The sequence below is a fragment of the Salimicrobium salexigens genome (assembly GCF_900156705.1).
GTDB classification, from domain to species: domain Bacteria; phylum Bacillota; class Bacilli; order Bacillales; family Halobacillaceae; genus Salimicrobium; species Salimicrobium album.
The window spans coordinates 1-57,671 of sequence record NZ_FTOK01000009.1 but is presented as its reverse complement, the minus strand read 5'-3'; the positions used below and the strand labels follow the sequence as shown (position 1 = coordinate 57,671).

Sequence of the window (57,671 nt, the reverse complement as noted above, 5' to 3'; positions counted from 1 at the left end):
AAACGGAAGTAGAGGTGACGTCGCTTTAAGGCAAAAAGCTTATCTTTTATACCCCAGTCTCCTATAATCCACAAAGCGCCATTTTTATCGCGTTTATCCACGTACTCTATTCCTTCTTCGTCCAAGTATTTAAATAAAAAGAATTCTTCCTGAGGATTTTCCTCTTGTTCGACTTTCTCAGTATCCGCTTCTTTAGATTTAGATAAGACTTCTCTTTCTTTTTTTATTTCTTCTAGTTGGTTCTGTAACTCACGCTTCATTTCATCCATTTGGTGAAAACTTTGTTCTACAAAGGGTTGGACTAATTCCTTTACTTTTTCCTCGGATAACCCTGATTCGTTCTTTTTCGGCTCGGGCAACTTATATATAGGGGCTTCGAAATCATAGCTGCCATACACTTGCACGTACCAGACACTGATATCAAAAAGGTAACGGTGAGCCTTGAATCCGTCCTCGTACGTTGCAGCGTGAATATCATGAGCAGCTTTATTACCTTTCTTTCTGATCCATTCAAGCTTCGCGTATATTTCCCCTTCTACCGCGTTTTGGCGATATAATCTATAAATTCGTTCAGCATGTTTAAGTGGAACTACTGTCTCCAATTTTTCCTGCTTGCTTACAATCTTCATCAGATTTTCCGTATAAAGCCTAGCTTGGATCAATACTGATTGAGGTTGGGAAAACAAACTTTCTTCTATATCTTCCACCAGTGAAGACAGATCTTTCGAAATCGTATTTACAAACCCGAAAAGATGTGTTCCGCTCATCGTTAAGTTACCCCCTTGATGTATTGTATGAGCATTGAAGTAATAAATTGATTATAAATACATTAGCTCTATTTTCATTTTAACGAGAATTTGCAAATTTAAATAATTATTATTGCACTTTTTGTAAGGGGTTACAAAAAAATGGAGATGATTTGTGCTGGTTCGAAAACACTTCTTATACGGAGACGTGTACTACTCTTTTGTCCACCTCTCTCAAATCGAGATAACCTTCCCCGACTTTTCCAGAAGTGACCCGGTCCGTAAATAATATCCCCTTAACTGTTACATTACCGACATCCTCAAGGTATTCCCCGGACTTATTCTTTATTAATGTGAGGTAGTCAAGAAGTTCACGGAGACCCGTGATGGCGTATTCCTGATTGGTCGTATGCTTCACTTCACCAATCACGACTTTTTTCAATTGGTGGTCTTGTTTGTCATACATCTCCACTATTATGTCAGGACGCCCTCTCCAATACATCGAAGAGTCGAATCCTTTTCCGAAAAACTTGTGAGCCAGTGTTTCTGCACTTCGATGAGAAGCTAATTGACGATTGAGGAAGGGGTGATAATAGCTTGCGACTTCCTTCGTACTTACAGAAAAATTAAGCTCTGAGGAGCCATCGGAATCATGATAGAGCTTGTATAAGTAAGTCTTGTCCTCCCATTCGGCAACAAGATTATTGTTGCCATCCATAACGTTCAACCGGGCCTTTTTCGTATTTGTTTCAATTAATCGGACTACCCAGTAAAGCTCGAACAGAACAGATTCTTCCTTTGGAAATATAAAGGTCTCCCTGAGAAGATGACGAATTTCTTCCTCGTTCATCTCCCCCTCTTTAATTTTCCTATACTGTTGTAAAAGAGAAGCTGCCCCTCGATATAAAGGGTTGCGATGCTTTAACGTATCGATGACCATCCGATCGGTCACTTTTGCCTGTTCTCTGCGTACACGAGATAGATACACATTTTTCGTAAGCATCTGGCGGACGATCAATTTTAGATTTTTCCACTCCTGAAACCATGCGTATTTCTCGTAGTGTTTATTATCAATAGTAGTGAAAAGAATCGTCTCCAGCACTTGAAGGAGTTCCAGCAAAACTTGGTTCTCTTTTATAGCGTACTCCCGATTCCTTTCGTTCACCGCAAAAATTGTCCGGTCCCTGGCATTTTTCGCTAATCTTTCATTGATGGTCCTCGGCCAGTTCACCTGCCCTTTTATTTTCCCGTGATACGTATCCTGCTTTAATGTAGTCGAGGTTTTAAACCTTCGAATGAGGGTTGGCAGCTCTCTTACGAATTCCTTCACTTCCGCCTGCATTAGAAAATGAATTTGCAATAGTTGATCCAGGTTGGAAATCTCCAAATCCGTCTTTTCAATAAATGAGTTGAATCCTACCTTCCCCGATTTAAGATAAACGACGAGAAAGTCACTAATTTCTTCTATGAGTTCTTCTGCACTCCGCTTCATACGTTACCCCTTTATATGAAAGAAATCTTCAGCAAATTGAATAAGCTTATCCTCTTCAACCTCCGGAACCTCTCGAACCTCCTGAATGAATTCCAAAATCTCTTTATCCAGCAGTCCTTCAAACTGAGGCAATACATAAAGGATGATAGCGGAGGTCAGGTCCCCTTCATCTTTCACATACCTCGCTATATCTTCTATAATGGCCGGCCCGATAGGACGATACTCATTGATATACTTCCACATCGATACTAAAGTGTCAGTGTACTTAAAGTTCGCTATTTCCCACGTTTCTAAATAATTTTTGACTAACTGATCGTCAATATCCCTCGGTATACCAACAGGAATGAAAGCGAACCTTCTCATAAACGCATAACTCATTTCGTACAAGGAAGCTTTGTCTAACGTATTCATCGTTCCTATCAAACGCCAGCTCTTAGGGATGATATATTCCCACTCATTCGGCACAACCGTTTTTTCATCCTTCTGAGGCTTCAGGAGGAGTGGCCTTCCACTTTTCGTCTGGAAATTCAACGTAATAGGGTCTCCCGTCAATGCAGAGAACAGGGAGCCGAATGCTTTATCAATATCCGCCCGATTCATCTCATCGATAATCAGCCATTTGTTTTGAGGGAGGCTTGTCGTTTCGTCTTTGAAACATTCAAGAAAGAGACCCGGGCTGAATGACAACGTCCCATCACTATTCGGTCGGTAACCGCCTATAGTTTCGTACGTCGACCAGTCGGACGTAGCAGTGGACATTTTATAATCCGCTTTGAACATATCACATATATATTTAGCCAGTTTGGATTTACCTGTGCCGGGAGGACCCGTCAGAATAATATGTTTGCCATTCGCCATCGCTGTCCGCACTTGTGTAACTAACTCTTCTTCTCCTTCAAAATATAAGTGACCAGGGAGTTTGTTCGCTTTAAAAGTAACCTGAGGAACTTCTATCTCTTCTTCTGTTCCTTCTATAAGACCTTTGACGAAACGATAGCCTTCTTCAGGTATTTCAAAAATAGTAGCCGAACTCATAACCGTAGACGGATCCACTCCTAACCTGTTTTTCAGACCGGGATCATTCGACATTACAGGTTCCTCCACTACTTTGAACCAATTCACGCCGATTCTTTGTCTCCACCCTTCATCTTTTTTGACATCCGCATATATGTACTTTGACTCGTCCTTTTCCTGATAAAACGGTGTGGTCACTTCGCCTATTGCCAGAAAGCCTCTACTTCCTGTATAGGCAATAACATAATCTCCGGGTGCCATTTTCTCAATAATGTTCAGGTTTTTCGTAACGACAGACTTAGATTGTCTCCCTTCTTCATATTGCATAGCTGCAATCCCTTGTGCCCTACTCTTTTCCCAAACGACGCTATTCTTGGAATAGAAAACATTGAATAACCAGTACTTTCTCTTGGGCTTGGGTGCTGATTTTGTTTTTTCGTAAAGATTATCCAGGTCTCGGACGACGTTCGCAATTGCTTCTTCAGCTTGGTCCCATGTCAACACTTCTTCTTTCGTGAACACCTTACCCACTCTTATCCAGGTATTCTCCTCGCTTTGAACCATCTGATTGTATTGTGCCTGGATCTCTTCATCCTGAAGATACGTTTCCAGTGTTATGTACTCCTCGTCTTCGTCTTCCAAAGAGGTCCACACTTTAAAGTCGGCAGGGTCTATAGACTGTTCTGCAACCCATTTTTCTACGTAGTTAATCCATGCGTTATGTTCTTCAATCGAATTACCTGACCTATCGCTACGATTGTTGTGCCATTCTAAATGGACACGCAAAGAATCTCCGTTCATCGCTACAGAATTACAAGTAGCGTCGTCTTTTCTCTCCACACGTTTGATCCTCGTCCAGAAGCGTTTTTGTATAAGCCATCCGTTGGTCCAGCTTTCTGTCTCCGCCTCGTACCCTTTACCCAACTGACCCAATACTTTTGTCATCAGTTCCTTCCAGTCTCTCCAGCCTTTCTGGTGTGATTTTTTTATTTCAGCGATTTCATTCTCTGTATATTCCTTTTTCATATTGGCAAACAACCGTAGCGGTCCTTGTAATAATTCAAACTGTTGTGCTGGTATTTTCACAATTATTCTCCTCATTAAAAAGTAATGTCAGTCATCATTCATGATAAATAAGGTGACGTTATTATAGTGAAACTTGAGTCTCGATTCTCCAGAACTATAAGAATTTATTTTCTTACGGACAACTGCTATGATGAGAACAGATCAAAGATTAGGAAAGAACGTGATGACTATGCCCACCTTGCAATATGGCACGACCACTATTGAGTACTTCATTTACTCTCATGAACGCAAAGATATGAAGATAGCCGTAGATTTAGTGAACGGTGTCATTGTCTATGTTCCTCCTTCCCTAGAGGAAGAGAAAATTCAGGGGCTCATTCAACAAAAAGCTCCCTGGATCTTATCGAAAATAAAGGCCCTAGGGGAAGTGAACGAGCCGGCTACTCCCAAAGATTTTGTCAGTGGGGAAAAAATCCCTTATCTTGGAAGGAACTACAAACTGAAAGTGTACCGGGAAGCTCTCGACACCGTTTCTTTCAAATTCCATCAGGGCAAATTCCTGGCCACCGTCCCACGGAATTGGACGCAGGAACAAGTTCAGCAAACGCTGGAACAAACACTCATCGACTGGTACAAATCCCACGGATTCTTAAAAATAAAGGAGAGGGTGCAGCGATACCAGAAGTATTTGGGAGTTACCCCTCGTTCCGTCTCGCTCCGAAATCAACGGAAGCGATGGGGGACTTGTACGCCGGAAGGTAACGTTTATTTCAATTGGCGCATTCTTTTGGCCCCTGTCCGTGTCATCGATTATATTATTGTGCATGAGCTCGCCCACCTCGCCGTACCGGAACATAATGAAAAGTTTTGGAATCTTATCCGATCGGTCCTTCCTGATTATGAAGGACGGAAAGAATGGCTCCGGGTCCACGGCATCGAATTACACTGCATCGGATAAACCAAAAGCATGATCACCCTGGATCATGCTTTTCGTCTTAGTAAGAGTTGTGTTTATAGTGAACTTCCGCCAGACTCATCAACTGTCGCGCCACGTTCTCCACTTGTTTGTTTGGACAATTACTTGCTCGTAACTGACGTTTGATTTTACTTCGCATCTCCCGCTTCACGTCGTCCTTCTCGGTCCAGTCGATGACCGCAAAGTCCTGGATGACGTCCGTAATAACGTGCGTCAGTTCTTTGACGTTCTCTTCTTCGTGCTCGGAGAGTTCTTGCTCCAACAGCTGGAAGAACGGATATTGCTTCGGCTCAAAGCCATGTTCCTTGCTCTCCTCTGCGTTGTTCATCATTTCTTCCCGCATCTCTCTGTATTCCTCTAACAGTTCTTCAATCGACATCTGACGTTCTTTCCGCTTCTCGATCAACTCTTCTAGTCGCTCTTTCAGCGACGTATATAGTACAGGATTCTCTTCTAACCTGATACGGATTTCATGCTTGATGGCATGCTCCATCTCTGCCGCCTTCGCTTCCGGTGTTTTGATTTCGTCGAGCTTCTCGTCAAAACGGTTGGATAAAATATTGACTGGATCGAATAAAATATCCGGTGTCGACGCGTAGACATGCTCTTCAATCAACTGCCGCACCTTTTCCCCGCAATCGGAGATATCCATGCCCTCTTCCACATGATACCGGGACTTGGCAAGCTTGCGAATCTTCCCGAGCCACTGGAGGTCCTCCAGATACGGTTTGGCAATCGGGTTCGGCATCACCATATCCATGCTTTCTGAAAACTGCTTGAATGCCGTATCGAATTCATTACGGATGTCTTCCGGCTCTAACACAGCGAGGCATCCTTCCAGATCATCTCGGTTCTGATAATCGAAAAAGCGCATCGCTTTCCGGTGCCTGGACTCGAGTTTCGGCACTTCGGCTTCGACGTTGTTCAGCGCCCCTTTGATATCCTCTTCATGGAAGATTCCGAGTGCTTCCTCCAAGAAACGGGACACTCCGTAGTAATCGACGATCAACCCATACGTCTTCTTGTTGTACGTACGGTTCGTCCGGGCAATCGCCTGAAGCAGGTTATGTTCTTTCAACGGCTTGTCCAGGTACATCACTTGTTCAATCGGAGCGTCGAACCCGGTGAGAAGTTTGTCACAAACAATGAGGAAGCTAAGGTTGTCATCTTCCATCGGCTTTTTGAAGCGCTGAATCACTTCTTTTTCTTCCTGTTTGGATAAATGATACTGTTTCATCTCTTCCTCGTCATTGTGACCGCCGGAGATGATCACCCTCGACTCATAGTCACTCAGTTCATCCATCACCTTTTTATACTGGACCGCAGCTTCCCGGGACACAGCCACAACCTGAGCTTTGAACCCGTTAGGACGAATATGGGTCTCATAATGATCGATGATGTCGAGAACGATGCTACGAATCCGGTTCGGTGAAGCAGTAATCGCTTCTTCCGTGGCGTATTTTTTCTTGATACGTTCACGGTCATCTTGAGAGTACTCTCGGAAAAATCGGTCAAACAGCTGATCGACCGTTTCTCCCTGGACGTGGAGATCCACCATCCGCGATTCATAGAAGATAGGAACTGTCGCTCCATCTTCGACCGCCTGTTCAATCGTGTATTTATCGATGTAGTCTCCGAACGTTCTTCTCGTACTTTTGTCTTTTTTATCGATAGGTGTTCCTGTAAAACCGATGTACGTAGCATTCGGCATCGCCAAACGCATATTCAGCGCCATTTCACTGTACTGACTACGGTGACTCTCATCGACCATGACGATGACATTCTCCGAACGAGTAAGTTCCGGAAATCGGTCTTCTCCATCAGATTCCTGGAATTTCTGTACGAGGGTCATGATGGTCGCCCCAGTCCCCTGACGAAGAAGCTCACGCAGGTTTGCGACAGATGCCGCCTGTTCCGGATTCGGAAAGCCACAGCGCCGGAACGTCTCGGAAATCTGACGATCGAGGTCCTGACGGTCGGTGACCACGACAATCGTCGGGTTCTTCATTTCCTTGATCCGCCTCAATTTCGTAGCGAGGAAAATCATCGATAATGATTTCCCGGACCCTTGCGTAGCCCATACCACACCGCCTCTATCTTTCGGCTTCTTCCCATTCAGGATACGAGATACAGCACGGTTGGTCGCCCGATACTGTTGATAATGAGCCATCTTCTTGATGACACGGCCTTCTTCCGGTTCGTAAACAATGAAATTCTGAATCAGATCAAACAACCGGTCTTTCTCAAGCGTTCCTGTCAGCAGAACATCCTGAGAGGAGGGGTTTGTTCCAATCTCATGAAGCTTATGCGGATATGGATCTTTCCACTCCCGGTAATGTTGAAGCTTGGCTCCGATCGTCCCTACTCTGGCACGATCATTACTTGTGGCAATCATGAACTGGTTGTAGAAAAACAACGTCTCATTTTCTCGTTGGTACCGTTTCAGCTGCTTTACGCCCTCCGCCATCTGTTCATCAGGCGCAAGCGTCGGACTCTTGCACTCAATGACCACTAACGGCAGCCCGTTGACGAATACTAAAACGTCAGGACGAATGGTTCCTTGGGCATTTGTGATAGAAAACTGATCGACGACCAGGAATTCGTTGTTTTCTGGGCTCTCAAAATCAATCAGTTGTACGGTTTGGCTTTTCCGTCCTTTGCCTAAATCCTGTTGAACAGAAAGACGATTAATCAATTTGGAGTGGAAGGACTCATTCCCTTCCATCAGGCTGGTTGCTTCCATGTGGGTCAAGGAGCGTACCACTTGATTCAGGTTGTTCTCATTGATCCACGAGTTCAACCGACGAACCGCTTCCGTCACCCGCTTCTTGAGTACGACGTCACCTTTCGTATCTCGCTCCTGATCCAATTGGGTACCAGTGATGTGGGTATATCCAAGCTTCTTCAAATGATCAATCACACGGTCTTCGACGAGTTTCTTCTCGTTCCAGTCACGGGTGATGTTCATGCCTCCACCACCTCGTCATCCTCAATAGGGACACGGACTTTTCCAGTGAGAAGTTGTTGCATGAGTCCTTTTTTCAACATATTCAAAACTTCTTTCTTATTAGATTCTGCTTGGATTTTATCATCGAACTTAATCAGAACATCAGTTATCCTCTTTTGTTCCGAGTATTTTGGAGTTGGCACAACCAAATCTAAGAATGAGGTTTTAGATATATTTTTCATGCTTCCGCTCGTTCCTGTGGAGATATTGCTAATTTTTGAACGCATGCTGGAAGAAGTAAGTACATAACTCAGCCACAATGTACAATAATCTTCATTTACTTCAGCTTGCCATAGACGATCCGGTAAAAAAAGGTCATCGTAATTTTTATCTACGTATGAGCTAGCTCCAACTAATGCTTCCGTGTTCATACGGCTGATTAATATATGATCGAATTTTGGATTCATAGAGGCCCTGCTTACTTCATGGGGGAGGATTGTTTTATGTTCTAAAGGATCAAAGCGTCTGTTAGTTACTGAACTAGTTTTAAGTATTCCTATTTCACCTTTATTCTTCTCTCTATTTTCAGAAGTAACACTCACCCCTGCCTTTAGAGAATTAATAATAGTTTTAAGTGGAATGACCTCCCACTCTTCAGGTATTTCTCCAATAGCAGTTTTCTTGAATTTTGTATGACCGATCCCTTTAGTCAACAACTGTTGCATCAACCCTTTTTTCACTTTCTCGGTCTGAGTGACGAGTTGTTCCGTTTTCTCAATCGCTTCATCGACGGAGGAAAGGATTGCTGTGATTTTTTGTTGTTCCGATAAAGGAGGCAAAGTTAAGTCTAAACTAGAAAGTAATGTATAAGGTACAGATTTTCTTCTATTCACGCTACCTTGACCTATGGCGTCATAAATTTGAATATACTTATGGGACCTCAATAAATTTAACAAATACTCAGAGTCAACTGTTTCATCTATTCTGAAAACCGTATACATAGGACTGATCAAGCCTACATTAAAATCTTTCAAAAGTGCAATGGACCCTTCGTTTATATGAATTGTAGAATATGCAAAGTCACCTTTTTTCACTATTTTATATTTTCCAGTATCTTTACTGTAGACCTGCTTTTTGAAATATTTAAGTGATGATACAAACCCGTCATATTTAGTAACTGATAATACCTCGTAGTTCTCCAGATTTGTATTATTATCTTTAACTTCTTTTGCAAAATCTCTTAATTTCCGTTGTTGCCATCCTTGAGGTATCACTTCATTCACGATAACCCAACTCCTTCAAAAATCTATACATTTGACCTTCTACATCATGACGTTCGTTCTCCAAGCTATTTAAATCAGCCAAGGCTTGTTGAACATCCACTAGCTCTTCTTCCTCAGTTGTGTCAACGTACCTAGCAATATTTAAATTGAACTCATTCTCTTCAATTTCATAAATGTCTACAACTCGACAGTATTTTTCCTTATCATTCCATTCGTTGTAAGCACCTACTATTTTCGAAATACCTTCTTCATTCAAAGTATTTTGGTTGACACTTTCTTGGTAGTCCTTTGAGCCATCTAGGATAAAGACTTTTCCTTTTTTCGTCTCTTCTTTGTTCCGGTTCAAAATAAGAATAGCCGCAGGGATACCCGTTCCATAGAAGAGGTTAGAAGGCAGACCAATAACTGCTTCAACTAAGTCATCTTTCAACAAACCTTCACGGATTTTTCCTTCGGCGCCCCCTCGGAATAGGACACCATGGGGCATGACCACCCCTGCTTTCCCTTCATGATTCAACGTAGATACCATGTGCTGCACGAACGCAAAGTCCCCTGCGTTCTTCGGAGGAAGGCCATAACGGAAACGCCCGTACTCGTCACTCTCTGCTTCTTCCCGTCCCCAATTTTTCAAGGAGAAAGGCGGGTTGGCGATAACGCGGTCATAAAGTAAAAGTTCTTTTCCTTCTCCCGTCAGTTTAGGTTCACGAATCGTATCTCCACGTTCAATCCGATGGTCGCTCAGCCCATGCAACAGAAGATTCATTTTACAGATCGCCCACGTATTCAGATTCCGCTCCTGCCCATGCAAGGAAAGGTTCCGAGGGTCCCCTCCATTCGCTTTGATATAATCGACGGACTGAACGAGCATCCCTCCTGAACCGACTGTAGGGTCACTCACACGCATCCCTTCCTCAGGCTTGATAAGTTTAACGATTAGCTCCACGACTTTCGTTGGCGTATAGAATTCCCCGCCTTTTTTACCGGCGTCGTCAGCAAACTGTTTAATCAGGTACTCATAAGCGCGACCGAGCATGTCCGGTTCCGATAAGTTGCTGTTTGATAGGTCTATCGAAGAGAAGTGCCGGACCAACTGAAGGAGTAAGCTGTCGGGAAGTTTTTCTTTATCATTGAAATCAATACTGGCAAGTACACCTTGTAGTGACGTATTCTCTTCTTCTAACGCTTCAAAAGCCTTGTTAATCGTGTTCCCGATATCTTGAGTCTGAGCTTGTACGTGAGACCACCGCGCTCGTTCCGGTACGAAGAACTGGTGCTCATCGGGGTCATACCATCCGTAGTCGTCTCCTTCTTCTTTTTCAATCGTTTTCGCCGTTTCCACGAACACGTCATTCAGGCGTTTCAAAAACAATAAGCCGAATATGTAGTTCTTATAATCCGAGGAGTCTATGCTCCCCCGTAGTATATTTGCAGATTCCCATAAGTGGGCTTCCAGTTGCGGTAACGTCAGTTTACTCATTGTTGTCTACCTCCGTATGTATCATTTATCTTAGTTAAAATTGTACCAAAGAAACGTTTCTTGCACCATTTCACCAGAACTGCTCTCAAGTCTGCGTAAAATAAAATAAAACTCCCTTCAAAAGCTTAGTAGTCTTAAAGGGTACTAAGTTATCTCTTGAGCTCATCGAGTGTTTTTCCATCTTCACTCTTCCATTCCTTCCATCCGTTTGCGTTTCGTCCCAACACGATTCCTGCCGCCTGGCTTGGAGAGGGGAATGAGTAATCTTCAATGAAGACGTAACTACCATCTTCTTTTTGAACAATCACTTCATCCTTCAACAACGTTTCGCGAATCAGTTTCAAATACTGATGGTAACCATTCGTCGTTTCCGGACGTATTCCAGAACCTTTGAACACGACAAAGCCTTCATCGTTATATTCCCCGCGAGCTTCAATCGTTTTACTTTTACAGTAGAAGACGTTCTGCTCATTCTCCACTGTCGTTTTTCGCATCTCTTCAAACACGGGAAAACCGAATGTCGATATTAAAATCTTCAATGTATCGAATATGTCGGCCAAATCGACTTGGCGCCATTCCGGCACGAAAGACTGGGTCGGTATCGTTTGATCGATTTTGTAACGTCCGATTCGCAGCACTTCTTCATAAGCGAGGTGCTCCAGGAACTTCACATCCGTTTTTGTGAACTGGTTTTGATGGTTATTTGTAACAAATACGACAGCAGCCTCCCAGAAATCTTTCTGTTTATGATGCTGCTCTAGACGTTTCATGCAGTCTTCAGCCTCTCCTACATAGACTTGCGGCTTCGAGTCCTCTGCATTCTGTCCAAACAGAAAATAGATACCGACGTTTCGCACTTCCGGTCGCTCGGCTGCTTTATGTAGTTCGTGGCGTGGAATATAGATTGCCTGTACCGTACGATTCGTGATTTCTGCAATCTTCACCCCACGCGGTGATCCGAATGGTAAAAATATTTGTATCGTTCTTCCTACAGGTTTCATCATGTATCCCCACTTTTTCCCTTTTTCTTCATTGTAACGGGGATGATAGGGATAAAGCACGCGTTTCTTATCTATCTTTATAAGATATACAAAAATACGTACACCATTCCTCATCCATTTAAAGAAAAGGCAACCTTTGAGTGATCAAAGATTGCCTTCTTTTCATTCGTACTACGAATATTGCTTAAAAGCTAAAGTTTTTGTTTTTCCTCATAATGTTGCGGTTCAATCTCCATCTCTTCAAGCTTTTGCCATAAACTCTCCAATGATTCTTTCTTATTCAGGTAGAAGTCTCGGCCCCGGAGACGCCAGAATTCCCAGCCGGCTCTTTCAAGGGACTCCTGACGAACCTTGTCTTCTTCGAACTTTTCCGGTCCGTGCCACTTTTCGCCGTCACATTCTACAGCAAGTCGATTTCTCATACCTTCGACTACAAGATCGATGCGGTACCGTCCTACTTTCACTTGCGGAGTTACTTTATATCCTTTTGCAAGAATGGCGCGCAAGACATCCACTTCGAACGGAGAATCACAATATTCCTCGAGATTCTTCAGTTCATCAGCGACCCGTGACGGGTTTTTGCAGTAGCTGAGCAGTTGGTAACGGAAGTCATCGGGTTTCAGATCATTAGTGTCTACGGAATGATACAGGCGCATCTGATTCTTGGCACGACTTGCAGCTACGTTTATCCGCTGCTTTTCACTATTCTTTGTCAAAGAGCGGAACCTTCTTTCCGGTGCAACGACCATCGACATGAAAATAACATCCCGTTCATCCCCCTGTAGAGTGTAAGCATCCCCACATATCACCTTCCGCTCTACAAACTCTTCGTCACCAATAGCCTCACGAAGTTTTGTCTCCAATAATTGAGCCTGCTTTTGTCCCTGCAGGGCAATAACACCAAAGGTCTGCCCGTCATACGCAGGATCACTCACCATTTCCTGCATATCTGCTGCGATTTTATCCGCTTCCGGCTCATTGATATCCTTTTCTTTAGCATCGTTGTACCCATCTTCGACTTTCCGTGCGAGTACAGGTGGCTCCAACTTCTCTTCTTCCACAGGGAGACGCAGCGGAATCATTTCTCCCCCATAACTCAAGTCATTTGAAAATTGAATAATTTCCGGCACACAGCGGAAATGCTCCCGCAGCATGAGCTTTCCTTCTTTCGGAAAAGTTTGCTCGGCCATTTCATACAAAGAGATGTTTCCGTCGAAGAGATTGGCGTTTGGAACATCGTAAAGATACCGACGTACAAGTTCCTGTACGTCTTCATCCTTCGTTCCGATAGCCTGTGGGCTGATCTGTTCCTCGTCCCCGACGACGATCATCTTCTCGCCGCGCATGAGAACATTCGTCGAAAACAGATCACACTGACTGCTTTCGTCAAAAATGATGACATCAAATTTTTCATTCGTCACCGGGAAGTTCTCAAGCACCTGGTTGACCGGCATAATCCAGACCGGAATGGCACCCTGAGCCGTCTTCATGGAGTTACGAGCTCCCTTCAGGTTCCTCTGAGCTGACTTTCCGGTGCCTTTTCCATACCGTTTGATGTAAGTCTTCCAGGAAGACAGCGCTCGTTTCTCTTCATCCGTAATACGCTCCATTTGTGATTTCCACGTTGAGTCGGTGACCACTTCACGGATTAAACGCTTCTGCTCTTTATGCTGTTCTTCGAGTCTGTCTTTCAGGCGACCTACGTTTACATCTTTCGTTTCATCAAGCCACGTTTGCAGCTTCTGATTCTCGAGGGCGTCTTTATAATTTCCCGGCATTTCCTGTTCTTCGCCGACTTTCGACTCCAGAAAAGCGGCAGTTGCCGGCAGCGACTGTTTTAATTTTTGAAAGTATTCATAAAATTCCACTACCAGCTTCTTGCGTTCTCCGAAGTGAAGTAACTGATCTACAGCAGTCTCCCATTTCTGGTTATCTCCTGTCTCCATCGCAACAATGAATTCATGGATAATCGGATGGATATCTGTTTCGTTCGATACCTCTTTCAGCTTAGCCGTTTCCTCTTTCTGACGAATTCTCCAATGGTTCAAAGCAACATACTTATCCGCTACATTCAGCTCTTTACGAAATTCTTCTATATTCGCAAAGTCATAGAAATCTATTTCAATAGGAAGTTGCTGTTTGATCTGTTTGATTTCGTCAACATACTCTATTACTTGCCTGATAGCTTCCAACGCTTCTTCCGCTTCATGCGGAAATCTGGAATTACCCTGACTTATTTCTTCAGCCCCTACTTCCTGCAAGTTTCCGTTCAACACGCGGGCTGTCTCTTCCTTCAATTTCGCATACTCTAAGTAATGTTCTATAACCTCAAAATCTTCCACAGTTTCAAGTGGTTTTCCATTCAACACTTCTTCTTCAAATAAATACTTTGTGGTTTTTCCTTTAAACAGAAAGAAGAGGAAGGAAGGCTTCTTCCCTTGTTCTACAGGTTCCTTAGCCGTACGTATATCTTCTTCGATTTCTTTCAGACTTTTGTCAGGAAGTTGGACATTTTCGGAAATCAAGTCGTTATACAGTTCAAACAGTCTCCCTACTCCTGTTTTTTGCTCCTTATACAGGTTGCGCCAGCGCGCTTCTCTGGAACCTCCTGCTTTCAAATCATCAACGATCATGCGGGAAGAATCTTCTTGTAACAATGTCTGAAAGGAAAGAACCCTCTCCATACGTTCCGCCCACTGTGCGAGGGAGGCTCTATCTTCCTTTAACTGGTAGGTGTCAATGATCCGTTGTCCTTCATCTTCGTAATCATCCAGTTCTCCTACCTCTTCGACCAGGTCATTGAATTTCGGTACACTCATAATTTCCATATCAAGCGACGGAAGGCGTTTGTCGCGTAGAGAAAGCTCTTCTGTTCTGAGCCGATTTTTCAAAGTCCAGAATTCAGTCCATTCTTCTACAGAAAGGGGAAAGACAACTTCCATGCCAATATCGTCTTTGATCCAGGAATAGTCTATGTCCGTATGGGCAAGTTGTTTGGCTACATCATACTTATAGAGCTTTTCCCCACCGTAGATAAGGGGCGTTCCTTCTTTCTCTGTATATAACTTCAACTTATTCGTCAGTCGTGCTTCTTCCCGCTTGCTTTCATCCAGCAGCTGGAGATTATGTTCAATATTCTTCCTGAGTCTAGGTTCGTCTAATTCACCCAGCTGTTCACTGAGCGTGCGGATCGACTTTTCAATACCCTCCATGGAATCGCGACCTCCACCCAAAACCGGGACACAAAGATCCTGGATGGACTCGGGGATTTTATCCTTCAGCACTTTAAGAGCATTCTCTTTCTGTGAAGTAATAAGAATCCTTTTTCCCTGAGAAAGAAAGTGGGATACAAGGTTTGCAATCGTGTGCGTTTTCCCTGTTCCTGGTGGTCCCTGTACAGTGACACCAAAGTTATTATCGATCCGATTCACTATATTCCTTTGCTGCTCATTGGCGGGTAAAGGAAAATAAAGATGATCTTTCGGTAGAGGGTTCTTTGTGTCTCCTTTTCCTTCCGTTGAATTCCGAGGAGATTTCCCTTCAAAAATAGAAGTGACCGCCTCCGTCATTTCTAGAGAACCATCCTCCACGCCTCCGATAATTTGCTCAAGATCCTCGCGGAGGACACGGACTTTTTTACTTCGCACAGCGAAGACTTCTTGATTATAGATAGCAGGTGTCGCTTTAATATCTATATGTTTCTTCATATCTTTTACTGCGCCGTCGGGATGTATGAGCGTGACGAATTGTTCAAATAACTCTTCAAAATCTTCGTCAATTCCCTGGTCCTGCATAGATGAAATAACTTCGTCTAGAATCCGACGGTTCGGTAATTGAATACCAGAGAACATGTCTCTTTCCACTTTCACGGTATCTTCAGAGGTTTTTGCGATAATTCTCTTCTGTCGCGGATTCAGCTCGAGTTCAAGCTTCGCGGAAATAACCGGATGCCTAATGGTTCCCACTGATTTACCGCCATGGCTCCACGTTAGTATGCCTCGCCCATAGATGAACTCCAATGTGTCCCCTTCTTGATCGAAACGGGAAACCAGGTGGAAAAATTTATCATAAAGATCTAAAACGATACGCTTTTCTCTGAGTTTATCCGCCCATTCTTTCCATCTTTTTTCCCAAGCATTAAATGCCTCCACTCGTTTCGGTTCTTCTTCGAAAGATACAGTAGTTGCTTCTTTGTCGTCACTTTTCTCTTTACGTTCTATGTAATAGGTCGGCAGATGATCTATATCCTTTATATTTCCCTTAATCCAACCCTCGAGAATGAAAGGTACTTGTGGAGGGCGTTTATCTTTTTCAGTTATGGAAGGTCGATCGATTTCGAACACGCGGTCTTCTTCTACACATTCCTCAAACAAACGGACACCTTCTAAATCTTCAATAGATTCCCTTTCCCATACCATTTCATATCCTCGGTAATCTCTGTCGACTTTTCCAACCAGATTGTTCAGTTCGAGCAGGTATTTAAAAAATCTAGCTCCTTTATCGTTTTGAACACTTTGCATGCAGATGCACCTCGCTATGTTATTATTTCCTCTTTTTTCTATTATTACATGAGAAAACCCACTTGTGTATCGATGAAATACAAACCGTAATTTAAATTCAAAAAAACGATTACCTTTTAAAGTAATATCTCTCACTGTTATACTTTACCAAAAATGTAAAAAAGCAGAGGACAAGAATTTAATCTGGCTTCTCTGCTCTTTCTATATTATTTACTTATTAGATAATTACACTACAAGCCTGATCCGGTTGCCGGACGGGTCCTCCGTCACAACAGCTCCTTCTCTTTCCGTAACCGGCGCACCGAATTCCTTCAAGCGGCGGACGGTCTGATCCACTGTCCCTTTATCCGGAAGCACGATCGTAAATGACTCCAGCCCGGGAGTCTCCCGGGAAGCAGCAGGTATGCCGGTGCCGGCCCACGTATTCAGGCCGATGTGGTGATGATAGCCGCCGTCCGCCAGAAACAGCGCCCGGTCTCCGAGACGGCTCACTGTAGCGAACCCGAGACCGTCCGTGTAAAAATTCTCGGCTTCCTGTAAATCAGAGACGTGCAGGTGGATATGACCGATTACTGTCTCTTCCGGCAGTTTCCGAAAGTTCTCCGCAGACTCACCGGAATTTCGAAGATCTTCGAAATCGAGCGGGGCCACGCCCATAATCACTCCGCCGTTATGCCATTCCCACTCGGACGGGCTACGGTCGGCGTAAATTTCCAAACCGTTGCCGTCCGGATCACTGATGTACAGCGACTCGCTTACGAGATGGTCGGCCGAGCCGACGGGTATGTTTTTATCGGCTAAATGGTCGAGTACTTCTGCGAGGGCGGCTCTTGAAGGTACGAGCAGAGCCAGATGATACAGTCCTGTCCGCTCCCGCTCTTTTCTCGCGGGCGTCCCGAGTTCCTCGAGAGACAGCAGTGCGTACTCACCGTCCGCCGTCAGCTTGACTCTGTCCGCTTCCCGCTCAAGTACGCTGAGCCCGAGATACTTTTTATAAAACTGCAGCGACGTGTCGAGATCCGTAACTCTCAGCACGACATCTTTTACGAATCTGAACGGCCGTTGATGATAAAACATTTCCTCTCTTCCCTTCTTTTAATACTGCATATGTTTCTGCTTGTCATTTTACCTCCTCTCCGCTTTTTTAAACGCTGTTTGAAAACCTGCCATAAAAAAGAAGAAGCGGACAGGAGTATCCTGTCACACTTCTTCTCTCACTCTGATTCCTCTTCCTGTTTCATCGCTTTTATGACCTGATCCTTCGGGTCCCAGCAGTTAAACTGATAGGTCGGTTTTGTGTCGAACCCGAGCCTCTCGCAGTAAATGCGCCGGTCTCCGTCGTCCTGTACGTCGATACGGAAATGTTTGCACGTAGCACAACAGTGATAGCGTTCAATCATCCGGATACCTCCATTCCGTCAGCGGATCTTTCCCTTCCGGGTACGGCGGGTAGACAGATGGATGCAATAGGTGAGCGACTTTCACAAGCCCTGCCAAAAGCCGCGGAGACGGCCTGCAGAACAGCGGCTCCTCGAGAACATGAAGTTCCTTATTTTTAATCGCCTGCATCTCTTCCGATTTCTCACGGCTGTGAATGACTTTCGTATTCACTTTCTCCTGGCGTACACCGACCCAGACGACACACATCACATCAGGGTCCCTCGTTCTTACTTCTTCCCAGTCCGTCTGTACACTCGCCTCTTCCCGGTCATGGAAAACGTTCACAGCACCCGACAGGTCACTGATTTCCGTTAACCAGTTAGCGGCACCCGGAGTGAAGATCGGCTTCGGCCACCATTCCCAGTACACTGTTTTCTGCTCCTCCACCTGTTCAGCAAGCTTTTTGTAATGCTGGAGGATAGACTGATACGTTGCGTGCAGTTGCCCGGCTTTTTCTTTCGTTCCCGTCGCTTCTCCAACGAAAAGCAGACAGTCCCCGACTTCCGTCAGCGTTGTCGGGTTCGGTACGATAACATAGGGAATACCCCGCTCCTCCAGACCTTCGATATTCTTCTCCATGCCGGGCACGGTCAGCGAAGCGAGCACCATATCCGGTTCCAGCTCCTCCACGAGATCCATGTCGATGCTTAAATCAGGGCCCAGTCTTGGCAGCTGTGCGATCGTTTCCGGCCAGTCGGAATAGTCATCCACTCCGACAAGTGACTCCTCCAGACCGAGATACACCGCAAGCTCAGTGTTACTCGGACAGATTGATATCAGTTTCATAATCTTCCACCTTCCCTTTCCGGTACGCTGTACATTTTTCCACCCATTTTTCTGCCACCTCAGGACAGGAACCGAAATGGAAATGCGGGAAACCGGCTACTGCGTTATGAATCAGATAACCGGTGTCGCCCGCCCCGCCCGTATCTTCCGTATGATAGGCAGCAGGCACCTGTTCTTCTTCCGGGTGAAAGACGGCATAGTGGAATTCATGACCTTTGACGACGAGATTTTCCAGCAGAAAATTGCCGCTTCTGCCGCGTATTTCTCTGTACCCTATCGCAGCCAGGTTTTCCTGCATGCGGATTTTCCCGGGGATCACTCCCGTCATCGGGTGCGTTTTACCGTCCGTCGTTTCGATTGAATCCGTCAAATACATGAAACCGCCGCATTCCGCAAGCGTCGGTAATCCCTCCTGGACGGCCTCACGGACAGAAACCGCCGCTTCTTTTTCTTCCGCCAGGCGTGATGCGAACTCTTCCGGAAAGCCGCCTCCGAGATACAGACCGTCCGCCTCATACGGCACGCTCTCTCCCCGGAGCGGAGAGAACTCGATCAATTCTGCTCCCTTCGCCTGCAGAATCTCCAAATTTTCCGGATAGTAGAAGTTGAACGCCGCATCTTTCGCCACGGCGATCCGGACCCGTGTATCCCGCTTCTCCTCGAACATGGAGGGCTCTCCCCCGGTTTCGACCGGTTCTGTTCCGGACAGTTCCAGCAGCCGGTCCACATCAACCGTCTCAAGAACCAGATCTCCGAGCCTGTCAAAAAAGGCATCGAGGTCTCCCCGTTCAATCGCCGGGATAAGGCCAAGATGACGCTCCGGCATCTGGATGCCGGGTTCCTGTTTCAAATAGCCGATTACGGGAATGCCGCACTCCTGTTCAATCGCCGTTTTCACTAACCGGTAGTGACCGTCACTGCCCACTTCGTTTACAATGACGCCAGCGATTGCCGTCTGCTCATCGAAAAGCTGAAAGCCCTTCACGACAGCGGCTGCACTGCGGGCCATGTTCACGCAGTTCACGACAAGGATGACCGGACTTTTCGTCATCGCGCTTATCTCAGCCGCACTCCCGCGGTTGGAATCCGGACTCTTGCCGTCGAACAGTCCCATCATGCCTTCGATGACAGAAATATCGGCGCCCCGCTTTCCGTTTATAAATACGTCAGTCATCTGTGAAGGCGTCAGCATCCAGCTGTCCAGATTCCGGGAAGGGCGTCCCGTCACCGCCGTATGAAAAGTCGGGTCTATGTAATCCGGGCCGCATTTGAAGCCCTGTACCTTTTGCCCCCGCTTCTTTAAAGCCTCCATCAGTCCGAGCGTGATTGTCGTTTTACCTGTTCCGCTTCCGGTACCGGCAATAACTATTTTCTTCTCCTTCATTTCTACTTTCCTCCTTTCCTGAGCGGTTATATAAATAAGCTCACTCTATATTGAAAGCGCTTAAGTAAAAATTTATTTCATTTCCGTTTTTCATTTCCCAATAAAAGTATAGTACAGTAGTTATATTTTGTGAAATTTCAATAAATACCTTGCATTTTTTTATTTCAGGAAGAAAGAGGAATTTTGCCGCTTATTCCCCTTAAGCGAGCTTTACAGAACATTTACCCCGGGTTAATAAGGTAATAACATTCATACTTTACAATAGAACTTGCAGAGAAGGTAGTCATTCTCTTTTTCTGACAACCATCGATCCGTGAGGGGGAGAAAGTATGAAATCGAAATTATTGTTTCTCGCAACAGCAATTCTGTTTTTGATTGTTTTGGCAGCATGTGGAAATACAGAAGAGAGTAAAGGTACAGAGGAGGACAGCCAAAGCGCAAATGCAGAGAGTGATGGTCCGGAAGTCGTAGTGGACGGGTCGTCTACTGTGTTCCCCATAATGGAAGCTGTGGCAGAAGAATATCAGAAAGAAAACCCGGACGCCCGCGTAAACATCGGCACCTCCGGAAGTGGTGGCGGCTTTGAAAAATTCGCAGCCGGTGAGACACACATATCCAATGCCTCACGTCCAATCAAGGACGAAGAGAAAGCATCTCTTGAAGAAGCAGGAATCGACTACACGGAATTCGAAATAGCTCTTGATGGCCTATCCATCGTCGTCAACAAAGAAAACGACTGGGTCGATGAACTGACAGTCAAGGAATTGAATAAAATGTGGTCCTCCTACGGGGACGTAACCACGTGGGCGGATGTCAGAGAAGGATGGCCGGAAGAAGAAATTCAATTTTACAGCCCCGGAGCAGATTCAGGTACATTCGATTATTTTAGCGAAGTAGTCCTCGGAGAAGAAGGCGAGATTCGTCAGGATGCCTCATTATCCGAGGATGATAACGTACTGGTCCAGGGAGTGACGGGTTCTAAAAACGGCATCGGTTACTTCGGATACGCCTACTATGCTGAAAATAAGGAACAATTGAAGGCCGTACCGATTGTTAATGACAGCGGAGAAGCAGTGGCACCTGATCAGGAAACGGTCCAGTCCGGTGAATACAATCCTTTCTCAAGACCGCTCTTCGTATACGTGAAGCATTCGGCACTTGAAAATGAAGCGGTATATAATTTCACGGAATACGCCCTGAAGAATGCCGGTGCGATATCGGAATCGGTCGGTTATGTCGGAAAGCCTGACAGCGCCTACGAAGAAGCGTTGCAGGAACTCGATAGCATTGCAGGGAAGTAACACGTGCATACCAGCACTCCACTATGTAAAAGGGGAGTAAAGTCATGACAGTAAACATTAAAAGGATGATAGATGAAAAGAAATCAAATCGGCGTTTCCTTTCTATTCTTGAGAAATCAGTACCGGCCTTTTTCCTGCTTTGTGCAAGCATATCCGTGTTGACGACCATCGGCATTACTCTGACGCTGTTAGTAGAAACCGTTACATTCTTTAACCGTATCTCCATTGTAGAGTTTCTGACCGGAACAGAATGGTGGCCCTTTGGCGAGAATGCCAGCTATGGCATTCTTCCCTTGATAACCGGGACTCTGTTAATAACAGCCATTGCAATGCTTGTAGCACTTCCCACAGGACTGGCATCGGCCATTTATTTAAGTGAATTTGCTCCGGGTAACGTCCGAAAAGTTGTGAAGCCGGTGCTCGAAGTTCTCGCCGGGATTCCTACAATTGTCTATGGGTTCTTTGCTCTTACATTCGTAACACCGATGCTTCAGCTCTTTATCAAAGACTTACCTATCTTCAATGCTCTCAGCCCCGGTATTGTTGTGGGTATAATGATCATTCCCATGATTGCTTCCCTGTCTGAGGATGCGATGAGCTCCGTGCCTGATTCCATGAGAGAGGGAGCTCTGGCTCTCGGTTCGACCAGACTGGAGGTCGCCCTTAAAGTCGTCGTTCCGGCAGCTCTCTCCGGAATCGTAGCATCCTTTTTGCTGGGAGTGTCCCGGGCCATCGGCGAGACGATGATTGTCTCCGTAGCTGCCGGCTCTACTCCGACACTGACGACAGACGTTACACAATCGATCCAGACGATGACCGGTTATATCGTTCAGGTGACATTAGGGGATGCTTCCTACGGCTCTACGACTTATTACAGTATATACGCTGTAGGAATGACCCTGTTCGTCTTCACCCTGCTCATGAATCTCCTGGCCCAATATATCTCCCGTCGCTTCAAGGAGGAGTACTGATATGAACCTGGTCGATAAACAGCTCGTTCAAAGAAAAAGAAAGAAACGGCTCTTCAGCAACCGGATCATGCGTCAGATTTTCTTTTCGGCTTCCGTCTTCGGAATCGTTGTCCTTGCCGTATTGCTATACCGCATATTCCGGGAGGGGCTTCCGTATCTGGACATAGATTTTCTGACGAGCTTTGCTTCACGTTTCCCGGAAGAAGCCGGGATAAAAGCAGCAATTACAGGGTCTGTATGGCTGATGGCGGTTACGGCACCTGTCTCAGTCGTGCTCGGGGTCGGCACAGCTATCTATTTAGAAGAATATGCTAAAGAAAACATGTTTACCCGGTTCATACGAATGAATATATCCAACCTTGCAGGCGTACCGTCGGTGGTTTTCGGACTGCTCGGACTTACCGTATTCGTCCGATTGATGGAGATGGGAAGAAGCATCATAGCCGGGGGGTTCACCATGAGTCTATTGATTCTTCCAATTATAGTGGTAGCCTCCCAGGAAGCAATCAGAGCCATTCCGAATAGTCAATACGAAGCCTCCTACGCCATGGGAGCCACTAAATGGCAGACCATACGCCGGGTAGTACTCCCGGCAGCCCTGCCCGGTATTTTGACAGGAGGAATTTTAGCTTTGTCCCGGGCCATTGGTGAGACGGCTCCCTTACTGATGATTGGCGCCCTATCGTTCATCGCTTATCTGCCAGAAAACATCTGGTCCGGTTTCACGGTACTGCCTATACAAATTTTCAATTGGACGGCAAGACCTCAGGAGGAATTCCATCTGGTCGCCTCGACAGGTATTATCATTCTCCTGTTTATCCTCCTGCTTATGAATTCTGTTGCTGTTCTGATCAGGCATAAATATTCGAAACGATACTGAATCCGGGAGGAATCTATGATGAACATATTAAAGGATAACAAACAACTATCACTCGTCTCTCTGAAAGAGAAGGTACAGGAAGAAACGAAGGCAATTTATGCTGTGGAGAAGTTCAACTTGTGGTACGGCGAGAATCAGGCGCTTTATGGAATAGACATGACTATACCCATGAATAAAGTTACTGCGATCATAGGACCATCAGGCTGTGGCAAATCGACATTCATAAAAGCCTTGAACCGAATGGTCGAACTGGTTCCATCCGTCCGGATGAATGGAACTGTGACATACGATGGCGAAAATATTTTCAGTCCGAAATACAAAGTTGAAGAATTGAGGACGAACACAGGGATGGTATTTCAACATCCAAATCCTTTTCCGAAATCGATTTACGAAAACGTAGTCTACGGTCCCAGAACACACGGGATCAAAAAGAAAAAAATCCTGGAGGAAATTGCAGAGAAGAGTCTGAAGGAAGCCGCCCTTTGGGACGAAGTGAAAGATCGGCTGGATGAGAATGCCTTCGGATTATCCGGCGGTCAGCAGCAGCGTCTCTGCATTGCCAGATGTCTCGCGATTGAACCCGAGGTCATTCTGATGGACGAACCGACCTCTGCCCTGGACCCTGTTTCTACCGGGAAGATTGAAGAACTCGTCCAGAATCTTAAGAAACGCTACAGTATTGTCATCATTACGCACAATATGCAGCAGGCAGCGAGAATTTCGGATAAAACGGCGTTTTTTCTGGACGGTCAGGTCGTCGAACATGCCGACACAACTACCCTCTTCTCCCACCCTGAAGATAAGCGCACGGAAGATTATATTACCGGCCGCTTCGGCTGATTCAACATTCCGCCACGCCTCTGAGCTTAGGTGGAAGCATACAGTACCCCGCTTTACGCTTACTGATCATTAAGAAAAGCATGAATTTCATTCCGGCCGGGCATCCCTTCCTGTGCCCCGAACTTCTGGATCGAGAGGGCGGAAGCAGCGTTCGCGAATTTTACTGCCGAAGTCATCGATTCGTTTTCGGCGAGTGCGACGGCCAGGGCCCCGTTGAACGTATCGCCCGCACCTGTCGTATCGATGGGAGTCACAGGGTAGGACGGCACCGTGACGGATTCGCCATTTTCACTGTAGGACACCCCGGCTTCGCCTTTAGTGATAACCAGCTTATCCGCCAGATCCCCGCTTATTTCCGCTTCGCTGAACAGCTGTGCCGCTTCACTTTCGTTCGGTGTGATGTAGTCCGCTTTCTTCCAGTAGTCATCAGGAAGATTACGCGCCGGTGCAGGATTCACAATCACCGGGACGTCGTGTTTTTCGCACACTTCCAGACAATACATGACGGTCTCCAGAGGAATTTCGAACTGTAATAGTACGATATCGCTGGCTGCAATCTCCTTCTCGAACTGACGGACGTAGTCCCTGGACACTTCATTGTTCGCTCCCGGTACGATCGTAATCCGGTTATCGTTATTGGATATGATGATATTCGCCACTCCCGTATGGACCCCGTCCGTTTTTTCGACGGCAGCCGTGTCGATCGACTCTCTCTCCAGCACCCGCAGCATATCCTCGCCGTGAGCGTCCTTACCCACTCTTCCGATCATGGAGACCTCTGCTCCAAGGCGGGCTGCAGCTATCGCCTGATTGGCGCCTTTCCCTCCGGATTTAATATGGAACTCATCTCCGAGTACCGTCTCTCCCTGATCAGGAACGACAGTGGTCTTCGTTATCATATCAACATTAATACTGCCGATCACCGTTACAGCCGGTCGCTTCATCCGGTACCACTCCTTTCTACGTTTGCCGGGTCATGACTTCAATCGCTATAGGAAGTGAGCGCCTTCCGGAACAATTCCCAGAACTTATCTGCATCAAGACTATAGGCAAAATTCACGTTCGGCTCCCTTCCCGTGACCGCCAGCGTATCGACGGCGGTCATGCCGTACGCAAATTCTCCCTTTGTTTCTATATCTACCCGTACATGACGCATGTCAAAAATAGATTCATCCATTAAATAGGCTACGGTGCAGGCATCATGGATCGGCGCTCCATCGAATCCGAACACTTCTTTATACGTCTTCGCAAAGAACTCCAGCAGTTCGACGACAAACCCGGATACAGGATTGCCGATCCCGTCCAGTTCCTTCGTCACGCTGTCAGTGGCCACGGCTTGATGCGTCACATCAAGCCCGAACATGGCAATAGGTACGCCGCTTTCAAATACGACTTTCGCCGCTTCCGCATCCACATAAATATTGAACTCCGCCGCCGGCGTCCAGTTTCCGAATGTTCCGCCGCCCATCAGGACGATTTCTTTGATCTTCGGCACGATTGCAGGATTTTTGACCATTGCCATCGCTATGTTGGTAAGCGGCCCTGTCGGCACCAGAGTGATATCTCCGTCCGATTCCATTATCTTTTCGATGATGAGATCCACCGCATGGGTCTCCACAATCTGCTTCTCGGGCACCTCCGGTAAAATCGGCCCGTCCAGGCCGCTGTCTCCGTGAATCGCCTCCGCGATTTCCCGCTCCTTCACCATTGGACGCTCCGCCCCTTCGGCGACCGGAATGTCCTCAAGTCCCAAAATATCACAGACCTTCAGTGCGTTCAGCGTATTCTTCTCGACTTCCACATTCCCCGCTACCGTCGTAATCGCTTCGATTTTCAGATTGCTTATGCCGGAAGCCGCCAGAATGATCGCCATCGCGTCATCGTGCCCAGGGTCACAGTCCAGTATCACTTTTTTATTTTTTTCCATTATGTACTCCTCCTTCAGGAACTGTATTAAATAAACATGCCTGCGATAGCCGCATTCAGTAATGAAGCGAGCGTGCCGCCGATCATCGCCCGTAACCCAAGCCTCGATACGTCGTTTCTCCTCTCCGGAGCAAGAGAACCAAGCGCCCCGATCTGGATGGCGATAGACCCGAAGTTCGCAAACCCTGCCAGGGCGAAACTGAGTATCATCGCGGTTTTGGCGGAAAAGCTGTCAATGACTTCTCCGAGCCCGGCAAAAGCGACGAATTCGTTGATGACCACCTTCTGCCCGATGAACTGAGCAGCCCTCACCGCTTCCTCCCACGGTACTCCGATCAAGAAAGCGATGGGAGACAGAATGACACCTAAAATCAATTCGAGCGTCAGGTCTTCCATACCGAACAGACCACCTACGGCACCGAACAAACCGTTGATCAGAGCGATCAGCGACACGAAAGCCAGCAGCATCCCCGCAATCTCAAGGACCATTTTCACACCGGTCGAAGCTCCGCTTGCGGCAGCATCGATGATGTTGGCCGGTTTTTCGTCTTCCGCCATATCGATATTGATTTCTTCCGCCGGTCCTTCCGCTATACTCTTCCTCACTTCGGCAGGAAGAGGGAAAATCATTTTAGCTATCAGAAGACTTGAAGGTGCCGCCATGAAACTTGCGGCTAACAGGTACTCCAGAGGAATACCGAGGAGAGAATAACCGACGAGAATAGAACCGGATACAGAACCCATTCCTCCGACCATAATAGCAAACAGCTCCGACTCGTTCATTTTCTTGATGAACGGACGTACGACCAGCGGCGCCTCCGTGTGCCCGACGAATATATTCGCTGCGGCCGCCAGCGACTCCGGCCGGGTCGTCTGCAGCAGTCTGGACAGACCGCCGCCGAGGGTTTTGATGATCCACTGCATAATTCCGAGGTAATAAAGGATCGAAATCATGGACGAGAAAAATATGATGATCGTAAGCACCTGAAAAGCGAAAATGTTCCCGTCCCCGGCTACCAGCGGCCCGAACAAAAAGGAAATACCTTCACTCGCATATCCGATGACATTCTGAACGAGGTTCGACAACCCTTCCAGTGCTGCCCGTCCGGTCGTCGATTTCAGCGTCAGAAAAGCGAACGTTATTTGAATCAGAAGAGCCAGACCGATCGTACGCACATGAATCTCTTTTTTCTTCACGCTCAGCAGAAATGCAATTCCGAGAACGGTGGCTATACCTAACAGCCCCCACAAAATATTTATCAATTGAAACACCCCTTCAATGTAACCGGTTACAATTAACGCTGCATAAAACTTACCATGCTGGTCAGTCACCGGAATCGTTGATTTTTTAGAATTATTTAAATGATAGCGCACAGCAAACAAAAGTTCAATAAAAAAACAATTGTTTTAAAAAGGGGAATCGAATCCACTCAAGGGGATGCGCAGATGTAAAAGAATAGAAAAAATTCCAGTGTACTGATACGATATTCAGTAACGAAAGTAAAAAGACCGAATATTGCGGACCGGGAAAGGGGCACCCTCATGATTATTTATGAATCTACCAAAACAGACTTCGTCTCTGACGTAATCAATGAAGAACTCGTGGAACGCCTGTACCATTCCTACCAGGAAAAGATCGGCCGGACCTCCAAACAGGAAATCAAATCGTGGGAGAACTCGCTTCAGCGCATGTCGAACGTCATGCAGGATGAGGAGATACCGGAAGATGCATCTGTCGCTATTGAATTCAATATCCCCAACACCTCAAAACGGGTCGACTTTCTTATATCCGGAAACAACGGCGACCAGGATCATGTCATCATCATTGAATTGAAACAGTGGTCGGAGGTGGAGAAGGTTGAGGAGCAGGATGCTATCGTTTCCACTTACATAGGCGGAGGGAAACGACCTCTCCCGCACCCTTCCTATCAGGCGTGGTCCTACTCTGCTCTCATTGAAGATTTTAATGAAAACGTCCAGGAGAAACATATTTCCCTCAATCCCTGTGCCTACCTGCATAACTACCGGAAAGAAGCGGACGATCCCCTGACGGATGCTCACTACCAGGAACATTTGGACAGAGCCCCCGTGTTTACGAAAGGGGAAATCAGTAAGCTGCGCTCCTTCATCAAGAAATACGTTGTACACGGCGACAACCGTCATCTGATCTATGAAATAGAACATGGCAGGATCCGTCCTTCCAGGTCTCTTCAGGATTCCTTAAGCAGTATGCTGGAGGGCAACGAGGAATTCCGGATGATCGATGAACAGAAGGTTTTTTACGAACAGGCTTACCAGCTGGCTCTCGAAGGCGTGCACTCGGAACAGAAACACGTTATGGCGATCGAAGGAGGTCCCGGTACCGGCAAATCAGTGATGGCCGTTCATCTGTTGGTGAATTTGATCAATCAGGGGCTGAATGTACTGTACGTCTCCAAAAACTCTGCGCCCCGTACCGTATACGCCTCCCGGCTTCAGGGAACGATGAAGAAGACACATATAAACAATCTGTTCAAAGGTTCCGGCAGTTTCACAAGATCCGAACCGAATGAATTCGACGTCATCGTGGTTGATGAAGCGCACCGGCTTAATGAGAAGTCCGGATTCTACGGCAACCAGGGAGAAAATCAGGTGAAAGAACTGATCAACGCCGCCAAATTCACTATGTTCTTCATTGACGAAAAGCAGCGGGTTACGCTTAAGGATATCGGAAGCATGGGACTGATTGAGCAGTATACAAAAGAAGCGGGTGCCGAACTGATTACGGGGAAACTGGCTTCCCAGTTCCGATGTGACGGATCGGAAGCCTATATCGCCTGGCTAGAGGACACTCTCGGCATCCGTGAGACAGCCAATAAAAACGACTACGGGGTGGACTATGACTTCCGGGTGTACGAAGACCCGCACCGGATGCTTCGTCATATAGAGGAATTGAACAAAAGGAACAATAAATCACGCATGCTGGCCGGATACTGCTGGGAGTGGCCGGTGAAGCAGCGGAAAGATACGGAGTACAAGGATATTACGCTGCCCGAATATGATTTTGAAATGAGCTGGAATCTGTCGGACAGTATTTGGGCGATCGATCAGCAATCAGTCGCGGAAGCCGGATGTATTCATACCTCCCAGGGGCTGGAGTTTGATTATGTGGGGGTGATCATCGGTCCCGACCTTTATTTCGAAAACGGAGAAGTGAAGACGGATTACACGAAACGGGCCAAATCGGATCAGTCCCTGCGCGGCATTAAAAAAATGGCTAAAGAAAACCCGATCAAAGCACAGCAGGTAGCTGATGACATTATCCGGAACACGTACCGTACGCTTATGACGCGGGGCCAGAAAGGCTGCTTCATTTTCTGCACCGATCCCGAATTGAATGCATACTTTCAGGAACGGCTCAGAAAAGCGACTGTTTATGAAAACCTCTCACCCGGAGAATATTCGAAAGTTGCGGAAAGAAATGATGAGTATGGAAATTAAAATATAAGAGCGACTTTCTACAGCAGGGCTTTTATTTTGTGAGTCAAACGTTTATCGGTACAGTAGAAGGCACCGGAGCGGCTCAGAGGATACTTTCCATCTGTATTGCCGAGTTCCAGGTTCGGTCTCCCGGATAAAGCTTTGTCTACACTGAAAGCAGAGATTGACTTACGAAGAGCTATTGGAGGGGTAACATTGGATTTAGCAATGACAATCATTGCATTACTTCTTATAGGAGTTTTCTTATACATATACCGTAAGCCTCTATTCACCGACAAAGATAATATAATGTGCTTATAGCAGTATTTGTATTTTTGCCACTCGTGATTATAACTATTTTAGGGGCAGCTTTATTCAATTAACTCTCAGACGTGTTAGAAAAAATGATTCACGAAATGAACTGCGACTTTTGAGGAGGACACGCTATGACAGGAAAAAACAAAATCATTATAGGCCTTGTGATTGGGATAGCTTTATTTTTAGGGGTCCAATTAGGGATGGCTCTATCAGATAATATTTTCGTTGTGTTGGGAATAATGCTTCTTATCGGGTTGATTGCTCGGGTTGCTGCCCAGATTGTAATTAAACAAATGAAGTGAACAAGAACGGGGGACCTGAACTGGACCCCTGTAATAGAGAATATAATAAAGAGTCCCAATCTGTTATAAGAAGATCTGAGTATTGAGCCGGGGTATTCTGTAAGCATCCCCTGGTATCGATGGTTCTTATAATATTCCAAGTACCCTGAATTGCTTGTTCGATCCCGACGGTTTCCCGGGCGAGACATCTACTGTTTCAATTCAGGCTCGCTTACTCTCTTCTGGATTCCTGGAGGGCAGATGGTGCACACAATCGGAAGAAGATCGTTCCGATGATAGAAAGATACAATCCCTGTCTCTTCACGTAATACACGTATACGGTATCCGTCAAGAGAATACGTTCTGGCTTTCCGTAATCGAGGTGACATTTCAATTTATTTTAGCGCGTTCGATATTCCTGCATCGTTTGGTCGATTTTTTTATAAGATATATTTGGAGTCTCAACATATGAAAAACCCCGAACATGGACACTTTTTTAAAGTGCATTGTTCGGGGTGTAGTTCATAAAGTTTCCGGCGATTTCATTTTAAACCTGCCTCTTTATAATTTAATTTCTTCATGCGGTATGCCTGTCAAATCTATAGTATATTGTATTTTTAAAATATGCGGGGAGGCTTCTCCTAGAGAATCTTTAAGTTTATGAGCAGAAAATTTATCGGCAACTTTGTAAATCCTTCCTTCAAGTACAGCAAAGTTTCTTTCCCTCGCAGAGGAATTCTCCGGTACCCCCAGCCTTTCCATATTCTCTTCTATTTCTTTTCTGTCAAAACCAAGGTATTCCAGTTCTTCCACCATTTCGTTTAACGTTACGCCTGAGGATACTTCTTCTACCCTGACAAAAATCAAATCAGCATTAAATATACTGCTCAATTGAAATTGGCTGTTTATATTTACTATATTTTCATACTTATTTGTCGTGGTTTTCACTTCATAATTTCTATCCCCGTGTTCTACATCTACAGACTGTCCTTTAGCTCCTGTCCAGTTAGGTAAGGATGCTTTGGAATTTTGTTCAGCAAGATACTTTACTGCCAACATTTCTCCCAAAATACTGTGAACACTCTTTTCTACGGAGGCGTTCCCGATTAAATCCTTCCATTTTTTCCACCAGGTAAGTGGCTCCGTTTCCAGCAATTTTCGGTCCATCCCTTCCTTACCGGGATCAAGAAATACAGCTGCAATACTTGCAAATTCATATCGCTGATCGTTGTTTTCGCAAGTCAGCAACAGCACATTTTCTGTGCTATTGTTAATTACAATATGACGATTATAAAAATTTACATTGGTGAACCTTTCATTAACATTAACATCCTTACTGATAATTACGCCGACTCCAACCTCATTTTTCTCTTTAATTACCCATCCTTTGAAGTCTTCGCCAAGAAGTTCCACCGGCAGTTCACGAATTCTGTTTAATTCAAGAGAGGCAAAATATTCCCTTAATACATATACCAGTTCCATTATCCTTCCTCCATTTTCATACTTCGTTTAACTGCCTTTGCAATCGCTTCACTTAAAAGAGGGGGAACCGCGTTTCCAATTTGCCGGTATGCATCCCCCATGCTTCCATGAAACATAAAGTCATCCGGGAAAGATTGAAGTCTTGCAGCTTCCCTGATACTTATACCCCTGGGTTCATAAGGATGGATGTGACTGTAAGTATCCGTACCCAAATGAGCCACAAGGGTGTGTGAAGGTTTACCCGGGTGCAGTTTTTTCCACTTACTGTGAAATTTCTCCCGATCATACGGGGGGACAAACTTTTTCCTAAGCAAATTATATTCTTCAGGGTTGTTTTTCTTTGTAATATTCTTTCTTGCAGCTTCCTTTCTAAAAAGGTTATCCGCTATATCGAAGGCCTGCCGAAAATCGTCTCCCCAGTTCATTTCTTCAAATATGCGAAAATCCCGTGCTGTATACCTAAAAGAATTACCCGAAACATATGCAGCCCCTCTTGTGTTCTCTCTCATTTTATTCTGGAAATAATTTAAAGGAGAAGACTCGTAGGGCAACCGCACGTTGGATTTATAATATTGATAGATGGAATCGGCACTTTTAAATAAAGAAGGAAGATCCGACACAGCTTCTCCTGCTGTTACCCATAAAGGGGCTGCTTTAGAAGGTTGCTTTGGTTCCTTAAAAAAGGAATAGTTAAGAAATGTCTTAAATCTTTTTTCGTTGGGGGTTTTGAAACCCCTGTCAGGTCTTTGACACACAGGTTCCGGTAAATAGGGCTCACCATACTTTTCTTTGGCTGCAAATACAAATAACCTTTCTCTGACTTGAGGTACACCATAATCTGCTGCGTTAAGAATCGTCCAAAAAGTTCTGTACCCCCTTTTTTCCAACTCTGCACAGACTTCTTCCCCTAAATTTTTTCCGAAAAAGTTTACTGCCTCAGGTACGTTTTCCATAACAATAAAGTCAGAAGAAGCATCCAGTGCTACCCTTAAAAACTCTTCATACAGAAAAGCCCTCGAATCATTTAGTCCGAAACGGTCTTCTCCCAATGATCTGATTTTTGCTTTACCAATATTTGAATATGCCTGGCACGGAGGCCCCCCTATAGTAACCACTTTAGACTCCGGCTTTTCCGATACAGAAAAACTATAATTTTTAACATCGAAATTGCAGGCTGACGATTTACTGTTCGATTTTATATGAAGGTTATAATTTGCCGTCCGACAGGCAGCAGGGTCCAATTCCACGCTCTCCGCTATATGAAAGTTCTGGAGCCCAAACCCGAGAGCCATACCCCCACATCCCGAAAACAGGTCTATTACACTTATATCCGATTTATGCGACAAATATTTTTCCTCTTCTATTCTGTTACTTTTTAACGTACTCAATAAGATCCCTCACATAGCTCTCAGTTCCGCCTTCAATCAGCCCCGGTTCCACAGACCTGGTCCTGGCGGTGTTAAGCTTCATGACTTTCCTGAAAGTATCTTCTCTATGAATATTTTCCTCTCTTAATAACCTGCCGAACTGCTTCATCAGTTCCCTGGACATGTCCACTCTGTACCCGTTGGCACCGGCTCTTTCCACTAATTGTACAATAGTATCTGTACTGTTAAGTTCAAGGGTCTTTTGTGTGCTTGCAACACTTCCCTGCCATGAGAGAAAGCTGTACCACCATAAAGTTTTCAGCCAAATTCTGTTCGGCTGCAAATAGAAGCGTACAGGCGAATCTCCCCACCTTCCGTGAACAATATCCGGCATAATATTAACAGAGAGAAAACGCCATATTCCTGTAGAAGCAGCCAGATGAATTGGAAGAAAGAATTCCCCTCTCTGAAGAAAATCAAAAAGTTTCAGGCCAAAAGCGAAGTCATATTTATATCCCCATCTAGATTCCTCGGAAATATCCATTTCCCTGAGTGTCTCCTCGTGGAGTTCCAAAATTTTTGTTCTCAGCTTTTCATCGAATTCATTATCTCTCAGGGAAGGGGTGAAATTATTGGCAAACAGTTTCTTATATTCTTTGTCAGCTTCTTTTTTCGACATTTCTCTCCACATTACATTCCCTCAAATCTCTCGTGTACTGACTTTTGAATTTCTTTGGCTAGAATTTCCGGAGATGACTTATCTTCTTCAATATCTTTAAGGAAATAAGAAATAGCAGAAGCAATAGAACCCTCTTCAAAATCTGAGGTGTCATCTTTACTCGTCAGATTATATTCTTCCTGTATTACCTTTTGAGCAATAATATACAAGGCCGAAGTTATGACGTTTTTCAACATTGGTGAAACTTGGGGCATAGCATCTAACTTTAAATCTTTGGCATCCGGGTGTTGCCGATTTATGTTCAAAGACACGTAGTCTTCGTGAAATGTATCTATGGCCGCATCCTCCCAGTTGCAGTCCACCCACCAAAGCGGCTCGTTCGGATCCGCATGATGCAATATCGGGAATGACCCTCCTTCCCCTTCCAGCAGAAACTTTGTACTTTCCAGTTTTCCAAGCACTGTACCTTTAGTAAGAGGGAAGTGCTCCGCTATGGGCGTAACAGCAAAAAGAATAATTTCAATTACTACATTTCCCCGGAAATAACCACTAGGTATAACAAAATCAATCAGCCTGTCAGTAAGGGGCGGGGTATCTTTTTTAAAACTTGCAAGAACTTTAGTGTACTGTTGTTGTGATTCCTTAGAGAAATATTTAACTCCGAGGCCTATTTCTCCCTCCTCACTTACGAGACCTTCTTTCCCGAAAAGATATTGATGATTTTGAAAGGTGATTCTTTTGCTGTAATGTAAATCATCCTGTGAAAAATCGAAACTATACGTCTCTTCTTTAAGCAATACTTCCTTCGTGGCCCCCTCCGTAAGAATTTCAGGAGTAAACACGATCTCTCTGCCCTCTTTAAAAAAGTACATTTTTGCGGGCGTTTCCTGATAACCTGTGTCTGCAAGCATATCGTCGTTAAGTGTTTTAAAAAATGATATGTTATTCATTTTCCGTTCTCTCCAAAGTTGTGGCTTTATTAATTGAAATCTTCATTTGTATCAACGGATCATCGTTTTCCACGAGAATTTTCCCGTGGACTTCATCCTTACTTTCCGGTAAATCGAGAACTTCCCCGTAGGATCTCCCGAATTCTTCCGTAACAATTGGTTCAACTCCCACATCCTCGTCCAAAATAATTTGTTTTACAGAGAAAGGGAAGCGGGTTTCTATATCCTCTTCCCACTTATCGGCACGTACAGTTCCCTGCTCCGAAAGTGCCGATATCTCAAGCGTAGCCGCATTTTTCCCGGTAGATTTAATAGAAAAAGATATCTCTGTTTCGTTTATGGAATGAATATTTATACCCTGAATTTTGTAAGAGAAATCTTTTCTGCCGCCATGAGGCGCTCCTCCCCCGGCTTTACCTCCGGCCCTACCACTGCTCTTGCCATATCCACGCGGGGGCAGAATGGCCTGACCGACTATATTGCTAAGCTGGGCATCCCGTTGAGTGTCAGTCGGCTTATCTTTCCGTCCTATTTTATTGTTTATTCGTTTAGTAAGTGTCTTTTGTATTCTGTCCACCAGGTTTAACCGGTGACCCTGGTAAAGGTAGTCCACCCAGGACCGGTGGTCGGCTTTTTCGGTGTTCCTCAGATAAGCTTCAACATTAGGGGCTCCTTCTCTGAAGTGAACATCAGTTATTTCATTGTTAGAGTTCGGAACGAAAATACCTATCAGGTAATGATGCTCATCCTGAGTATTAACTTTATTTACCCATTCGCCGGAGGTATTATAACTTACTATCATACCCGGCATCCGTGTATGACTGATAATGGGATAATTTTCATTTTCTCCGTAATTCACTATATCAAAATATTGATAAGGAGAAGGAAGGTTATCGGGGGGCCCCATCGCCAGTTTATCCTCGTGTACAATCGCGAATGAAAGTTTCCCGGCTTCCGAGTCTTTTAATATACCTCTTGTTTTTATAGTTTCCACATAATGTTCAATCCCCTGAAGCTTTTCTTTGCGACTGTCTTCATCTACAGTTAGATTATATAGATTTTGCATTAAAAGGAAAACCGGCTCCATTTTCTCCCTGGTTACGAAATCATTATTAACTGCGCACTCCAGCCTTCCTCCGTATGGATAATAAACATTATTCAGTCTCGGGGAATACCATCTTTGTACAGCTATTTTCAAGTACTTCTCCACGGAGCTCTCCCATGGAAGCTGTTGTCTCTCCCCCTGTTCGCCGAGTAAATTCTTTTCCTGAATAAAGGGTAGAATCACAGTAGTTCCTGTCTCTTCATTTTTATATGGTTCAATATTAAATGACTGCAAAATAAGATCAATCTCATTTTCATCAGTAATTGGCACCGTTTTGTCTCCTTCACTTCTCCCCCACCAGGCTATGCCTCGTTTTAATTTATGTTCGGAAGTATACGGAATAAATATTTCCTCTTCTTTTTTTTCCTCATTTTCAATAAGACACGCAGCAAGACGGGATTCGTACTTTTTATCTTCGGTCAGGATTCTGGAATAATATATAACCAGCCCAATTCCCGCTCTGAAATAAACTGTTTTACCCAATCCCCAGGAACCTCCGGCACCTTCTTTTTCCTGGGGACGTCCTATTTCATATATTAAATTAAGCAGATTACCCTGATCAGCCCTGCTCTCCATGTCTTCATAGCTTAACGGCCCCGTTAAACCTTCAGTATTGGAATCGCTTATAGTCAGAGCTTTCTGTTCCGTTTCCGTAAAAAACTTCCCTATGGTGTCCTGCAGCCCTTCAAAATACTGAAGGACTTCGTTCTTATTAAAAGTTTTGAGGTTGAGGTCCACCTGGACGTTCGAGAAGCCTTCCCTTTTGGCATCAAGGCTGTTTTGAAGAGCTTCTCTTACCAGCAGGTCGAGAGTGGGGAGCTCTTCGTTCTGAATCAATCGTAACAGTGAACTTCCGCTTTGAGACATTCTGTCCACTTTAGCAATATCAACACTAAGTTCTGTCAAATTAATCATTCCTCTGTTTCAAAATTTTCCTGCGCAGGGTCGATTTTAATCTGCAGGGCTTTCGCTTTAGATCCTTTTCTTAAATCTCCCGGAATAAATATACAAATCCCTACCGGGTCCACAGGCAGGTTTAGATTACTTCTGTTTGCTGCTTCCTGACCGGCCCGTGGTTTCGAATTTTTATCGATACGGTAAATTAACAATTGAGGAGTATTTCCTAGTGAATACTTTTCCCGAAGTCTGCTGACTTCGCTATTTTTCAGTCTGGAAATGGCTTTAGATTCATGTTTGAATTCTTCAAAATGTTTTTTTGGAATATCGGCAACTAAATCACTCGGAGCCCGTAAAACACCAATATTTTTGAAATTAAGGTTTTCGTACTGCTCTTCCTTGCCGAGAGCCGAGCGGTTTACCATTCCTATGTTAAACCCTGCCAAATTCCACACCTTTCTTCTATCGCTTCCGGCTTCCAGAGGATTCCCGGTACCTGAGACCACTACGTTCCATCCGGTGAAGCTGTTGTCTTCCCGATCAGCTTTCTCAAACCATTCACAGAATTCATTTATCCGGTTAAAAACAGTGGAACGTTTGTGAAAGGTCATCCCTTTTGTCAGATATTCCTTAATTATTGAAAAGTCCACCCCTTCATACACAATCGAATTTTTCAGAACAGACTGATAGGGGGCCGGACATTCTTTTATTAGAGATTCAGTCGCTGACACGTTTCCCGAAAGAATCGCGCTGTTATCATGATAATGGATCATCTGGTTGGAAGTACCGGAGAAATCAAGGTCCACAGCCTGAGCACTCTGCATTCTGTTGGCCGCGGTTAACCTCATCCAGCTGACCTTGGGGGTGTTTTTAACCCTTGGTCCATACTCTGCAGGGCGTCTTCCTGTTTTTGCGAAATCATCCAGCTCTTCACGCAGTTCTGCCTCCAGGTTAGATAAAAAGCGGAATTTTTCCCTGGTGTCAGCTGTCATCCATATACGGGGGAAAACTTCATATCCTTTTCTGAAACCGAACCATCTTCCCATTTGCATAAGAGTGTCGGAAGCATTCGGTCCTCTCAGAAAATATGTGCTGACAAGCCCTTCAATAGTAAGCCCTCTGGAAAGAGTACTTCCGCCGATTATAATGAAAGCAGGGGCTTTTTCCGGGTAATTCCTGCTTCTTCTTTCAGGATACGCCAGCCTGATATGAAAATCGTCATTTATACCGTTTTTTGAACAGTTATCTATGCAGAGGTGCATACCCTCGTGATAATGAAGATCACCATCATCCCCGAGCATAATGTGTGAAACATTTGTTTCAATAATGTTTTTAATCTCTTCTTCTATTTCGTCAAATGGAGGGTAGGTATTTAAACCTTCTTCTTCGACAGGATACCCAGGTACACTTTCTTTCAGGGAAGCCGGGGTGAAAGCAGCTGTCTCTTTTTCATAAACTTCCCTGCAGAACTGTATCTGCTCATCCAGCGGGGTTTCTTTCAGATAATAGTGTATTGCTGCAGCAACACGGTCATGGTGCTCCTGTCTCTGGCTGGTGTGAACCAGCATACTGACCGGCTTGATATAATCAATGGAAGGGTGCCTTAAACTGGCCACTGAAATTATGAACCAGGCCAGGGAGTGTTTCATAGAAAGGGGAAGACCGCCGGACTCTCCGGTTTCCAGATTTTTCACCCTTGTTACTTCTTCCTCACTGATCTCCCGCACAACGTTCATTCCTTCAAACCCTTCTTCTTCCATACCAAAGATTTCTTTAGGGCCAAAATATTCTTTTGCTGTAGGAAGAGCACCTATAAAATCTTTCGGGTACAGCGATTCGGGGGCGGATTCATTTAAAAAGTTTGAGTAAGGGGTAGCCGTATAACTTATATAGTTGGTGGAACTTGGCTGGACCTTCCTGTCATTACCTTCCACCAGATTCACTACCAGCTGATTAATTTTTGCCCGTTCATCGGAATCAATGTTTTTTGTATTAATGCTTGCCTGGTCCGCTTCATCATCAATTACAATCATGTTCATTTTCTTCAACTTATTTTCGTCTTCCTTCAGCCACTGGTTCAGGTTTTTAAGTCTGCCCTGATTCTTCAGACTGACTGTGAAATATCTCTGGGTGTCCCTTTTATTCAGATGCAAAGATTGCAGCCTTTCGTTTTCCGGTGAATTTCTTGAAGGTTTGTTTATAATATTCCATTTAAGGTTACCGGAATGATTCAGATCTTCCCAAAGCCTTTTCTCCGTTTGAGAGCGGAGGTTTTCAATCATCCCTGAGAGGATAACAAAGTAATTCCATCCCCAGTCCGCAGCCATAGCCATTAACGCAGCCATACTCGCTGTTTTACCCGACTGGACGTGCCCCACCATCAGACCTTTAACAACCTTCGAAGAAGTCGCCCCGCTGTTCAGTTTTCTCAGTATTTGAAGGGTGGAGTCTTCAAGTTTGATTATAGAATCATCTGTGAACCCGTCCTCAATAAGTTTACGCTTATATAATTGCCAGGAAGAGTTTTCGTGTGCAGGAACGGTGATCTCGTTCTCCTCTCCCTCATCGGAAATAATGATTGTTTCTTCCTCTGAGATTCTGAGCTTTTCCTCTTCCTTCTCCGCTTTCCTGCGTTCTTCGACAATCTGCTGAAAACTCTCCAGAGTGGTATCCTCAGGGAATTCTCCTGTCATAACTTTTAAATTTATAAAATCATCCAGAGTATACTTTTCTGAATTTTGCAGGAGGATTTCTTCCCAGCTTTTGTCTTTGCTACGGGCGTTCGAAACATAGGCGCGAACGACGTCAAAATTGCTTGCATGAATGTTAGGCATACCGACACCCCTTTTTTACTATTACTGTAATTTTATTAACTATTGCAGGAGATTACAACTAAAGATCATCCCGTTACGTCAATAAATAAAAGCGTTAACAAAAAGTTGCAGCCATAATAATTACTTTTTTTGATATCTGCATGGTTTATAAACTTCTCCGGACAGGAAATGGTACAAAAAAGGAGAATCACTATGGCAGATGTAATTTCCAAAGAACAAAGAAAAAACAACATGAAAGCAATTCGTTCAGTTTCCAGGCTGGAAAGCATAGTAACGAGCGAGCTCTGGAGAAAAGGGTATCGCTTTCGGAGAAATACTAAAGATCTTTTTGGCACACCGGATATTTCAATAAAGAAATACCGGATAGTTATTTTCATTGACTCCTGTTTTTTTCATCAGTGTCCTCTACACGGTAACTTACCGAAGACTAATGCAGATTTCTGGAAAAAGAAACTCGATAGAAATGTGGAAAGGGACCGGGAGGTTAATAATTACTATGAGCAGAACAACTGGAACATCCTGAGAATATGGGAGCATGAAGTTAAAGAAAATCTGGATAATACAATCGATAAAATAGCCGCCTTTATAGATAGGCATAAGTGAACCTCTAACACTGCTGCCTATTCCGTCCCGTACATTTCCTGTGTGAATCTTATAAACTGATCGAGAGACCAAAGTTGTGATTGATATTCCTTAGGGTAACGTTTGTGATAAGGTTTGGGCACTACCAGCTCCAAATTAGCCCTGTTCATTTCATCAAGTTGATTTTTGGATATCCCCTGCTGAAGAGTAATAAGATGTTTTCCCTTAACCCTGTCCCCTTCGGAAAGTACCTGGCGCCACCGGTCCTTACAGGTGGTTTTGGCACCCAGTATTATAAGTTTCTCATCTTCATACATGGGGTCTTTATAGGCCTCGGAAGAAGGGAACAGAAAATCAGGTTTTTTATTTCCTTCCGTTATCCCGGGATTATCAAAGGGAAGATTGAAGCGATTAAAGATATAGTTTACATGGTGTTCAAAACTTCTCCCGGCTCTGCTTTTGCGCCGATTAAGTGCACTATTGGCAAAATCGATAAGTGGCTGCATATCCTCAAATGGTTTTGTTAATTTCTCTCTATAAACCTTTTTCTCTATCTCCCTAAAAACTTTATATTCCGTATCGATCCAGTTAATAATATTCTGATCAGGATTAATTTTGCCCGGTTCGTAATAATCAAACCAGGTGTTTCTTGAAAGTTGCGCCAGGACAGACGTGTCGGGAAAAGCTTCATAGTCTGATATTTTTTCATGAATTATTTCTTCAAAAGAAAGCGGGCCTCCTCCGATGTTTTCACTTTTATAGTACACAGAATTATGTAGAAGAGATATAGAGAATGTGTTTCTGAAATCTTCAATTTCTTCTTCAGTATTAAAAATATAAGTCCGGTATTCTCCTTCTCCTTCAGGTATGAACACGATCAGTGCTCCTACCAGTTCCTGCTCTTCTATTTCAGTGTTACTCCAGAATCTGGTGATTCGGAATTCCTTTTTTGATGTATAATAGACCACTCTGCTTATAAAGGAAGAGTGATTTTCCATATGAATCTTTACTTCGCGTTCCGCTTTACCGGTTGTGGGAATCTCTGTATCAAAGAACATCTCCCATGAATGAATGTTCAGGTATATGCCACTTTGATGTGACCCGTTAGCTCCAACATCATTTGCTGATAAAAATTTACAGAAAAAGCGCCCCCGATCCTGGGACGCTTTTATAGCTTTTTGAAGAGTGTCCTGTTTACTTTGCCACACCTTCTTCACGCTCCTTTTCCAATGAATTTTCTATTGGAGCATTACGTTCAATAGCATAAATCATATTTCGGGCGATCCTTTCTACAACAGGTACAGCTACACTGTTTCCAAACTGCTTATATGCCGCAGTGTCACTCACGGGTATCTGAAAATCTTCCGGGAAACCCTGCAACCGGGCGCATTCTCTCGGAGTAAGTCTTCTCGGATTTCTGTCTTTACCCTGAGGAATCAGTATTTCACTGCCATCTTTATGATACCGGGCGGAAAGCGTCCTTGTATGCGAGTTGAAATCGGCAAGACCATAACCAAAACCATTCCCTTTTTTTAAATGTTTCTCCTTATAGCTTTTCAGATAACTCCATAGTTTATCGGATAAAGTATATTTATCATCAACTGTTTCCTCAAGAATATCTCCCAAAGTGGGTCCATTTTCGGGAATAGAGGGATATTCAAATTTTACAGGATTTTTAAAACCGACTATATAAATTCTTTCTCTATTTTGCGGGACCAGTCCTTTAGCGTTTATAATCTTATCATAGACTGTATAACCCAGCTCTTCTTCCAAAACTTTTTTTATTACTTTGTATGTCCTGCCTTTATCATGGCTTCTGAGGTTTTTGACATTTTCCAATAAAAAAGCCTGCGGTTGTTTTTCTTTTATAATCCGGGCAATATCAAAAAATAAAGTTCCCTGGGTTTCATCAAGAAAGCCGTGTTTTTTCCCCAGGCTTGTCTTCTTGCTCACACCTGCCAAAGAAAAGGGCTGACACGGAAACCCGGCGAGCAGAATTTCATGATCGGGGACTGCCGCAGCCTCAACCTCACGAATATCTCCTGCAGGTTTTTCCCAAAAGTTAGCCTCGTAAGTTTCTTTAGCTTTATTATCCCATTCACAACTGAACACACATTCTCCATACGGTTCGAAAGCCAGTCTTATTCCTCCGATTCCGGCGAAGAGATCTATATACCTGTATAACATTTAGGTTCACTCACCCTTCAGCTACTGCTAATATAGTATATTATAACAAATAATGCCTGCATAGATGTGAAAGACGAATTACAAAGTCAAAATTCTGAACAGGAAGGGGAGACGGCATGAAAAAAGCAATACTATATTATCGCTCTTCAACAGACCAGAGTAACGAGCAAGTGATTGAGTTTATTGAAGAACGTCTCCCTTTCCTAGAAGAAAAATACTCTATTCAAGGCGTATATATTGATGGAAGTGATATGAGGGAGGAGTTTGAAAACTTGGTCCAGCTGGATTTAAGTTTTTTAGATGCACTCATCTTAAACCGGAATCTCAGTGACGAATTTGATGAGATTTTATTACAGGAAATATCCAGGAGAGAGAGCTTCAGTGTAGTATATATATCAGATTTCCTGAAGTAGTAAAAGCTCCTTCTGCTACACAAAATCTCTCCTGGTATCATTTCGGGAAAGTTATGGACCTAAAAACAACTTTTTTCGTTTACGCAGCATAAAACAATATTAATCTTTATAGCGGAGTATACCCTTTATAATTTTTAAGTGTCTACTTTAGAGAGAACATGTCATTCAGGTTCGGCTCTTTCGGTGAATTTTATTATTCATTAAAAAATCAGCTGTTCTAATTCTCTTGGGTATTCCGTAATAATTTCAGTTCCATCCTCTCTCAACACGACCGTATCTGAATGCCTGAAACCTCCCACGCCAGGTACGTAAATCCCAGGCTCTATACAGAACACCATCCCCGCTTTCAGTTCCAGGTCATTATCGAATCGGAGATATGGTTCTTCATGCTGTCCTATGCCGATACCGTGTCCTGTTCTATGTGAGACGTATTTTTCTAAACCAGCTTCGCGGATCACTCGTAAAGCTGCTTCATCCACCTCTTTAGCAGTGACGCCGACTTTAATGAAGTCGAGAGCCGCGTTGTGAGCCCGGAGCATGACATCGAACACTTCCTTTTGTTTTTCTGAAGGTTCACCGACAAAGTAAGTTCTTTCACACTCGGCACGGTAACCGTTCAGGCCGACCTGTCTGCTGTGTATAATGATGTCTCCTTCTTCCAATTTTCTCGTATTTGAAAAAACGTGAGGCATATTCGTACGTTCTATGCCGGATGGAGACATGACAAAGTAGTCTAATGTCGAATTTGTAAACTTCTTAGAAATTTCATCGAACAGAAATTGATTTCCAAAATAATCAATGTCGACCTCAGAAGCTTTGATGGATGAATTCTCCAAAGTATTCTTTAAAGCACCACTGACCAGGTCACCGGATGTTTTGATCGCTTCAATTTCTTCTTCTGATTTAATCGATCTTAAATCGACTACGTCCTGTTGTATATCTTCGATTTCAAACCCTTGGCTCTGAAGACTCATAGTGAAGTCAGTCGGCAGTGAGCTGTATTCAATCCCTACTTTGCTGTTGTCGTTTAATTTTGAAAGTACGTCATTAAATAACGCTTTATAATCCGTACTTTCCCCACTACTGTTTCTCACTTCCTGGTAAATATAAAGTGAATCAACATCCGTTTTTTCTTTGGCGTGATTTTCTTCTACTTTAGGTATGATTAAGCTTTGTTTATTTTCTTCCACGACCAGGATCATCGGTCTGGAGTAAGTGATTGCTTTTAACCCGCTGAAATAATACTGATTCTCAAAGTTGAATATAATCGCTGCATCCAAATTACGGGCTTTCAGAACTTCTCTTAAACGCGCCACCCTGTGTGATGTATTCATTACTCCGTCCCTTCTTTCCTACTACTGTTTTTTTTATACGTGAATAGCGTAACAACAATAAGTACGATAATCGCTACCGGTACAGAAACAATGACAGAATTTATACCTGTAGATTCTACATAGAAAAACTCCCAGAACAGTGTAACGATCAGTCCGGTTATCATAGAACTTAACCCCGCCGATTTAGTAACCTGCGGGAACAGGAATACTGCCAGCAATGCCGGAGTGATACCTGCCCCGTATACTGTGTAAGCATACATTTGTACTGAAAGAACTGTCGGGAAATACATAGTCAGTAAGAAGGCGATGACACCTAATACAGGGATAAGCACTCTTGTATAAACTAATTTTTGATGATCATTTATATCCTTTTTTATGTATTTCGCAAAGAAATCGTAAATCACGCTTGTTGCTGCAGATAAAAGATACGAGTTTCCTGTTGTTACGATGAAAGCTGTCAATGCGGCGATCAGAACGCCACCTACAGCTATAGGCAGGACACTTGTTAAAGCGATGACTGCCATTCCGGGATCAATATCCGGGAAAAGGGAGCGTGAAATGAAAGCAAGAAGAGAAATAGTCGGTGTGGCAATAATAAGACCGATAATCCAACCTGCTGTTCCGCGTTTTGTAGTTTTATCATTATTTGAGGCAGTGATACGCTGATAGATATTCTGATCACCGAGTAATAAGAATAATGTTGGTAAATAATAGCCCATCAATTGCAGGAAGCTCAATCCACCTGTAAAAGAAGTGTGGCTTTCCGGGACGTTCGCTATAATCTGGTCCCAGCCTCCGCCGACAGAGATAGCAAGAGGGACTGCGACAACCAGTCCAATGATAACCATAAAAGCACTGACTGCGTCTGTTGGAGCGACGGACATCAACCCGCCGATACACGCCAGGAAAATGATGATAACTGCACCAATAATGGTACCCGTCTCAGGAGTAATTCCTGTGGACACACTTAAAATAAAGCCGAGACCCTGGAATTGATAAGAAACAATACCGACAAATGCCAAAATTATAATGATAGCTGCAAGCAGACTTGACCATCTTCCATATTTAATCTCCAATATCTCTGCAACGGTGTGTTTTCCGTAATGCTTAATTTTAGATGAAATGAGAAAAATCGTCAGTATTCCGAGCAATGACGGAATAGTACTCATTAGAGCTGGCCAAATACCAAAGGAATAAGCCATGGAATTCTGTCCACCTGTGACAGAACCGCTCCCTACCCACGTAGCTAGCAAAGTTCCCATCAAAACAATCGGACCAAGTGATTTCCCTGCGAGTATGAAGTCATCACTCGTATTGATTTTCTTAGAATAATACACGCCGAGTAATAGCATAAAAATGCCGTAACCGACGACAAACCAAATTAACATTGGCTGATTTGTAAGTTCCATAAACGTAACCCCTTTTCAATCGAATAATCTCAATTATACAGATTAACAAAATATGAAAACGGATACAATTCCATAAAAAACTTATTATCGAATAGATTACTTCTCTCAAGGGGCTGTGTAGCTTAATATTTACTATCCGATTTCAAACGAAAGCTCCCCCTAAAGTGGTCTGCTTTAGGGGGAGCCCATCGCTTTTCTCTTGAGATTATTTCATCTGTGTGCGTCCGCTCTCCAGAGTATTCATAATCATCTTGCCGACTTCGTGGTTATCATGAAGGCCACTGAAGGCATCGGACTGCGGCCCGTAGCCGTACACGTTCACGTCTTCCCCGGTGTGGCCGTCCGTCGTCCATCCGGTACCGGAGCGGAGGTCAAAAATCTTTTCGATTGCGTCATCGATCTCCTCCGTTTCTCCATCAGCCGCTTCCTCTACGGAGTCGATTTCCTCCTCTGTAAAGGATAGATCCACGTACTTATTCAGCGTTTCCTCAGCGTCCTCACCATCAGCAATGGCCGAGGCCATGAAGTCCGGCGTTCGTTTCGCCGCTTTCAGCGGTTCCGGATCCCATTTATATTCGCCGTCCCGGCCCATCGTCATGCCGCCGGTCGAATGATCGGCTGTCGTTACGACGAGCGTATGTTTATCCTTTTTGGCGTAAGCGATCGCTTCCTCGAAAGCTTTTTCGAAGTCTTCCATCTCGCTCATCGCAGCCACCACGTCATTGTCGTGTCCGGCCCAGTCAATCTGACTGCCTTCTACCATCAGGAAGAAACCGTCTTTTTCTTTACTGAGTCTGTCGAGGGCGCTCGACGTCATCTCCTCGAGAGAAGGAGTGTCCTCGTCCCGGTCGATCATTTTGTCCATTCCTTCGGGAGCGAACAGACCGAGAATCTGCTCGTTATCATCCGACATCATCTCGTCACGGGAGGTTACGTAGCTGTAGCCGTCGTCCTGGAATTCCTGTGCCAGATTACGGTCTTCCCGCTCAAAGTAATCCGTCCCTCCACCTAAAAGGACGTCTACTTTGTGCTCTCCGTCAATCATTTCATCGTAATAATCGTCGGCGATTTCATCATAGTTTTTCCGGGATTCGTTGTGGGTTCCGAACGATGCAGGGGTGGCGTGGTTCACGTGGGACGTGGAGACCAGGCCGGTCGATTTCCCTTCCTCCTTTGCGATTTCGAGAGCCGTCTTCACTCTTTCTTTTTCAACGTCCACACCTATGGCGCCATTGTATGTCTTTACTCCAGCAGCCATCGTAGTCGCCGCTGCCGCCGAATCCGTCACGCTTTCTTCCTCATCCCAGGAATATGTTTCCTGCATACCGATCAGATAATCATCAAAAGCCGTATCTTCTGTGTAAGGAGAATCCGGTCGATCCTGGAAATAACGGTAGGCGGACGTATACTGCGACCCCATTCCGTCTCCGATCAGAAAGATGACATTTTTGATTTTAGCATTCGATTTATCCCCGGGATCTGCCTGAGCCGAATCCTCTGTAGACGTCACAAGAGCGAAGCCGCCGAAGGCTAATCCCGATACCAGCACAAGCGGAGCCAGTTTCTTCATAATCGTTTTGTAGAGCACGTACATTCCTCCCTATACTTATTAACGAGTCATCCGGAATGATACAGGCACACTGTAAAAGGCGGTTGAAGCTGCTGTTAAGAAAGTGTAAAACTTTTTGAAATCGCATTCATAAACTTTTTTAAAAAAATTCTCGTTCCGGAGACCGGCTACCATTAGCGTAAAGTGAGCAATTACGTCTGTCAAGTTATTATTCTGACTGTTCAGACAATTATATAAGGTAAAATTGCGGCACGGGGACACCTTATAATAGAAAGATGTCCCGCCCCTGATTCAGCGGTACCAAAAGAAATGTTTCTCTTCCCGCTTTGCAAAATCGTAACGGAAGTCTCACTCGTACGGATAGCTGATAAGAGCCAGCCGTGGACCAATGAAAGAAAACGGACTGTAAGACGTTTCTCTATAATAAACAGCTTATTTTCTCTTCGTGACGGAGAGTATGATAAATAATGATTTACAACCGGAGGGAAGCGTTATATATTATAGTTTTGCATCAGCAATTGATGGTTTGGATAAAGAAAGGATGAGAACTATGGCCACTGCACTGGCGACCGGCCTGCTGAGTGGAATTTGGACATATATAGCACCTCTGTTCGGCCTGCTGATCTGGGCAGGATTCGCCGGATGCACCACTTTTTTCGCGGTAGGGACAGGGAGATGGCGGGCGCTTGCCACTGCCACTATCACGAACGTAACGGGAGTCGCCTGCGGCATGATCATTCTCGTGCTCGCCTCGGCTGCCGACTTTTCCGCCGGGATGGCAATACTGAGCGGTATCGTCACGACGATTATGGTACTGCTCGGTTCCGTAAAACCTATGAACTACACACCCGGGATCTTCGTCGGAGCCTTCTCCACCTTCGCTTCCGGCGGGGACTGGTTCGTCATAACGATGTCCCTGCTGTGCGGTGTCCTGCTAGGATTCTTCAGCGCGGAACTCGGTATGAAGTTTGCAGCGCTCTACCGGAAACTGACCCCCGGCAAAGCTCTGACCGGGGATGAAAAGAAAAAAGCGAAGGCTTTGCGATAACGGGGAGAAATAAAAAATCATGCGGTACTCTTTGTCATATCAGCTCAAGGGCTGAGGGATGAATAGAGACTGCATGATTTTTTTCCTTCCATATCTATCACGAAAATTTTGGGTATGCCGGTGTTTCCTTCCTCTATGACGGGAATGGAAAAAATACGTGAGCATGACTTATCAGAAGGAGGTGTACTATGTTCTTCGATAACTGGAACGAGCTCTGGAATATACTATTAAAAGGAATCATCATCTACCCTTCCGTCATTCTCCTCCTCCGGCTTACAGGGAAAAGGACCCCGTCGACGTTCAATATATTCGACTGGATCATCACGGTCGCTTTCGGTACACTCGTGGGCTCGTTTTTAATAACGAAAGACATATCTCTTGCGGAAGGTTTTCTGGCACTCGGTCTGCTTAACCTGCTGCAGTTCCTCGTAACGTGGCTAAGCGTGAGGTCGAAAGCGTTCGCGAAGCTGGTCAAATCGCAACCGGTTCTGCTTTTTTACGAAGGAGAATTTTATCCGAAAGCTTTGCGGAAAACACGTATTGCCGAAGTCGAAGTTCTGCAGGTGGCGCGGCAGAACGGGGTCGGCTCGCTCGCCCTCGTGGAAGCCGTCGTGCTTGAGACGAACGGAGGGCTCTCCATCATTAAAAAAGTGGACGGTCATCCCGTGAACGTACTGGAAAACGTAAAGGTTTTAAAACAGTAGCACCCCGGCACGCCGTGGTATGATAAGAATAAGAAAACGGTAAAAGGAGGCGGTAGGATGACGAAGCACAAGATCTACACTATGAGTGTTGCGAAAGTGTATCCCCACTACATCACAAAAGCGGAGAAAAAGGGACGTTCCAAGGAAGAAGTCGATGAAATCATCCGATGGCTTACAGGGTACAGTCAGGAACAACTCGATGAACAGCTCGAACAGGGCATAGATTTCGAAACCTTCTTTGAAGAAGCTCCCGACCTTAACCCTTCGAGAAAAATGATTAGGGGCGTTATTTGCGGAGTACGTGTAGAGGAGATTGAAGAGCCGGTGATGCAGGAGATCCGCTACCTGGACAAACTGGTGGATGAGCTGGCGAAAGGGAAAGCGATGGAGAAGATTTTGCGAGATTAAGTCATATCCATAGAAAAAGTCCTGGAGGCGAGGCCTTCAGGACTTTTTCAGCTATATCTTCTTTAGATGGCCGTGCGACCTCCTGTTACACGCTGGAGAGGTAACTCTTCTCCGCACTCGTCCGCCATTTTTTTGCACGTTTCATAGAAGCGGTCATAATCGATTTCGTGCATTTCATCGGTGTCAGTCGACTCGATGATATATTTCGCGAACTCCCACGTCTCTTCTTTAATGTGACCATGATGAACGATCGCTATCTTATAAAGTCCTTCCAGCATGGCATCCATAACGGTGAGATCCTGCTTTCCGTACAGACGGATCTGATAGAAACCTTTATACAGATAGTCGCGGAATTTCTTCGGTTCCATCATGAACCTGAGTTCGTCGTCCCGGTCTGCATAGTAACGTACCGGGCGATGGACGCTTCCAAGTTCCGCCATCAGGGAACCGATACGGTTAATACAGTTCACGGCCGTATGAGGATCGTTTATTCCCGGGGAAATAGCGCGAACCGCGATTTCTACCAGCTTCTGTATGGAAAATTCGATATCCTGCACGTCCGTCCGTTCGTTTCCTACCAGGACGTAATCCGTAGCTGCCTCCACGTCCGTCTCTTCATCCGTTCCGTTTTTTTCCCAATAGTAAAATAAAGGGGCTCCCTTTTGAATATAGTCGCCGGAGCGGAAAACGGCTGCAAACAGTACGTCGTGATCCCTCGCATAAGCGAGAAGACCTTTGATTTCTATTCCCTGCAGGTAACCTGACTGTTTCGCTTTAATAACAAACGGTTCTTTCTCGTCCCACCTGGCAATTTCTTCTTCATCCCACTCTACGGCTTCTTTATATTCTTTCTCCCGGAACGTATTCGCAATTAAGACGGAAGCGTCTTCGCGTATTTTACCGATCAGACTGTTCACCTGAAGGAAGCGGGAAGAATGGTGAATGAACAGAATAAAGAATCCTAAACATATAATTGCGACCAGAACAGTGAAGAACGGCCCGAGAAATTCCTTTTTGTTACTGCTTCCGAGCAGAAACAGGTTAATCAGCGTAAAGACGAACCCGAACGAGAAAACGCCGAGCACATGCTGGGTAATTCTGCTTTTCATAAAGTCCTGAAGTGTCCTCGGAGAAAATTGGGTGGTGTACGTCGTAAGCACGACCATAATAGTCGAGAAACTGATTGTCGTCATCGTCAGTACGGAGGTAATGAGAGATCCGTACATAGAGGAAGCGGTCGATTTACTGAGGAAAAAAGTGGGCGGTACGTGCTCATTGATAACCGGCACAAGAAAGGTATCTATCGTATTCGTAAGCGTCACTACTACAAGTGCCAGTAAGCTGTAAACAGTCGGCAGGAACCAGAAGCTGTCCCGCATTCTCATCCATAACTGCATTTTATTCATCATCAGAACTCCTTTTTTTGCATCTAACCTTTCATTATACACACTCTTCGCAGTTACACCTACCAATTCCGACTGTACACAAAAAATCACAGAGCATCAGTGGCTCTGTGATTTATAGAATTCAGGTATTCTTATTATTTTTCTCCACTCAATTCTACGAGAATCTTCGCCTGAGATTTATCGTTGCTCAAAGCTTCGAACCCTTTGTCTACAATATCATCGAGTTTAATCTCATCCGTAATTATTCCCCGAGGGTTTAACTGTCCGGTTCCTATAAGATCAATAGTTCGCTGGAATGTGCTCGGCGAATAAGCGATAGTTGAGGTCAGTTTCACACCACTTCCAGTTAACTGCATCGGGTTCCACTCAATAGCCTTAGAAAAAATAGACACAATCACCATTGTCCCTCTTGCCTTCGTTACGCTTATGGCCTGATTGAAGGTAGGTTCCACTCCGGCTACTTCAAAAGCTGTGTCTACTCCGTCCGACTCCAGTTCATGAACTGCTTCTACGGGATCTTTCTCTCCGGAATTGATAACGTCTGTCGCCCCGACCTCCGCCGCTTTCTGAAGACGCTTTTCAGAAAGGTCCAGAGCAATAACCCTTGTAGCTCCGGCAGCCTTCGCAGCCAGAATCGTAGCAAGGCCTATAGGTCCGACTCCAAACACAGCAACCGTATCACCGAACGACATATCTGCTTCTTTTATTGCCTGTACAGCTACTGCGGTTGGTTCTACGAGTGCTCCATCCTGCAAAGTCATGGACTCCGGTAAAAGATAAGCATTTTCTTCCGGAACGTTGGCATACTTCGTAAATCCTCCATCACCATGGAGGCCTATAAAACTGAACCCATCATAGATATCCACGTCTTCTGGTTTATCGCCGTGAGTCAACGTAGGATTTATTGCTACACGGTCCCCTTTTTTAACATTCTTTACATTCGCACCAACTTCCTCAACGATCCCGGCAAACTCGTGGCCCATAGTAAGAGGTGCCTGTTCTCCTGTAAGCTCATCTTTCTCTTCATTCGGTACGAAGACAGGACCTTCTTCATATTCATGAAGGTCACTTCCACAAATACCTGCCCAGCCGACCCGGACTTTCACTTCATCATCTTTAAGAGGTTTCTCTTCCCGCTCTTCTACACGCAAGTCTTTTTTTCCATACCATACTGCTGCTTTCATGGGTGATACTCCTCCTTTGAGAATAGTGAATGTCGGGAATAATCCCGATATATATACAGTCTTCCCGCTAAGAACCATTATAATCTAAAAATTTAGATGATTATATGTGAAAAACCCGCCTTTCCTCCACGTCGTATAAACGCGAGGGAAAAGAGGCGGGTTTTACTATTGAATAGTTCAATCAGGCTTTATCTCCCGGCAGCTGATGGATCGTTTCGATAAGTACGTCCAGTTTTCCTTCGATGCGGTGCAGCAGGTAAAATGTGACCGCGATCGGAAAACCGACGTCCGTCAGAAACTGTACCCCCATGTCCATAATGGTCCCTCCTACAGGAAAAGCCGCCTGTACGGCGGCTTCCCAGTGTTAGATTTGAATATCGTTGACGTTACGTTCTACAATGCGGGCCTGTTTCTTGGAAACGAGACCGCCGCCGGAGGACAAGAAACAGTCCTGGGCGATGATTTCGTCCATCGCAGCGTTGATAGCGACGGGATCCGCCGGCTCTGCCGGGGCGTCCAGAGAAACGGTTACGACTTTCTCTTCTTCATTAAGAAACTTCAATTCTAATTTCTTCATTTTCTACTTCCTCCTTAGTCCTGGATATGGACGATCGATGATTCATCGTCTCTTGTTACTTCGTAAAGCGGATACTGTTGCAGTGATTCAAGCTTTTCGGCAACGGCGTAAAGTGCTTCGGCCGTAGCTTCCGTGCGGACGTTACGGAATGATTTCGTTTTGTAGACCGGCTGGCCGAGTTCGTCCACTCCTGTTTCAAAATCCAGCTTCAGTGTCGAGTTGATTCGTTGTGTCATAAGAGCCATCAGCGTTTCCCCTCCTTTCACACCTATAATCGAAACGCTAGAGTATCCGGTGTCAGTTCTGCCAGATATTTTTTAAAAAGAAAAAAGCCGCCCTCGCAGGACGACTCTTCTTACTGTTGCTGACTCTTTGTATTAAGCAGAGACTCATCTTCTCTCGTCACTTTGATGATGGGGTGCTGCTGTAAATCTTTCAGCTTAAGCACTACTTCGTAAAGTGACTGTGTCGGAGCATCCGTACGTACGTTCCGGAAAGATTTCGTTTTATACGTCGGTTTTCCTTCCACATTCCTTCCCGTATGGAACTTGATATTCAGAGCCGAACCGGTACGAGCTGTGGTAATCGCCATATTTGATCCCTCCTTCCCCTTTATAATCGAAAGAGAATGGATCTCCGGTGTCAGCGTTACCTGTCTGCGGTGCCGAGCGTCATGCCTCCGTCGACGGTAATCTCCGCTCCCGTGCAGTAGGAACTGTCGTCCGAAGCCAGATAAGCGACGGCACGCGCGATTTCCGCGGGCTGACCGATCCGCCCGAGCGGAACCGACTCGTAGAAAGCAGGTATACCTTTTCCTTCTGTAGCCATTTCCGTCTCCACGCCTCCGGGATGGATCATGTTCACGCGTATCCCTTTCGGCCCCTGCTCGATAGCGGCTGCTTTCGACATGGCAACGACCGCCGCCTTCGTAGCTGCATAAGCAGAAGACTGACTGATAGGAGCGAATGCCGAAATCGATACGTTATTTACAATCGATCCTTTTCTCTGCTTTTCCATCTGCGGAATCACCGCCTGCATCCCCATAAACACGCCGAGCTGGTTCACTTGAATCATCCGCTCATATTCTTCCATAGTGAGCTCTTCCAGCGGTTTGCGTATCAGCAGTCCTGCGTTATTGACGAGGGCGTCGATCCGTTCGTATTTATCCACTATGTAATCAACGGCGTCTCTCCAGTCTTCCTGCTTCGTAACATCGAGCCGGACAGGGAAAGCCTGTTCTTCGCCGATCTCTCCGGCTTTCTCTTTCGCTTCCTCATAATTTCTTGCTCCGACGCCTACTATGGCGCCAAGGTCGGCGAGATGAGCGGCAATAGCCAGCCCCTGCCCCCGGTTTCCACCTGTGACGAGTACGACGTTGTTCGTTAAATCCGGCATCAGGATCCCTCCTTTTTAATTGGTAACCATTATATCATTCGACGTAGGCATCTTCGGGATTATTTCATAATTACGAAAATGAATAAACAGGGAGGGAATCTTATTTCAGCCTATTTCTTCTTTTCATTTATTTCTTCCGTCCCCACTACCATCTCAAAAAGCGTTAAAATAAGGGAAATGACCAACCTTGTCCCAAGTGCCAGTTCCACACTGCTCATGAACACATCCACTATGTAAATAGCGATCCAGTTCGTTGCAAAACCAAAAAGAAATCGCACGACAAACACCGATGTCTTTCCCCTTACCTTTTCAACAGATAAACCAGCCATAGCCCCTGAAACCAGGTCAATTGGCAACCCCAGAATAAATATACTTATTACAAAAAGGAGTAAAGACCAGCTCGATTGATACTGGACACCAAGCATTTCAAACAAGCCCACTATTCCAAGGAAGTACATTCCTATTATCATTCCAACTATTACTAAGGCAAATAGTGTTGGTCCAATGATATTTTTTGTTTTTTTATCCATTAAGTAAATCTTCTCCTTACTACGCCAATAGCAATTTATTCCCGGAGTATTGTTTTACTGTTTTCCCTGAGAATTATATGATTTCCCGCTGCTTACTTCGACTAAAAACGGATAAAATATAGTGAAAACGACCAGCAAGACAGGAAATAAACTCAATAAAACCGCTCCCGGAATATCAAAAAAGATTTGAAGGAGAAGTGGCAATAGAACAATGGGCATCAAAGTATTGATTTTTCTTATGGAGCTTTTTGTTTGATACTGTGTTTCTTTGCAATAAGGACAAGTCATTCCAGGATCAATCGTACTTGTCTTTTTAATCGTCTCGGTCCACTTCCACTTGCTATGGCAATTTTCACAAGTCGGCATTTTACCTCTCCTTTTAAAACGTATAGCTTTGTATCATTACTTCAGACATATAGACTTTCACAAGAAGTTTTCCTTTTCCATACGTTTGAATAAAAAATGCGTTTCGACATCCAAACCGGAAACCACTTAATTATACAATTAGATTTTTTGATACGAAGGACACTGGTCAACGTTTAGTGAATCTTCGCCTGCAGCTGAACACGGAGTCCTCCGATCTCGAATGGCGTCCCGGCATACTGATCCGCGGACTTACGGAACTTTCTGTCCTTCTGAAATAAGTTGTATGGACAATTCGTGTATATAGAAGAAAAAAGGCTGTCGGCTAAATCGCCGGCAGCCCTTTAATTCCTTGCCCGTCCCCGCAAGCCTGTTTTTTATAGCCGGATAAATTTCACTTTCTTTGGAACCTTCCAGCTATATCTATAAATTCCGCTCATTTTCTCCTATTATTCTGCTTCATATTCTTTAGCAGCTATTCTCCTTTTGCTGTGCATCAAATCTACGGGTTCGTTTCCAGGTAATCAATACGAGAAGGATGTTCATGAATGCTCCACTTATACAGAACCACGCTACAGCTATCAGGTCGTCCCCGAATATCCAGTAGCCTGCAAACATCGCAGAGACCCGAACTATCAGCGAACAGATGGTGAACCCAAGATGAAATCCCTGCGCCGACAAAACGGGAAGCGTACTGACGCTCGGCGCCCGCAGAAATCTGGTCCAGCCCCAGACCGCGATCCATACAGCATATTCCCCCGCCATCAACCAGCCTTCCCCGAAAACAAGTTCGAATAGCCAGGGGCCGATCAGGATGACAAGGCCAAAAGGTAAGAGCCCGATTCCTCCCATCATCGCTGTCGCCTTCAGCAGTATCGGGGTGATTTTTTCAAAATTATTCGCTCCTCGTGAGATCCTGGGATAAAGAACGTCCGATATAGCTTTCCCGATCAGGTTGGTCGGCATATCCAGGGCCATTCTTCCTATAGCATAATAGCCTGCTGCGACTGGAGAAAAGAAGCTGCTTAACATAAGGACAGGAAACCCTTGCGAAAATCCGTTCAGCAGCAGTTGAGGACTCCGGAATACCGGAAAATCATAGTATCTTTTCGCCAGTTTCTGCATCTCCCGCATGTTAATATCCGTTAAGAAACTTATCACTTTGACCGGTTTAAAGTATCCCGCCCCTACCATCATGAGAAAAGAACGCAGGGCCTGGTTCATCGAAGTGAATAGAATAAGTATTGCAGCCAGGGGATTAAATAGACCAGCTCCCACCATGCCGGCCTGTATGATGGTCGTCTGTCCCAGGATGGAACGGGCGGTGATTTTGAACTGATCATTACGGATGAGCCATTGTTCTGTAATCTGAAGACACCCGGTAAAAAAAATAACTAGAGGGAGACAGTAAAGAAAGGAAGCGACCTCCTCCAAATTGAAGGCAGACACTACCACGTCACTGAATAACATCAGAAAAACCGCCGTAACCATCGTTACCAGTAAAGTAATGTAAAAAGAAAGACGCATCAGGTCCATAGCTGTCTCTTTCGATTTAGGTAAAACGACAGCTACCGGATATGTCAGGGCAGCTACCGGAGTTATAATGGCAATAATTGAAGAATATACACCGAACATCCCAAAAGCTTCCGGACCATAGATTCTCGTAAGAAACTGTGAACTGACAACCATGATCACTTGTGCAGAAGCGGTGCCGGAAGCCACTATAGCTACATTTCTTACGAACGATTTCCGTGAGATTCTGATTAATATATTTTCCATAGGCATCCCCTATCGACGAACTTTTTATAAATAATCTTTTTGTTCTTTTTAAAGAACGTAAAAGGATAAAAAAATACGCTTCTTTTTATTCATTATTGAAGTTGAAGGTAAATAATTTTGATTTCTTACTAGGATTATACAACAATAACCTGTATAATCCCAGCTTTTGTTTTAAATAATGTTTACTTTTATTTTATTAAGAACAAATTAATCCCCTTCACTGCGACGAAGTCCTCCCTGCAGTGCAGTACGATACGTTGCAAGGAGTGACCTTCCGTTCAACTATAAGACATCGGTCTATTACGTGTAGCCGATCTGATTCTTATTCGCTTTAACCCTTATCATCAGGTAAATAATCGTTCTGTATATCAAATAATACATAGCCAGAATAGAATAAACGCTGTTCAAATCGATTACAAAAGCCACTAAAACCAGAGACAGATAATATAGAACCCTGAACTGATTTATTTCTTTGCACAAATGCTGTAACCATCTGAGGCGGAACTTTTTCCTCGAACCTTTTTCAATGAACCTCAGGATACCGATAGTAACAGTGTAAATCATTAAAACGGAAAATAACTCAGATACGAACAATACAGGAACGGCAGAATACCTCAGAACACTTAAAACCATAAATGTAATAAGAGCTGTTCTCCCTCTGACTCTGTTATGGATTCTGTAAGTTACATCGATCAGTAACAAGAAAGCACCGAGAATGAGCACCTGGTATCCCATCAACCAGATCGCAACGAGAGAAACTAAAGCAATAATATACTTTGATAAAACGATTCGTTTCAGATTTTCATCAAGAATGCTATATGATTCTTTGCCTAACCTGAGGGTGGGGTTCTTCTCGAATTTCGTCGTTACTATGTCATTTTTTAAATAGCCGATTTCGTATATGCTGAACAGTGCGACAAAACCTGAAAGAACAGCTAGAAAATCGATATTCCTATCAAAATAATATATAACAAAGAGAACTGGTATGAAGAATGTAGTAATATAAGATATTCTGTTCATCGTATCCTTCAATCTGGTATACACAGTGTAATAGAACGGTATCAATACTTTCCATTCAATCATAACCCCACCTCATCCTTTGTAGTGTGATGACCATACCCTTTATCGATCCGGAAGCCGGTGTTCTTGTCCTCACTCCCTATCGATGCTTTCAATTCTTCGGTTAACTTATTGATGATGCAACATAGCATTGTGGTTAACTATAATAAATTATACACCAGTATCACACTAAAAGAAACATGCATTCTTTAAAAAGAATGTTTTGCCAAAAAAAGCGATGCCTGACATCTAGCAGATATAATTGCAGCTTTAATTGAGCGTTCTAAGCAATACAGCAACGATGATAACAACCCAGAAAGATACCTTTTTGTTCGCTACCG

General features: G+C 44.7%; 50 protein-coding genes (1 of these 50 running past the window's edge). 12 read left to right on the top strand and 38 right to left on the bottom strand.

Annotated features, from left to right (window positions below; all coding sequences use genetic code 11):
- From BW931_RS11030 to BW931_RS11020, 3 genes are all read right to left on the bottom strand, one after another.
- Positions 1-767 carry the 5' portion of a DUF4145 domain-containing protein gene (locus BW931_RS11030; RefSeq protein WP_076572319.1) on the bottom strand. 361 nt of this gene lie to the left of the window's left edge, so only the first 767 of its 1,128 coding nucleotides appear in the window; the start codon lies at positions 765-767; its stop codon lies off the left edge, out of view.
- 175 nt (positions 768-942) lie between these two features.
- On the bottom strand, positions 943-2,238 hold the full coding sequence (locus BW931_RS11025; protein WP_076572317.1) for a hypothetical protein: 1,296 nt from the start codon (positions 2,236-2,238) through the stop codon (positions 943-945).
- Positions 2,239-2,241: 3 nt separating this feature from the next.
- Positions 2,242-4,353: an HI_0552 family protein gene (locus BW931_RS11020; protein ID WP_084193928.1), complete on the bottom strand. Its 2,112-nt coding sequence runs from the start codon at positions 4,351-4,353 to the stop codon at positions 2,242-2,244.
- A gap of 148 nt (positions 4,354-4,501) precedes the next feature.
- Between BW931_RS11020 and BW931_RS11015 the strand changes: the two genes are divergently transcribed.
- Positions 4,502-5,236 carry a M48 family metallopeptidase gene (locus BW931_RS11015; protein ID WP_234972628.1) on the top strand — a complete coding sequence of 245 codons (735 nt, stop codon included), beginning with the start codon at positions 4,502-4,504 and terminating at the stop codon, positions 5,234-5,236.
- Between the two features lie 37 nt (positions 5,237-5,273).
- Here BW931_RS11015 and BW931_RS11010 read toward each other — a convergent pair whose 3' ends face one another.
- From BW931_RS11010 to BW931_RS10970, 9 genes are all read right to left on the bottom strand, one after another.
- The gene (locus BW931_RS11010; protein WP_076572313.1) at positions 5,274-8,222 is read right to left on the bottom strand and encodes a type I restriction endonuclease subunit R; all 2,949 of its coding nucleotides are present in this window, start codon (positions 8,220-8,222) and stop codon (positions 5,274-5,276) included.
- The gene (locus BW931_RS11005; RefSeq protein ID WP_076572310.1) at positions 8,219-9,484 is read right to left on the bottom strand and encodes a restriction endonuclease subunit S; all 1,266 of its coding nucleotides are present in this window, start codon (positions 9,482-9,484) and stop codon (positions 8,219-8,221) included. The genes BW931_RS11010 and BW931_RS11005 overlap by 4 nt, the downstream gene beginning before the upstream one ends.
- A complete protein-coding gene (locus tag BW931_RS11000; RefSeq protein ID WP_076572308.1) occupies positions 9,477-10,961 on the bottom strand; it encodes a type I restriction-modification system subunit M in 1,485 nt (494 codons plus the stop codon). Before BW931_RS11000 ends, BW931_RS11005 begins: the two co-directional genes overlap by 8 nt.
- Positions 10,962-11,110: 149 nt before the next feature.
- Positions 11,111-12,076, bottom strand: coding sequence for a GIY-YIG nuclease family protein (locus tag BW931_RS10995; protein WP_200802047.1), 966 nt, complete (start codon positions 12,074-12,076; stop codon positions 11,111-11,113).
- A gap of 77 nt (positions 12,077-12,153) precedes the next feature.
- A complete protein-coding gene (locus BW931_RS10990) occupies positions 12,154-16,482 on the bottom strand; it encodes an AAA domain-containing protein (protein ID WP_076572306.1) in 4,329 nt (1,442 codons plus the stop codon).
- Between the two features lie 225 nt (positions 16,483-16,707).
- Positions 16,708-17,559, bottom strand: coding sequence for a VOC family protein (locus tag BW931_RS10985; protein WP_076572304.1), 852 nt, complete (start codon positions 17,557-17,559; stop codon positions 16,708-16,710).
- Between the two features lie 137 nt (positions 17,560-17,696).
- A complete protein-coding gene (locus BW931_RS10980) occupies positions 17,697-17,882 on the bottom strand; it encodes a hypothetical protein (RefSeq protein WP_076572302.1) in 186 nt (61 codons plus the stop codon).
- On the bottom strand, positions 17,875-18,708 hold the full coding sequence (locus BW931_RS10975; RefSeq protein ID WP_076572300.1) for a cobalamin-binding protein: 834 nt from the start codon (positions 18,706-18,708) through the stop codon (positions 17,875-17,877). The genes BW931_RS10980 and BW931_RS10975 overlap by 8 nt, the downstream gene beginning before the upstream one ends.
- Entirely contained in the window at positions 18,680-20,092 is a 1,413-nt protein-coding gene (locus tag BW931_RS10970) for a cobyrinic acid a,c-diamide synthase CobB (protein WP_076572298.1), read from the bottom strand. The genes BW931_RS10975 and BW931_RS10970 overlap by 29 nt, the downstream gene beginning before the upstream one ends.
- Before the next feature lie 329 nt (positions 20,093-20,421).
- Here BW931_RS10970 and BW931_RS10965 point away from each other — a divergent pair, with 329 nt between their 5' ends.
- The 4 genes from BW931_RS10965 to pstB are packed head-to-tail and all read left to right on the top strand — an operon-like array spanning position 20,422 to position 24,084.
- Positions 20,422-21,393 (top strand): PstS family phosphate ABC transporter substrate-binding protein, encoded by a 972-nt coding sequence (locus BW931_RS10965; protein ID WP_076572296.1) that lies wholly within the window; start codon positions 20,422-20,424, stop codon positions 21,391-21,393.
- 44 nt (positions 21,394-21,437) lie between these two features.
- Positions 21,438-22,364: a phosphate ABC transporter permease subunit PstC gene (gene pstC / locus BW931_RS10960; RefSeq protein WP_076572295.1), complete on the top strand. Its 927-nt coding sequence runs from the start codon at positions 21,438-21,440 to the stop codon at positions 22,362-22,364.
- 1 nt (position 22,365) lies between these two features.
- Complete coding sequence (pstA, locus tag BW931_RS10955) at positions 22,366-23,244, top strand: phosphate ABC transporter permease PstA (protein WP_076572293.1); 879 nt, start codon at positions 22,366-22,368, stop codon at positions 23,242-23,244.
- Between the two features lie 18 nt (positions 23,245-23,262).
- Complete coding sequence (pstB, locus tag BW931_RS10950; protein WP_076572291.1) at positions 23,263-24,084, top strand: phosphate ABC transporter ATP-binding protein PstB; 822 nt, start codon at positions 23,263-23,265, stop codon at positions 24,082-24,084.
- 59 nt (positions 24,085-24,143) lie between these two features.
- Here the strand turns inward: pstB and rbsK are convergent, their stop codons facing one another.
- From rbsK to BW931_RS10935, 3 genes are read right to left on the bottom strand one after another with little or no spacing between them, the layout of a single operon-like run.
- Positions 24,144-25,028: a ribokinase gene (gene rbsK / locus BW931_RS10945; protein ID WP_076572289.1), complete on the bottom strand. Its 885-nt coding sequence runs from the start codon at positions 25,026-25,028 to the stop codon at positions 24,144-24,146.
- 38 nt (positions 25,029-25,066) lie between these two features.
- The gene (locus BW931_RS10940; RefSeq protein ID WP_076572288.1) at positions 25,067-26,011 is read right to left on the bottom strand and encodes a nucleoside hydrolase; all 945 of its coding nucleotides are present in this window, start codon (positions 26,009-26,011) and stop codon (positions 25,067-25,069) included.
- A gap of 26 nt (positions 26,012-26,037) precedes the next feature.
- Positions 26,038-27,270, bottom strand: coding sequence for a NupC/NupG family nucleoside CNT transporter (locus BW931_RS10935; RefSeq protein WP_040609838.1), 1,233 nt, complete (start codon positions 27,268-27,270; stop codon positions 26,038-26,040).
- A 282-nt stretch (positions 27,271-27,552) separates the two neighbouring features.
- Here BW931_RS10935 and BW931_RS10930 point away from each other — a divergent pair, with 282 nt between their 5' ends.
- Positions 27,553-29,490: a DUF2075 domain-containing protein gene (locus BW931_RS10930; RefSeq protein ID WP_076572286.1), complete on the top strand. Its 1,938-nt coding sequence runs from the start codon at positions 27,553-27,555 to the stop codon at positions 29,488-29,490.
- A gap of 17 nt (positions 29,491-29,507) precedes the next feature.
- Here the strand turns inward: BW931_RS10930 and BW931_RS10925 are convergent, their stop codons facing one another.
- Positions 29,508-29,708 carry a hypothetical protein gene (locus BW931_RS10925; protein ID WP_076572284.1) on the bottom strand — a complete coding sequence of 67 codons (201 nt, stop codon included), beginning with the start codon at positions 29,706-29,708 and terminating at the stop codon, positions 29,508-29,510.
- Positions 29,709-29,915: 207 nt separating this feature from the next.
- On the opposite strand from BW931_RS10925, the gene BW931_RS13555 reads away from it, so the two are divergent.
- The gene (locus BW931_RS13555; RefSeq protein ID WP_159435704.1) at positions 29,916-30,089 is read left to right on the top strand and encodes a hypothetical protein; all 174 of its coding nucleotides are present in this window, start codon (positions 29,916-29,918) and stop codon (positions 30,087-30,089) included.
- 540 nt (positions 30,090-30,629) lie between these two features.
- Here BW931_RS13555 and BW931_RS10920 read toward each other — a convergent pair.
- From BW931_RS10920 to BW931_RS10895, 6 genes are read right to left on the bottom strand one after another with little or no spacing between them, the layout of a single operon-like run.
- Entirely contained in the window at positions 30,630-31,550 is a 921-nt protein-coding gene (locus tag BW931_RS10920) for a PD-(D/E)XK motif protein (protein WP_076572283.1), read from the bottom strand.
- Positions 31,550-32,938 (bottom strand): DNA cytosine methyltransferase, encoded by a 1,389-nt coding sequence (locus BW931_RS10915; protein ID WP_234972626.1) that lies wholly within the window; start codon positions 32,936-32,938, stop codon positions 31,550-31,552. Before BW931_RS10915 ends, BW931_RS10920 begins: the two co-directional genes overlap by 1 nt.
- Positions 32,919-33,596, bottom strand: a complete 678-nt coding sequence (locus tag BW931_RS10910; protein ID WP_159435702.1) for a DUF6339 family protein — start codon at positions 33,594-33,596, stop codon at positions 32,919-32,921. Before BW931_RS10910 ends, BW931_RS10915 begins: the two co-directional genes overlap by 20 nt.
- An 11-nt stretch (positions 33,597-33,607) precedes the next feature.
- On the bottom strand, positions 33,608-34,546 hold the full coding sequence (locus BW931_RS10905; RefSeq protein ID WP_076572279.1) for a hypothetical protein: 939 nt from the start codon (positions 34,544-34,546) through the stop codon (positions 33,608-33,610).
- Positions 34,539-36,566, bottom strand: coding sequence for a hypothetical protein (locus BW931_RS10900; protein ID WP_076572278.1), 2,028 nt, complete (start codon positions 36,564-36,566; stop codon positions 34,539-34,541). The genes BW931_RS10905 and BW931_RS10900 overlap by 8 nt, the downstream gene beginning before the upstream one ends.
- A complete protein-coding gene (locus tag BW931_RS10895; RefSeq protein WP_076572276.1) occupies positions 36,563-39,382 on the bottom strand; it encodes a Z1 domain-containing protein in 2,820 nt (939 codons plus the stop codon). Before BW931_RS10895 ends, BW931_RS10900 begins: the two co-directional genes overlap by 4 nt.
- A 192-nt stretch (positions 39,383-39,574) precedes the next feature.
- On the opposite strand from BW931_RS10895, the gene BW931_RS10890 reads away from it, so the two are divergent.
- Complete coding sequence (locus BW931_RS10890) at positions 39,575-39,985, top strand: very short patch repair endonuclease (protein WP_076572274.1); 411 nt, start codon at positions 39,575-39,577, stop codon at positions 39,983-39,985.
- A gap of 17 nt (positions 39,986-40,002) precedes the next feature.
- On the opposite strand, the gene BW931_RS10885 is transcribed toward BW931_RS10890, so the two are convergent.
- A complete protein-coding gene (locus BW931_RS10885; protein ID WP_143541880.1) occupies positions 40,003-41,172 on the bottom strand; it encodes a type II restriction endonuclease in 1,170 nt (389 codons plus the stop codon).
- The gene (gene dcm, locus BW931_RS10880; RefSeq protein WP_076572272.1) at positions 41,159-42,151 is read right to left on the bottom strand and encodes a DNA (cytosine-5-)-methyltransferase; all 993 of its coding nucleotides are present in this window, start codon (positions 42,149-42,151) and stop codon (positions 41,159-41,161) included. The genes BW931_RS10885 and dcm overlap by 14 nt, the downstream gene beginning before the upstream one ends.
- Before the next feature lie 116 nt (positions 42,152-42,267).
- On the opposite strand from dcm, the gene BW931_RS10875 reads away from it, so the two are divergent.
- Entirely contained in the window at positions 42,268-42,564 is a 297-nt protein-coding gene (locus BW931_RS10875) for a hypothetical protein (protein WP_076572270.1), read from the top strand.
- Positions 42,565-42,764: 200 nt separating this feature from the next.
- Here BW931_RS10875 and BW931_RS10870 read toward each other — a convergent pair whose 3' ends face one another.
- The 3 genes from BW931_RS10870 to BW931_RS10860 form a co-directional block, all read right to left on the bottom strand.
- A complete protein-coding gene (locus tag BW931_RS10870) occupies positions 42,765-43,898 on the bottom strand; it encodes a M24 family metallopeptidase (RefSeq protein ID WP_076572268.1) in 1,134 nt (377 codons plus the stop codon).
- A complete protein-coding gene (locus BW931_RS10865) occupies positions 43,898-45,307 on the bottom strand; it encodes a sodium:solute symporter family protein (RefSeq protein WP_076572266.1) in 1,410 nt (469 codons plus the stop codon). Before BW931_RS10865 ends, BW931_RS10870 begins: the two co-directional genes overlap by 1 nt.
- A 205-nt stretch (positions 45,308-45,512) precedes the next feature.
- The gene (locus BW931_RS10860; protein WP_327288697.1) at positions 45,513-46,877 is read right to left on the bottom strand and encodes an alkaline phosphatase; all 1,365 of its coding nucleotides are present in this window, start codon (positions 46,875-46,877) and stop codon (positions 45,513-45,515) included.
- Between the two features lie 550 nt (positions 46,878-47,427).
- Here BW931_RS10860 and BW931_RS10855 point away from each other — a divergent pair.
- The 3 genes from BW931_RS10855 (at position 47,428) to BW931_RS10845 (ending at position 49,037) form a co-directional block, all read left to right on the top strand.
- The gene (locus BW931_RS10855) at positions 47,428-47,925 is read left to right on the top strand and encodes a DUF1097 domain-containing protein (RefSeq protein WP_076572262.1); all 498 of its coding nucleotides are present in this window, start codon (positions 47,428-47,430) and stop codon (positions 47,923-47,925) included.
- 188 nt (positions 47,926-48,113) lie between these two features.
- Entirely contained in the window at positions 48,114-48,629 is a 516-nt protein-coding gene (locus BW931_RS10850) for a DUF421 domain-containing protein (protein ID WP_076572260.1), read from the top strand.
- Positions 48,630-48,686: 57 nt separating this feature from the next.
- Positions 48,687-49,037 carry a DUF2200 domain-containing protein gene (locus BW931_RS10845; protein WP_076572258.1) on the top strand — a complete coding sequence of 117 codons (351 nt, stop codon included), beginning with the start codon at positions 48,687-48,689 and terminating at the stop codon, positions 49,035-49,037.
- A gap of 62 nt (positions 49,038-49,099) precedes the next feature.
- Here BW931_RS10845 and BW931_RS10840 read toward each other — a convergent pair whose 3' ends face one another.
- From BW931_RS10840 to BW931_RS10790, 11 genes are all read right to left on the bottom strand, one after another.
- On the bottom strand, positions 49,100-50,443 hold the full coding sequence (locus BW931_RS10840; RefSeq protein WP_076572257.1) for a DUF2254 domain-containing protein: 1,344 nt from the start codon (positions 50,441-50,443) through the stop codon (positions 49,100-49,102).
- A gap of 134 nt (positions 50,444-50,577) precedes the next feature.
- Complete coding sequence (locus BW931_RS10835; protein ID WP_076572256.1) at positions 50,578-51,627, bottom strand: 2,3-butanediol dehydrogenase; 1,050 nt, start codon at positions 51,625-51,627, stop codon at positions 50,578-50,580.
- 181 nt (positions 51,628-51,808) lie between these two features.
- On the bottom strand, positions 51,809-51,943 hold the full coding sequence (locus BW931_RS10830) for a YvrJ family protein (protein ID WP_008592115.1): 135 nt from the start codon (positions 51,941-51,943) through the stop codon (positions 51,809-51,811).
- 48 nt (positions 51,944-51,991) lie between these two features.
- Positions 51,992-52,204, bottom strand: coding sequence for a DUF2922 domain-containing protein (locus tag BW931_RS10825; protein WP_008592117.1), 213 nt, complete (start codon positions 52,202-52,204; stop codon positions 51,992-51,994).
- Between the two features lie 14 nt (positions 52,205-52,218).
- Positions 52,219-52,449 carry a DUF1659 domain-containing protein gene (locus tag BW931_RS10820; RefSeq protein WP_008592118.1) on the bottom strand — a complete coding sequence of 77 codons (231 nt, stop codon included), beginning with the start codon at positions 52,447-52,449 and terminating at the stop codon, positions 52,219-52,221.
- Positions 52,450-52,559: 110 nt separating this feature from the next.
- The gene (locus BW931_RS10815) at positions 52,560-52,796 is read right to left on the bottom strand and encodes a DUF1659 domain-containing protein (protein ID WP_076572254.1); all 237 of its coding nucleotides are present in this window, start codon (positions 52,794-52,796) and stop codon (positions 52,560-52,562) included.
- A gap of 56 nt (positions 52,797-52,852) precedes the next feature.
- Entirely contained in the window at positions 52,853-53,599 is a 747-nt protein-coding gene (locus tag BW931_RS10810) for an SDR family NAD(P)-dependent oxidoreductase (protein WP_076572252.1), read from the bottom strand.
- Positions 53,600-53,709: 110 nt separating this feature from the next.
- Complete coding sequence (locus tag BW931_RS10805; protein WP_076572250.1) at positions 53,710-54,129, bottom strand: YrvL family regulatory protein; 420 nt, start codon at positions 54,127-54,129, stop codon at positions 53,710-53,712.
- Positions 54,130-54,183: 54 nt separating this feature from the next.
- Positions 54,184-54,495: a TIGR04104 family putative zinc finger protein gene (locus BW931_RS10800; protein ID WP_076572248.1), complete on the bottom strand. Its 312-nt coding sequence runs from the start codon at positions 54,493-54,495 to the stop codon at positions 54,184-54,186.
- Positions 54,496-54,960: 465 nt separating this feature from the next.
- The gene (locus BW931_RS10795; protein ID WP_076572246.1) at positions 54,961-56,271 is read right to left on the bottom strand and encodes a lipopolysaccharide biosynthesis protein; all 1,311 of its coding nucleotides are present in this window, start codon (positions 56,269-56,271) and stop codon (positions 54,961-54,963) included.
- 300 nt (positions 56,272-56,571) lie between these two features.
- On the bottom strand, positions 56,572-57,354 hold the full coding sequence (locus BW931_RS10790) for a hypothetical protein (protein ID WP_076572244.1): 783 nt from the start codon (positions 57,352-57,354) through the stop codon (positions 56,572-56,574).
- Positions 57,355-57,671: the final 317 nt, after the last annotated feature.

What these genes read in the sequence shown, in the direction of transcription:
- BW931_RS11025 (WP_076572317.1), bottom strand. Translation starts at nt 2,238, where the DNA reads ATGAAGCGGAGTGCAGAAGAACTCATAGAAGAAATTAGTGACTTTCTC.
- BW931_RS11020 (WP_084193928.1), bottom strand. Translation starts at nt 4,353, where the DNA reads ATGAGGAGAATAATTGTGAAAATACCAGCACAACAGTTTGAATTATTA.
- BW931_RS11015 (WP_234972628.1), top strand. Translation starts at nt 4,502, where the DNA reads ATGACTATGCCCACCTTGCAATATGGCACGACCACTATTGAGTACTTC.
- BW931_RS11010 (WP_076572313.1), bottom strand. Translation starts at nt 8,222, where the DNA reads ATGAACATCACCCGTGACTGGAACGAGAAGAAACTCGTCGAAGACCGT.
- BW931_RS11000 (WP_076572308.1), bottom strand. Translation starts at nt 10,961, where the DNA reads ATGAGTAAACTGACGTTACCGCAACTGGAAGCCCACTTATGGGAATCT.
- BW931_RS10995 (WP_200802047.1), bottom strand. Translation starts at nt 12,076, where the DNA reads ATGAGGAATGGTGTACGTATTTTTGTATATCTTATAAAGATAGATAAG.
- BW931_RS10990 (WP_076572306.1), bottom strand. Translation starts at nt 16,482, where the DNA reads ATGCAAAGTGTTCAAAACGATAAAGGAGCTAGATTTTTTAAATACCTG.
- BW931_RS10985 (WP_076572304.1), bottom strand. Translation starts at nt 17,559, where the DNA reads ATGTTTTATCATCAACGGCCGTTCAGATTCGTAAAAGATGTCGTGCTG.
- BW931_RS10980 (WP_076572302.1), bottom strand. Translation starts at nt 17,882, where the DNA reads ATGATTGAACGCTATCACTGTTGTGCTACGTGCAAACATTTCCGTATC.
- BW931_RS10975 (WP_076572300.1), bottom strand. Translation starts at nt 18,708, where the DNA reads ATGAAACTGATATCAATCTGTCCGAGTAACACTGAGCTTGCGGTGTAT.
- BW931_RS10970 (WP_076572298.1), bottom strand. Translation starts at nt 20,092, where the DNA reads ATGAAGGAGAAGAAAATAGTTATTGCCGGTACCGGAAGCGGAACAGGT.
- BW931_RS10965 (WP_076572296.1), top strand. Translation starts at nt 20,422, where the DNA reads ATGAAATCGAAATTATTGTTTCTCGCAACAGCAATTCTGTTTTTGATT.
- pstC (WP_076572295.1), top strand. Translation starts at nt 21,438, where the DNA reads ATGACAGTAAACATTAAAAGGATGATAGATGAAAAGAAATCAAATCGG.
- pstA (WP_076572293.1), top strand. Translation starts at nt 22,366, where the DNA reads ATGAACCTGGTCGATAAACAGCTCGTTCAAAGAAAAAGAAAGAAACGG.
- pstB (WP_076572291.1), top strand. Translation starts at nt 23,263, where the DNA reads ATGAACATATTAAAGGATAACAAACAACTATCACTCGTCTCTCTGAAA.
- rbsK (WP_076572289.1), bottom strand. Translation starts at nt 25,028, where the DNA reads ATGAAGCGACCGGCTGTAACGGTGATCGGCAGTATTAATGTTGATATG.
- BW931_RS10940 (WP_076572288.1), bottom strand. Translation starts at nt 26,011, where the DNA reads ATGGAAAAAAATAAAAAAGTGATACTGGACTGTGACCCTGGGCACGAT.
- BW931_RS10930 (WP_076572286.1), top strand. Translation starts at nt 27,553, where the DNA reads ATGATTATTTATGAATCTACCAAAACAGACTTCGTCTCTGACGTAATC.
- BW931_RS10925 (WP_076572284.1), bottom strand. Translation starts at nt 29,708, where the DNA reads ATGATTGTCATTGCTAAATCCAATGTTACCCCTCCAATAGCTCTTCGT.
- BW931_RS13555 (WP_159435704.1), top strand. Translation starts at nt 29,916, where the DNA reads ATGACAGGAAAAAACAAAATCATTATAGGCCTTGTGATTGGGATAGCT.
- BW931_RS10920 (WP_076572283.1), bottom strand. Translation starts at nt 31,550, where the DNA reads ATGGAACTGGTATATGTATTAAGGGAATATTTTGCCTCTCTTGAATTA.
- BW931_RS10910 (WP_159435702.1), bottom strand. Translation starts at nt 33,596, where the DNA reads ATGTCGAAAAAAGAAGCTGACAAAGAATATAAGAAACTGTTTGCCAAT.
- BW931_RS10905 (WP_076572279.1), bottom strand. Translation starts at nt 34,546, where the DNA reads ATGAATAACATATCATTTTTTAAAACACTTAACGACGATATGCTTGCA.
- BW931_RS10900 (WP_076572278.1), bottom strand. Translation starts at nt 36,566, where the DNA reads ATGATTAATTTGACAGAACTTAGTGTTGATATTGCTAAAGTGGACAGA.
- BW931_RS10895 (WP_076572276.1), bottom strand. Translation starts at nt 39,382, where the DNA reads ATGCCTAACATTCATGCAAGCAATTTTGACGTCGTTCGCGCCTATGTT.
- BW931_RS10890 (WP_076572274.1), top strand. Translation starts at nt 39,575, where the DNA reads ATGGCAGATGTAATTTCCAAAGAACAAAGAAAAAACAACATGAAAGCA.
- dcm (WP_076572272.1), bottom strand. Translation starts at nt 42,151, where the DNA reads ATGTTATACAGGTATATAGATCTCTTCGCCGGAATCGGAGGAATAAGA.
- BW931_RS10875 (WP_076572270.1), top strand. Translation starts at nt 42,268, where the DNA reads ATGAAAAAAGCAATACTATATTATCGCTCTTCAACAGACCAGAGTAAC.
- BW931_RS10870 (WP_076572268.1), bottom strand. Translation starts at nt 43,898, where the DNA reads ATGAATACATCACACAGGGTGGCGCGTTTAAGAGAAGTTCTGAAAGCC.
- BW931_RS10865 (WP_076572266.1), bottom strand. Translation starts at nt 45,307, where the DNA reads ATGGAACTTACAAATCAGCCAATGTTAATTTGGTTTGTCGTCGGTTAC.
- BW931_RS10860 (WP_327288697.1), bottom strand. Translation starts at nt 46,877, where the DNA reads ATGAAGAAACTGGCTCCGCTTGTGCTGGTATCGGGATTAGCCTTCGGC.
- BW931_RS10855 (WP_076572262.1), top strand. Translation starts at nt 47,428, where the DNA reads ATGGCCACTGCACTGGCGACCGGCCTGCTGAGTGGAATTTGGACATAT.
- BW931_RS10850 (WP_076572260.1), top strand. Translation starts at nt 48,114, where the DNA reads ATGTTCTTCGATAACTGGAACGAGCTCTGGAATATACTATTAAAAGGA.
- BW931_RS10845 (WP_076572258.1), top strand. Translation starts at nt 48,687, where the DNA reads ATGACGAAGCACAAGATCTACACTATGAGTGTTGCGAAAGTGTATCCC.
- BW931_RS10840 (WP_076572257.1), bottom strand. Translation starts at nt 50,443, where the DNA reads ATGAATAAAATGCAGTTATGGATGAGAATGCGGGACAGCTTCTGGTTC.
- BW931_RS10835 (WP_076572256.1), bottom strand. Translation starts at nt 51,627, where the DNA reads ATGAAAGCAGCAGTATGGTATGGAAAAAAAGACTTGCGTGTAGAAGAG.
- BW931_RS10830 (WP_008592115.1), bottom strand. Translation starts at nt 51,943, where the DNA reads ATGGACATGGGGGTACAGTTTCTGACGGACGTCGGTTTTCCGATCGCG.
- BW931_RS10825 (WP_008592117.1), bottom strand. Translation starts at nt 52,204, where the DNA reads ATGAAGAAATTAGAATTGAAGTTTCTTAATGAAGAAGAGAAAGTCGTA.
- BW931_RS10820 (WP_008592118.1), bottom strand. Translation starts at nt 52,449, where the DNA reads ATGGCTCTTATGACACAACGAATCAACTCGACACTGAAGCTGGATTTT.
- BW931_RS10815 (WP_076572254.1), bottom strand. Translation starts at nt 52,796, where the DNA reads ATGGCGATTACCACAGCTCGTACCGGTTCGGCTCTGAATATCAAGTTC.
- BW931_RS10810 (WP_076572252.1), bottom strand. Translation starts at nt 53,599, where the DNA reads ATGCCGGATTTAACGAACAACGTCGTACTCGTCACAGGTGGAAACCGG.
- BW931_RS10805 (WP_076572250.1), bottom strand. Translation starts at nt 54,129, where the DNA reads ATGGATAAAAAAACAAAAAATATCATTGGACCAACACTATTTGCCTTA.
- BW931_RS10800 (WP_076572248.1), bottom strand. Translation starts at nt 54,495, where the DNA reads ATGCCGACTTGTGAAAATTGCCATAGCAAGTGGAAGTGGACCGAGACG.
- BW931_RS10795 (WP_076572246.1), bottom strand. Translation starts at nt 56,271, where the DNA reads ATGGAAAATATATTAATCAGAATCTCACGGAAATCGTTCGTAAGAAAT.
- BW931_RS10790 (WP_076572244.1), bottom strand. Translation starts at nt 57,354, where the DNA reads ATGATTGAATGGAAAGTATTGATACCGTTCTATTACACTGTGTATACC.